We start from the raw sequence: 57,671 nt of genomic DNA, 5'->3' as shown, positions 1-57,671 counted from the left end.
CAATACTTTATTATCCTGTTTGTCCTTTACTCTGAAATCGGCAAAATCCCCTCGTTTCAACCCCAGATTTTCCGTACTGCCCGTAGTAGAAGCATTAATGGTAGAGCCATCAAAAAGTTTTAGTATAAGCTCATTTGATGTTATCTCGAGAATTTGTGCTCTTACAATGTCACCTGCATTTGCTCTTTCCAGAATGCCTTCCAAACCGGAAAGATTAATGATTTGACTCTGAAATAACCCATCAATTCTCATAAATGCCCCCATTTATCCAGTAAAATTTTTTGTAAAGCTTATTCTATGTATCGGACAAATCCCAAATTTTTTTATAGCATCTATATGTTCTTTTGTTCCATATCCCTTATGCTTTGCAAATCCATACTGAGGGTATAGCCCATCCATTTCTTCGATCAACCTATCTCTTGTAACTTTAGCTAAAATGGATGCAGCAGCAATCGAAATACTGAGAGCATCCCCTTTTATTATAGCCTCCTGTTCTATATATACTTCTTCAAGCTTCACAGCATCAATCAGTATTAGTTCCGGTGCAGGTTTCAATGATTCTACCGCTGCCTTCATAGCTTTTTTGGTTGCATTTAATATATTTATACCGTCAATGCATTTCTCGTCAGACATACCTATTCCGTAAGCTACTGCTTTTTCCTTTATTTCATCAAATAACAAATCCCTCTGCTGTGCAGAAAGCTTTTTTGAGTCATTTAGGTTTGCTATAAATACCTCTTCAGGAAGAATAACAGCTGCAGCTACCACAGGTCCTGCCAATGGTCCTCTCCCTGCCTCATCTATTCCCGCAATAAACCTTTTGCCCCTTGCATATCCTTCCTTTTCATATCTGCACATATCCAGAAAGCGTTCTTTTTCCTTATCTAATGCAGCTTTTTTCTTCTTATGCTTTTCTATTTGTTTTGTGAGATCTATATGATATGTATCCTGTGTTGCATACAGGTATTCCAATGCCGAATCAATATCCAGAGTTTTTATGTATCCTTCTATATCCTTTATTTTAGGCTTTTGATTCATTTTTACCCCCAGAGCAATCCGTTATTTTTCTTCAATTACTTCCTCTTTAGCCTGTATCAGGTCATTTGGCCTTTCCAATGTTATCCTGCCGATTTTGCCGCCACGGTATTCATCAAGAACTATTGCAGAAATCCTTGAATGGTCAATTTCTCCTCCAGATACAATGCAGCCTCTTTTTTTCCCTGCTTCATTGAGCAGTGTCAAACCGCTTTTTTCTCCTACAGACTCCAGCTTGAATCTTTCCATGATATTTTGGGGATACGTTTTCCCGAGTCTTTCCAAAAGTGCGGCAGCAACTTCTGTTATATCAATTATATCATCCTTGATAGCACCGGTAAAAGCCAAATTCATTCCAACCCTCATATCCTCAAATTTTGGCCACAAGATACCCGGCGTATCAAGAAGTTCTATTTCTTCATTTATCCTTATCCATTGTTTTCCTCTGGTAACACCTGGCTTGTCCCCCGTTACCGCACTGGCTCTTCCGGCTACTTTGTTTATAAAAGAAGATTTACCTACGTTAGGTACACCTACAATCATGGTCCTTATAGGTCTGAATAACCTTCCTTTCTGTTTTTCTCTATCAAGCTTTTCTTTCATAATATTTCTTAGTTTTACTTTTAATTCATTGATTCCTTTACCTCTTATAGAATCAATAAAAATAGTGGCATAACCTTGTGAGCTATACCATTTGCTCCATTCCCGCGATGCAGCTTCGTCTGCAAGATCCGCCTTGTTTAAGGCTATGATTCTGTGTTTGTTTTTAACTATTTCATCAATGTCCGGATTCTTGCTACTTACCGGTATTCTTGCATCTAAAAGCTCTATTACGACATCTATCAGCTTCAGGTTTTCTGCTAAAATTTTTCTTGTTTTAGCCATATGCCCCGGAAACCACTGTATATTCATCTTAATCCTCCAAATCCTTTATGTTTGCACCTTTCATATTACTATATATGAGTCCTAAATCTTTAAAAGGAAATAGCCTAAATACAGCTTTGCCTCTTATCCTGTCAAAATCAATCAATCCGATTATCCTGCTATCACTGCTGTTTTCTCTATTGTCACCTAAAACAAAAACTTTCTTTTGTGGTATTTTAATTGGGAAATCCATATTTTTTCTTTCTGTAATTCCTTTTGCATAAGGCTCACTTAATTTTACCCCGTTTACATAAACATATCCATCGTCTTTTATATCAATTTCATCTCCCGGTATGGCTATTACTCTCTTTATGTAATCTATCTCTTCCGGATCAGGAACAGGCAAAAAATTAAATATTCCTCTCTGGTACTCAAGAGTAATTATGTCGCCCCTTTCAGGGGAATGAAAAAAGTATCCCAGTTTATACACAATAATTCTCTGTTCATCCTGCAGAGTGTCCTGCATCGAACTGCCATCTACCAACGCCTGCTCAAAGACAAAGCCTCTAATTAAAAAAGCAAGTACCACAGCTATCAGTATCGCCTGAATCCATTCAAGTACTTCTTTAAAGCTACTTTTCCTGCTGCTTTTGGTTTTTGGTATATTATTATCCATATCCATAATAATTTCTACCTACTCATAAGTTTATTCTAAATAGTATAAGAAAAGGGACATTTTTATTGTCCCTTTTTTTACTTCTCTTATTCTGCTTTAACATCAAGCTTTTCTTTAATTTTTGCTGCTTTACCAACTCTTTCACGGAGGAAGTAAAGTTTAGCTCTTCTAACTCTACCTTTTCTTATTAATTCAACTTTATCAATCTTAGGAGAATTAATAGGTAAAATTCTTTCAACTCCAACACCATAGGAAATTCTTCTTACAGTAAAAGTTTCCTTAATGCCTTCGCCCTTTTTAGCTATTACAGTACCTTCGAAGATCTGAATTCTTTCTCTGTTACCTTCAATAACCTTTAAATGAACTTTTACATAATCACCGATTTCCACTTTAGGTACGTCTGCTCTTATCTGTTCATTTTCTATTGCTTTCAATATGTTCATTTGTATGCCTCCTCCCTTTCCTAGACGTTCATGCAAAGCACTTCACCATCTTTAGCAGTGGACCGCCCGTATTTCACACGCTCAATATTTTACCATATGATTATGTTTTTGTAAATGATAAATTTGATTTTGACTTAAGTATTGTTAGTGATTTCGCTAAATAATTTTTTATCTTCAGTACATAACTCATATTTTTCAAATAAATCGGGACGCTTTTTATATGTTCTTAATAAAGATTGCTGCCTCCGCCATTTGTTTATATTAGCATGATGACCTGACATCAATACGTCAGGTACTTTTCTGCCATTGTATTCATAAGGCCTTGTATATTGGGGGTATTCCAGGAGGCCACTATAGTGGGATTCATCAGAAAATGACTCCTCATTTGATAGTACGCCTGGTATCAATCTGCTTATGCAATCTATGAGAACCATTGCAGGTAATTCTCCTCCCGTAAGGACAAAATCACCTATAGATATCTCTTCATCCACAAGGTCTTCTATTACTCTTTCATCTACACCTTCATAGTGGCCGCACAGCAAAATCAAATGCTTATCTTCCTTTAACTCATCTGCTTTTTTCTGATCGAATACTTTGCCTTGCGGGCTGAGATAAACAACTTTTGGCTTATAATTCAAGCCTTCAACTATAGATTTATAGGCATCGGATATGGGCTGTATCATCATAACCATTCCATTTCCGCCACCATAAGGGTAGTCATCAACTTTCCTGTGCTTATCTCTTGAAAAGTCACGTATATTAACAGTATTTATTTCAATGAGCTTATTTTCCTGTGCTCTTCCTATGATGCTCTCACCCATCACAGCATTGAACAATTCGGGAAACAAAGTCAAAACATCAAATCTCATAGCTGTTTCCTCTTAATATTGTTTGAATATATTTCTATTACATAAAAATATTTATAAGCCCTCAGGCAAACACACCATTATCTTTTTATCTTCAACGGAAATTTCCTTTACCACTGTTTTAAGTGCAGGTATAAGAATCTCCTTATTCTCTTCGCCTTTTACAATATATACATCATTGCTGCCTGTTTTTATGATATTGTGCAGTATTCCCAACCTGCCCCTTTTTTCATCAAAAACTTCACAGCCTATCAGATCACAAATGAAGTAAGAATATTCCGCTAGTTTAACAGCATTCTTCCTATCTACCAAAATGTAGGACTCTTTCAATGTCTCTGCTGCATTCATATCGTCCATACCTTTAAGCTTAATAATCACCATGGATTTAAAAAACTTTACGCCTTCTATTTCTGCTTCTTCTTGTACTGAGTTACGCTCAATGTAGACTTTTTTCAGTTTAATGAATCTTTCAGGGTCGTCTGTAAGTGGTATAACTTTTAGTTCCCCTTTTATTCCATGTGTGTTTACTATTTTTCCGATCTGAAGGAACTGCTGCATTGATGTCTCACCTTTCTTTCAAAAATAAAGCCTGTTTTCCAAAATTTGTTTCTGTGCATCAATAGAGGGTATGTTGATGATATATTTGTTATCTTTTAATAGCCATATTACAATAAAAAGGCGATATTAATGTCGCCTTTTTATTGTATGATCTCCACAACTACTCTTTTATCATCTTTTATTGCTGCAGCCTTGATAACAGTTCTAATTGCTTTTGCAATCCTTCCCTGTTTTCCGATAACCTTTCCCATATCATCTTTTGATACTTTCAGTTCGAGTATCAAAGACCTTTCGCCTTCAACCTCATTAACCATTACCTCATCAGGGTTGTCAACAAGCGCTTTGGCAATTGTTTCGAGAAGCTCTTTCATATAAACACCTCCCGCTTAAACTACTGAATAATTCCAGCTTTTTTAAGTAATGACTTAACTGTATCTGTAGGCTGAGCACCATTCTTAATCCACTTAGCTGCTTTTTCATTATCAATGCTCACTTCAGCAGGGTCTTTAAGTGGGTTATAAGTACCTATTTCTTCGATAAATCTACCATCACGCGGATATCTTGAATCAGCTACAACTACTCTGTAGAAAGGGCTCTTTTTTGCACCCATTCTTTTTAATCTAATTTTTACTGCCATCTCTTTCACCCCTTTCAAAACCTTTTTTGAGGTTTAGTATTTATGGTTTATGGTCTAGGAGTCTAAGCAAAAACTATTAACCCTAAACTTTAAACGTATATATCATCAAAACGGTAGTTTAAATTTACCTAATCCTTTTTTACCGTGTTTGCCCATATCACTCATCATTTTCATCATTTTCTTTGCTTCTTCAAAGCCTTTTAGAAGCTTGTTGACATCCTGAACGGTAGTACCGCTCCCCGCCGCTATTCTCTTACGTCTGCTGCCGTTTATTATTGTAGGATCTATTCTCTCTTTTTTTGTCATAGAATTAATTATTGCTTCACTCCGTGACATTTCCTTCTCGCTTTTTTCCATGTCTACACCTTGTAATGCTTTCGTATTCATTCCAGGCAGCATATTCATCACCTGGCTTAAAGGCCCCATTTTTTTCAGCTGCTGCATCTGATCCAGATAATCCTCAAGTGTAAACTGCATGGTACGCATTTTCTTTTCAAGCTCAAGAGCTTTCTTTTCGTCAAATGCTTCCTGCGCCTTTTCTATAAGACTTAAAACATCTCCCATGCCAAGAATTCTTGATGCCATCCTGTCCGGAAAGAAAGGCTCAAGATCGCTCAATTTTTCTCCCATACCCGCAAATTTTATGGGTTTGCCGCTTACAGCCCTTACTGATAATGCAGCACCGCCTCTTGTATCGCCATCAAGCTTGGTAAGTACTATACCGTCGATACCCAGCTTTTCGTTGAAGCTCTCTGCAACATTCACTGCATCCTGCCCTGTCATGGCATCCACTACCAATAATATCTCATGCGGCTTTACAGCATTTTTTACATTGGATAATTCATCCATTAATTCTTCATTTATATGAAGGCGACCGGCTGTATCAATTATTACAAGATCATTTTGCTTTGATTTCGCATGCTCTATTGCCGCTTTTGCTATATCTACAGGATTGACCTTATCACCCATTGAAAAAACAGGTATGTTCAACTGATCTCCAACCACCTGAAGCTGCTTTATCGCTGCAGGCCTATAAACGTCACAGGCAACCAGCAAGGGACTTTTCCCCTGTTTTCTTAAAAGATTCGCCAGCTTTCCTGTAGTTGTAGTCTTACCAGAACCCTGAAGTCCAACCATCATATACACAGTGGGACTCTTGGGAGAAAAAGTTACTTTGCTCTGTTCTCTCCCCATAAGTTCGATAAGCTCTTCATGAACTATCTTAATAACCTGTTGTCCGGGCGTGAGACTTTCTAAAACATCCTGCCCTACAGCTCTTTCCGACACTTTATTTATAAAGTCTTTAACAACTTTGAAGTTTACATCTGCTTCCAGCAAGGCAAGCTTAATTTCTCTCATCATTTCTTTTACATCTTTTTCTGAGACCCTGCCCTTGCCTCTTAATTTATTTATAGTATCCTGAAGTTTACCTGATAAACCTTCAAATACTGACATGACCAACACCCCTTTTCTAATACCGGCTGATTTTTCTAACCAGCGAATATGAAAATTAAGAAATATTTCAACTATTATCTATTATAGCGTTGATACCCTCTTCTATTCTATTGAAAATTGTGACATCTTTGCTGCTTAGTTTACTTGTATCTATAAGTTTAACATATTTAAGCATTTCCTGAGCACGCTTTTTTTGTTCCGAAAATTTATTCACAAGGCCAAGCTTTGATTCAAATTCGTTTAAAGCTGTCTTTGCTCTCTTTATATTGTCATAAACACCCTGCCTGCTTATATTCATCTGTTCTGCTATCTCCCCTAGGGAATAGTCGTTGTTGTAGTGCAGATCAAGCATTTCATATTGTCTTTCAGTTAGAAGCTGTCCATAAAAGTCCAGCAGTAGTGTTATTTCATATACATTTTCCATATCTCATCCACTTCATTGTAAAGTATTTTTACTTTACACCTTATTTTACTTAGAAAAATCTTTCTTGTCAAGGGTAAATAACATAAAAATGTCCGTGGTTTGCACGGACATTTTATGTTATTTATTAAGTTCATCCAAAAGCTTGCCTAACTCATCGAGCTGCTTTTTCATTGAATCGTATTTTGATCTTATGTCTTTAATTATCTTATCCTTATCCGCAGGTGTTGTAACAGCATTTCCTTCAGTATCAGGCTTTATCTCCACATCAGGTACTGCTGTATCGGGCTTGGTATTATCTGCCGGTTTCACAGGAGTTGTGGATATTCCTTCAAATAGGTTATCCAATGCAGCATCCAATGTATCTCCAACTCCATGTATAAAGTCATTTCCCTTCTGAAACCCTACTACTACCTTCCTTACCTGTGGAATTGAAGATTGGCTTGCAGATTTTATATATATCGGTTCAACATAAAGTACACTTTCCTCAAATGGAATAACAAGCAGATTACCTTTAAATACTTTTGAACCACTCTGGTTCCACAATGTCATACTTTCAGATATTTCTGCTATCTGATTTATATTTACTTCAACCTGGTCAGGTCCAAGAATATTCGTATTCTTAGGGAAATTAAACAATACCAAATCGCCGTAGTCTTCCACAGAGTTTCTTACAGCCAACCAGGAAACCATGTTGTGCTTCCCTCCTGAAGGCGTATAAGGCCTCATAAGGATAAGTTCTTCTTTTTTACTTATACCTCCTGGCAGCTTAATCATGTTGTAATATGGTTCTATATCATTATCTGCAGCACCCTCACCCGCACCCGGTGCTTTTGCTATGTCCCACCTATCCTGGTTACTATAGAATATTGCTACATTATCAGTTTTTAAATCATCAGGATTCAGGTGGTATCTTCTCATAACCTCTGTCTGCACTTTAAACAGTAATTCAGGGTATCTCATATGATCTGCAATATCCGCAGGCAATGGCTTTTCCTTGAAAATTCCCGGGTAAATCTTCATATAGGTCTTGATTATAGGGTCTTCCTTATCTATTACGTAGTATTCAACTGCACCATTGTAAGCATCTACAATTACTTTTACAGAATTTCTTATATAGTTGAAGTTTCCATAACCTTCCGGATTTTGTGCATATGGATAATAGTTAGTTGTAGTATAAGCATCAAGTACCCACTTTAATTTACCATCTTTTGTAAGAATGATATAGGGATCATTATCAATGCTTAGAAATGGAACAGCCATCTGTGCCCTTTTTATTATGTTCCTGTTCAATAAAAGCTTTGAATCGGAGGAAATATTCCCTGATGTAAGCATATTCAGAGTATCTCCGCTTTTTAGTGAAAACAGAAATCTGTTAAGCAATCCGAGTTTTATTCCGCCTTCACCATTGTAATTTGTCTCTGTTGTACCATCATAGTCTATTTCTTTATATTGTCCCTTCCCATTCGGATTAACGATTACATTATTGTCTGTCAATTCTCCGTAATATATCCTAGGTTCTTTTATATTCAGGTTTTTCTCATCTACAGAGTCCATCCTCAGACCACTAAGTAAAAAGTCAACCTGCCCTTGAGGTGTAAGCTTGTTTATCGGATTTACCACAACTCCGTAACCATGAGTATATCTGAACATCTTATTGATAAAGGATTGATTCGGAAGCTTTGTCCTGTCTATTTCTCTTGCTGTTATGAATACAGGGATTTCTTTTCCGTTAACGACATAATTTACTATATCACCGTTTTTGAAGGTATAAAAATTGGTATTGCTCTGAAGCTGTATATTACTATTCAAAGTAGCGTTATAATCTACTATTCTGATATTGTTTTTTGTCTCCAGATTTTTATTTATTACTTCAGGTGTTAAGTCTTTCATTTGTGGGAACTGATGGCTCTTAACCTTATCAAGTCCATAAGCTGCCCTTGTTTGCTGCATATTATATTTCAAGTATTGCTTTTCTCTTTCCGATTCATTGGGCTTGACTATAAAATTCTGCGTAACTAATGCTGTAGCAGTTACCAGAATCCAAACTGCAGGAAAAACAGCAATCGAGTAAGCAGCTTTTCTTAACTTACCTCTCCATACCAGCCAGAAAGCGACTAAAGCTATGGCTACCAGCAGAAAAGGTGCTATTTTAAAATAGTTCATCCATATGTTTATATCTACATATCCTGCGCCTTTTACACTAAAAAATGTAGAATACAAAAGACCTTCTTTTTGAAACTTGTAGGTTATTGCTTTGATAATGAAAAATATTGCAATATTGATCAGGTTATGCCTTACTATACTCTTCACCTTCAAATCTTGAACAGTAATATTGTTGAAGGCAGTCAAAAGCATAATTACATAGTATGCAACTGTGTATAAAATTACAAAAAGCCACAATGTTGATGCAAACTGATACAGTGCCATGTAAAAAGGTCTTTGGAATACAAAGTAACCAATATCCACATTGTCAAAAATTGGGGCATTCTTGCCAAAAGGAGTAGAATTCAGGAAATTCAATGCCTTTTCATAAAAAAAGTCCTTAGTAAAAATTGCACCGATTATCGCTATCACTGCTGCTATAGAAAATATCGGTATTTTCTTGGCTGGAATAGAGTTTTCAGCCAGATATCTACTGACATTCCGCTTAACAATTTTGTTTGTAATGCTTATCGAAGTAAAGATTATTAGAAATACTGCAGCCGAAAAAATCAACTTGTAGGTGATATCCTTAAAATAAATAGTAGAAAAATCCCCGAGAGCACCACTGATTTCTTTAAGCTGTATAACCTTCATATACATACCTGTAGCAAAAGCTGCAATTGCAAGTATGAACAGTATTACAGCGCCGATAATTATATTTCTTTTTAGAGATTTCAGATTGATTTCTTTATTATAATCATACACCATAGCCTCACACCCCTGTTCTTTTATTCTCGTATCTTATCCTGCAAATAATCTCATTTCCACTTGTATCAATACTCTTCTCAGTTATACTAAAATAGTGTTTTTTTCTTAATTCCTCTATTCTCTCATTTATTATCTCCACCGATTTTCCCGTGTCTTTTCTTATTTCAATAGTCATTTCTTCTTCTTTACTGTTTTTCTTTATATCAATTTCTCTCTTTGTCTGGGATATGAATAATCCCCGTCCCTTTCCACAGATAGGACATGTCAGGACAAAACCGTTCAGGCATCCTTCATGCAAAGTCCACATGCTTCCGCACTCCAGACTTGAACATTGGTATTTATACATTTTTGTCACTCCTCCAGTATATGCTGCCAGTATTTATATCCATATTAACTTATACAAAAATTATTGCTAAAATGTATAAAAATATACCAAAAAGTCTATTGTATATAGTATTTTATTATATCATCAGGAGAACAAAGCTTCAACAAATTCTCTTGGATCAAATTTTTGAAGGTCTTCCATTTTTTCTCCTACCCCGATAAGCTTAACAGGTATATTCAGTTCCGACTTAATTGCAATAACTATACCTCCCTTTGCTGTCCCATCCAGTTTGGTAAGGACTATTCCTGTAATATCTGCTGATTCGCTAAAGGTTTTTGCCTGAGAAATGGCATTTTGCCCGGTCGTTGCGTCCAAAACAAGAAGAGTCTCGCGCTTTGAATCGGGTAGCTCCCTGTCAAGTATACGTGATATTTTTTTCAATTCTTCCATAAGGTTTTTCTTTGTGTGCAGCCTGCCTGCAGTATCACATATCAGTACATCAACTTTTTTTGCCTTTGCTGATTGTACAGCATCATATACTACCGCAGCCGGGTCAGAACCTTCAGTATGCCTTATAATATCCACACCGACTTTGCTTGACCATATTTCTAACTGGTCAATGGCAGCTGCTCTGAAAGTATCTCCTGCAGCCAGCAGCACTTTCTTCCCGTTTTGTTTAAGCAGGTTTGAAATCTTGCCAATAGAGGTAGTTTTTCCTACGCCGTTCACTCCAATAACTATTATTACCGAAGGCGATGTTCCTACATTAAGCTCTGCGTTATCTTCCTTTAATATATCTATCAGCTCTTCTTTAAGAAGATCTTTGACTTTCATAGGATCTATTACCTTGTTTTCCTTGACCTTCTTTTTTATATCCCCGATTATCTTCATAGTGGTATCTATGCCTACATCTGAGGTGATTAGTATCTCCTCCAGCTCTTCAAAAAGCTCATCATCTATTTTTCCAAAGGAAATAAGTACTTTATCTATCTGTTCCGTTATTCCTTTTCTTGTTTTTTGTAATCCCTCTTTTAACCTGTCAAAAAATCCCATTTGAAAATCCTCCGTGTTTTCAGTTGATATTTATTTATGCTAGGGTCAATTATTGCTGTTTTCAGCTTGCCTTTTCACCCATTTTCATGGATACAATCTTGGATACGCCATGCTCCTGCATTGTCACGCCATACAGGGTATCAGCTGCCTCCATAGTACCCTTTCTGTGTGTTACCATAATAAACTGTGTCTTGCCTACGTATTTCTTGATATACTCGGCAAATCTGTATACATTTGCATCATCAAGAGCTGCTTCTATTTCATCAAGTATACAGAACGGCGTAGGTCTTAGAGTCAGTATTGCAAACAGCAACGCAATTGCAGTAAAGGCTCTTTCTCCACCAGACAGCAGCATCATATTCTGCAGCTTTTTCCCCGGCGGCTGAACTTCAATCTCAATACCGCTTTCAAGGACGTTTTCCTTGTCCGCCAGAATCAGCTCGGCCCTTCCTCCATCAAACAACTGTTTGAAAACAATATTGAAATTCTCATTTATTAGCTTAAACTGCTCCATAAACTGCTTTTTCATTATTGAAGTCATTTCATATATCACTCTTTGCAGCTTTTCCTCTGCCTGTTCCATATCGTTTTTCTGCACTGACATGAATTCATATCTTTCTTTTGTTTTGATGTATTCTTCTATTGCAGCTACGTTTACAGGACCAAGTTCTTTTATTTCGTTTCTATATTCATTTATCTTTTTCTGCGCCTGGGCTACACTTCCTATATCCTTTTTCATTTCCATTGCATTTGTATAGGTAAGTTCATATTCATCCCACATCCTGTTTTGGATTGATTCCATATCAGCATCAATCCTCGCCTTCTTAACCTCAATCCTATTGTATTCCTCCTGGAGAAGAACAATATTTTTGTTTATATCAGTAATCTGGTTTACTATATCATATAGTTCCTCTTCAAGTACTTTCTTTTCTTCAGTTATCCTGTCTATTTCCAATGTTTTTCCTGTTTTTGCATCTTCGTGACCTTTTATTATTTTTCTTAGTCCTTCGTTATTATCCTTAAGGGATTTTATTTCTTCACTATTCTTTCCCTTCTCGGTATTTCTTTTACTTATACTTTTGAGGGCTATATCTTTTTCGCTTGTTATTCTCTCAATTGACTCATTCACGCTTTGCAGGCTTTCAATTATGGAATTTACTGATATTTTGAAATCTGTAATATCCCTGTGTAACGCATCTCGTACTGTCTGATCCTCTTTATGCTTTTCCTGATGTTCTGTAATAATGCTTTTTGTATCAGCTATATCCTTTTCGATATCAGACAATTCTTTTTCATACTTTTGGTGTTCCGTTACTGTCTCACTTTCCTGCCTTATAAGCTGATTCTTCTCTTCTTTGAGCATTTCTATTTTTGCATCATGCTTTTGCAAATTGTCTTCTATTTGTGCCAGATGACTTTCATCCCGTATTTTAGCCAATTCATTATTGCGAATACTGTCTTCTTCTACAGAAATCTCTTTTGATACCTCTGTACTCATTGAAATTACTTCAGCAATATCTTTTTCTACCTGCTGTTCTTCATTCTTTAGCCTTTCAACAGCAGCGCCAAGTTCAGGAATTTCCCTGTTTCTGCTGAGTATACCTGAGCCTCTGTTATCACTGCTTCCGCCTGACATTGAACCGCTGGTACTCAGAATATCCCCTTCAAGGGTTACTATCCTGAAACTGTATCCGAATTTCTTTGCTATTCTTATTCCCGCATCCAGATTTTCTACAACTACAACTTTTCCAAGTAAGCTGAGAATTATACCCGAATATTCCGGATTATAGCTAATCAGATCCGATGCAACACCACAAAAACCATCCTGTTTCCTTACTTCATTAATTGTGTTGTTTTCAAAATATTTTCCTTTTACCGAACTGATCGGTAAAAAAGTAGCTCTACCAAGCCTGTTCTTTTTTAGAAATTCAATTGCCTTCTTGGCATCTTCTTCTGTAGATGTAACGATATTTTGTAGTGCGCCGCCCAAGGACATTTCTACTGCAGTTTCGTACTTCTGTTCAACTGTAATTAGCTGTGCCAGAGCACCATGTATACCTTTTCCAAACTCCGATGATTGACGGCAGGCATGAAGAATCTCTTTAACGCTTCTATTATAGCCTTCAAGGCTTTTCTCCATATCCTGAAGCATTTTATATCTCGATGATTTCACCTGAATATCCGACTTAATATTGTTTTGCTTTTTTCTTTGTTCTGCGAGGCTTAAATCTAATTCTTCCTTTTCTTTTTTGAGACCTTCCAGCTTTGCTCCGGAATGCGCGATGATTTCTCTTATTTTTCGCAGATTCTCTGTCAAATCTTCCTTCTTCATGTTTTCTTTATCTTTTTCCAGTGTTATCTGGTAGATCTCATTAACTATGCTGTTTTGCCTTTTTTTCAAACCCTCAATATGAGTTTTTACATTGTTTATCTGAAGTTTTTTGTCGGAAAGGATATCCATCTTATCCATTATGCTGGATTTCAGGTTTTCAATATACCTTTCAGATTCATCAAGTGTTGCAAGTACTTCTTCCATCTGCTTTTCATAATCAGAAAGTTTGCTTGCATACTCCATCTGTTTGTCATTCAGGTATCTTATTCTTTCCTTTTTTGTGTTTTCCTCTTTTGACAACTGTTCGAGTTTCTGGCTTATTTCAGAGATTTCACTATCTATTCGCTCAATATTGTGAAAAAGACTGTTTATCTTTTCTTCATTTACTTTTATTTCAGAATTGCATCTTTCTAATTCCCCTTCAAGATTATAAAACTCCTGCCTCGAATTGTTGAGCTTCTCATCCATTCCCTTTAATATATCCGTTTTTTGTCTGTTGCTGTTTGTAATACTCTCAAGCTTAAAATTTTCTCTATCTATGTTTTCTTTTATCTGTTTGTATAGTTCATCAAATTCTACAACCTTCTCTCTGAATTTGGAGATGCTTTCTAAATAGACATTTACCTCCAATTCTTTAAGGTTTTCTCTCAGAGCCAGATATTTTTTAGCTGTTTCGGACTGATTCCTTAAAGGCTCCAGCTGACTTTCCAGCTCATTTATTATGTCATTTATGCGAACCAGGTTTTGTTTTGTCAAATCCAACTTTTTTTCGGCTTCCAGCTTTCGGACCTTATATTTCATTATCCCTGAAGCTTCTTCAAATATCTGTCTTCTGTCTTCGGATTTTGAGCTGAGTATTTCATCAACTCTACCTTGTCCTATTATTGAATAGCCGTCTTTCCCAATACCGGTATCCAAAAAGAGCTCGTGTATATCTTTAAGACGACATGATGTCTTGTTGATATAATACTCGCTTTCACCTGATCTGAAAACTCTTCTTGAAACAGTAACTTCTGAATAGCTCACTGGAAGTGTATTGTCGGAATTATCTATCGTCAGTGATACCTCAGCAAACCCTAAAGGTTTTCTGTGCTCTGTTCCGGCAAATATAACATCCTCCATTTTACTTCCTCTCAGAGTTTTTGCACTTTGTTCACCAAGTACCCATCTGACAGCATCTGCTATATTGCTTTTTCCACTCCCGTTTGGGCCCACTACAGATGTAATACCTGAATTGAACTCAAGTGAAATCTTATCTGCAAATGACTTAAAACCTTGTACATCCAGCCTCTTTAGATACAATTCCGACACCTCAAATTAAAATTTTAGGTTCTTAGGACAATACCTTATAATTTTAACATAATTTATGTACTTTTCAAGTAAATCAATTTTCTTTAAATTAACCTTACCAGCCAGCCTGATTAATCAAATGGATATGATACATGCAGAGAGGAAATTTATCAAGCATAATGTACTAAATTAAAATAAGGTAGTGAAGGATCTGTTTCTTACAGATCCTTCACTACCCCAAAATTCAATCATTTCTATCTCGATTCTATAATGAATCTGATAGCAGTTCTCTGTTCTCCATCAATATTTACTTCTGAAAATGCAGGTACTGCAACAAGATCAATACCATTTGGTGCTACAAACCCTCTTGTTATAGCTATGGCTTTTACTGCCTGATTTACTGCAGCTGCCCCTACTGCTTGAATTTCTGCGCTGTTGTTTTCTCTCAAAACCCCTGCTAAAGCTCCTGCAACAGATTTTGGTTGAGACTTAGCCGATACTTTCAAAACTTCCATTATCCTTGCCTCCTAATACATTTAATAACTATTTTAATTTGTGTTACATTTATACAATGTATCCAACTAAATTCTGTATAGCTAAATAAATGTATTCTTCATTTCCCTGAAAATTCCTTCTTTATTTTTGGATTTTTTTCAATATTTTTCAATCGTGTATTTTTTTTCTAACATTTCATCTCTTAATTCAACCTTAATTTCACTAAAACCGAACATTGCTTTTAGTTTTTCTATATTGCATCTTTTCTGTCCAACAATATCAGAGACAGAACGGCTGCTTGTGTAAATAATTATTCTTTCTTCAGCATCGAGTCTTTTTTGCCTTATATCAGTCATCATTTCATTTAGTATGAGCCTTGATTCTACAAGATGTCTGAATGCAGGATGGAAAGGGCCGGCTATGACATCCATACCTGTATTTATGCTGTCACTGGGCTGCAAGCCTACCCTGATTACATTCAAGCCATAACTGTCATATAGTTTCAGTAACTCCGCACATAGTTCTACAGCCTGTTCCAATTCAATAGGAGTGTAGTCTCCTGCCAAATAAAGTTTTTCAAGGAAAGTATTTTTTATGACAAGAGTGGGATAAATCCTTATTATTTCAGGCTTAAAACCTACAACTCTTTTTGCTGTAGCTATTGCCTTTTCTTTTGTATCACCCGGTAAGCCTATCATCGTCTGGATACCCAGAATAAATCTCCTTTTTTTTATAAGCTCAACAGCCTTTGTTACATCCTCTGCACTATGGCCCCTACAGGTTTTTTGCAGCACCTCATCATCAAGGCTTTGTACCCCCAGCTCTATTGTTTTTACATTGTAATACTCCAAATAGTCCAATATATCATTACTGATATAATCAGGTCTTGTAGAAAGCCTTACTCCGCTGACAATCCCGTCCCTGACGTACTTGTCGGCAACTTTCAGGAATTCTATCTGCTGACTTTTTTCTATTCCAGTAAAACTCCCACCATAAAAAGCAATCTCGATTTTTGAGTGTTTCTGATTTATAGAAGTCAGATGTTCTTCTATTACAGATATCATTTTGTTTATTGTCATTTCCTCAAGCTGTCCGCTTATGGTTTTTTGATTGCAAAAAATGCAATCAAAAGGGCAACCTTTATTTGGAATGAAAACAGGGATAATAATATGCTTTTCTTTCATTGTTTCACCTTATTTATGATATTTGGTAATCAGTTCTTTAAAGAAATTATTGCTTTTTTTGCTGCACTTTGTTCGGCTTCCTTTTTACTACGACCTTCACCTGTTCCCATTACTACATCATTAACCTTAACCTGTGAAATAAATACCTTATTGTGGTCAGGCCCCTGTTCGTCTATTATTTCGTACAATATCCTGCATTCACTGCTTTTTTGCATTTCTTCCTGCAGCTGTGTTTTATAGTCAGTAAACATTGTACCTTTTATTGAATTTTCAATGATTTCTTTCATCTGTTCATATATAAACGCTTTTGCGTTATCAAGTCCACTATCCAGATATATTGCTCCAATAATCGCTTCAAAGGTATCTGATAGTATGGAAGTTCTGCCCCTTCCCCCGGTCATTTCCTCACCTTTGCCCAAAAGTAAAAAACTGCCTATATTAAGCTTGTTTGAACAATCCATAAGCGATGCTTCACAAACAATGTTGGATCTTACCCTTGTCATTTCTCCTTCTGCCAACCCTGATTTACTGAGATAAATTTTTTCACTGATTGCAATATTCAAAACTGCATCGCCGAGAAATTCTAGTCTTTCGTTGCTCTGCATCCTGTGATTTTTAATTTCATTTGCATATGAACTGTGAGTCAGTGCTAAAACCAAATTTTCTTTATTCTTAAAGCAATATCCGATTTTTTCTTCCAATAATGGTATTCTTTCCTTCAAACTAACAATTCTCTTCATTTTTCCTCCATTCCAGTATAGCCCGGCATTAATCTAATTATTTTTATATACAGAAAAAATATTAGAGATTAGAAAAGAGAAAAACCCATTTATACTGCTTTTCTATTTTCTAAAGTCCAATCCTACTTCTGTTGACTCAATAAAATATGTAAGGCGAGGATAAGCCCCCGCCTTACATATTTTATCATAATATTTATATTATCAATATAGTTTTTATTTATTCCTCATATTTCTTTAGTACTATAGCAGCATTATGTCCACCAAAACCTAATGCATTAGAAACAGCATATTTTATATCTGCCTTCCTGCCTACATTTGTGACAAAGTCAAGTCCGTATTCAGGAACTGTCGTTGTATGGTTTATAGTTGGAGGCAAGAAGCCTTCCTTAAGCGCCATTGAAGTAATTATAGCCTCTACTGCACCTGCTGCTCCGAGAAGGTGTCCAGTCATTGATTTTGTAGAACTCATAGCTAATTTTTTAGCATGATCTCCAAATACATTCTTAACAACCTGTACCTCTATAGGATCACCGACAGGTGTAGCAGTACCATGCGCATTTATATATCCTACTTCTTCAGGTGCTATTCCTGCATCCCTCAATGCCATCTTCATGCAGTTTGTTCCACCCATTCCTTCCGGATGTGGAGCTGTAATATGGTATGCATCGCATGTACATCCATAACCAACTATTTCTGCATATATAGTTGCTCCTCTTTTCTGAGCATGCTCCAATTCTTCCAGTATAAGAGCTCCAGCGCCCTCTCCCATAACAAATCCGCTTGCTTCTGCATCGAAAGGTTTACACGCATTATTCGGATCTTCTACTGTTGACATGGCTTTTGCTGAGCAGAAGCCTGCAAATGACAGTGGTGTAAGCGATGCTTCAGCACCACCTGATATTACTACTTCTGCGTCGCCTCTCTGAATTACCTTAAACGCATCTCCTATTGAATTATTTCCTGTAGCACAGGCTGTCACAACACATTCGGTAAAACCGTTTATACCGTATGCCATTGCGATCCTGCCCGCTGCCATATTTGGTATCATCATTGGAATAAAGAACGGGCTTACTCTTCCAGGGCCTTTATCCATAAGAACCTGATGCTGGTCTTCAAGAGTTTCGATTCCTCCGATTCCCGATCCATAAACAACACCACACCTGAAACTGTCTTCTTTTGAAAAATCTATCCCTGAGTTTTCTACAGCCATTTTTGTAGCAGCAAGAGCATAATGGGTAAATCTGTCCATTCTTCTTGCTTCTTTTTTATCTACGTAACTTGATGCGTCAAATTCCTTAATTTCTGCAGCTACTTTTGTAGGGTACTCTGTAACATCAAATTTGGTAACAGTGCTTATACCGCACTTACCTTCTTTGATTGCATTCCAGAATTGATCTATTCCCAATCCGAGAGCAGACACTACACCTACTCCAGTTATTACTACGCGCTTTTTCATATTTTAACCTCCCTATAAGGATTAGATTTTAATATATGTAAACCACTCTGTTTGATAAACAAAACGGTGTTTTCAATTACTTTAACGAGCATTATATTTCAGATCCAACTTCAATACTTGGGCAGCTTTTTACTAAATTCAAATACATATAATAATTCCATTATCTACTGAAACTCTTTAGTTTATTAATCCAGAATCTTCCTTTTGGCCTATAAAAAAAGCCCCTTTGTAGGGGACTTTTTTTATGTGTTATTTTTAATGTAATCTACAGCATCACCTACTGTGGTGATTTTTTCAGCCTCGCTATCAGGAATTTCAAGGTCGAATTCCTCTTCAAGAGCCATTATTAACTCAACTATATCAAGAGAGTCAGCTCCTAAATCGTCTATGAAGGAAGATTCCATTGCAATATCGTCTTCTTCAACACCTAACTGCTCAACGATTATTTTTTTAACCTTTTCGAACACCATACATTCACCTCCTTCCACAAGGGGGTTTTTTAAATATTACCTATGTAAAATAGTTTTTATCCTTACTTTAAGCCAAATTTACATTTTTGTTCACCTAAAGTAAAAACTTAGCAAACTTTTCACATAAAGATATTATTACATAACTAAGCCGCCGTCAATATCAATTACTTGTCCTGTAACATAATCTGAGTCGGTTGAAGCAAGAAAAGCTACAACATTTGCTACATCTTCAGGAGTCCCAAACCTTCCGAGAGCTATGTTCTTAAGATATTCTTGTTTCAATTCTTCGGACAACACATCAGTCATATGACTTTTTATTATGCCGGGTGCTACTGCATTACAGCATATTCCTCTTCCAGCAAGCTCTTTTGCAGTTGATTTAGTCAAACCTATCAATCCGGCTTTTGAGGCTGAATAATTTGCTTGCCCTTTATTTCCGTATTGTCCTGCAACAGAAGCTATATTTACAATTTTCCCGTATTTCTGCTTAATCATCTGTTTTCCGGCCAGCTTTGTGCAAAAGAAAGCGCCTTTTAAGTTGATATCGAGTACCAAGTCCCATTCTTCCTCTGTCATCATCATCATAGGCTTATCTTTGGTGATTCCTGCATTATTTATTAATATATCCAGGCTTCCAAATGTATCTACTGCAACTTTTACCATTTCTTTTACATCATCTGCATTTCTTACATCACCTTTTGTAACAGTCACGTTATATCCTGCAGCTCTAAATTCATCAGCTGTAGCATCTACACTATCAGATGCAACTATATCGTTCAAAACAATGTTCGCTCCCATTTGAGCAAGTTTTAAAGCTATAGCTTTTCCAAGGCCTCTTCCTGAGCCAGTTATAACAGCAGTTTTCCCCTTTAATTGCATGTTATACATACCTCCTTAATCACTTTACTTGAAGTATAGTTGTAGAAAGATTGAGATTAAGTTTTTATATAGAAGAGAAATGTATGGGGTTTTCCCGTATATAAGACTTAATCCCAGTCTAATTCCAGCTACACTCCCAATTCTCTTAAAGTATTGTTTAATGAATCCAGGTCATCAATATTAAGTGTTTTGACCTCTTTATTTATCTTTTTTATAAAACCGGTTAGAGTTTTACCTGGACCTATTTCTACAAAAGTATCCACGCCACTATCTATCATCTTTTTAACACAGTCTTCCCACAGTACTGAATTACTTACCTGCTTGACAAACAATTCCTTTACGTCAGCTTTTTCAGTAACAATTTCAGCGGTTACATTCGTTACTACAGGTATTTTTATATCATTAAGTTCAATTTTATTAAGCTCTTCCGACAATTTTTCCCCTGCTGGTTTTAACATGCTGCAGTGGAATGGCGCACTGACCGGGAGAACCATTGAGCGCTTTGCACCTTTTTCCTTTGCCAGTTCTACAACCTTTTCTACAGCCTTTATCTCTCCAGCTACAACTACCTGTCCAGGACAGTTGAAATTTGCAGGCTCAACGATGCCTTCTCCTGCTGCTTCCTTACAGCATTCCTTAACAGTGTCGTTTTCAAGGCCTAATATTGCTGCCATAGTTCCTACACCAACAGGAACAGCTTCCTGCATGAATTTTCCTCTCTTTTTTACCAAAGCAACAGCATCTTTAAAATTAATTGTACCAGCAGCTACATGAGCACTATACTCGCCAAGGCTCAATCCAGCCACCACATCAGGTTTGATCCCCTTTTCCAACAATGGCTGCATACAAGCAATACTTGTTGTCAATATAGTTGGCTGTGTATTTTCTGTTATCTTTAAGGTTTCATCATTACCATTCCATATCATTTCTTTAATATCAAACCCCAAAGCTTCTGTTGCCTGATTGAAGATATTATCTGCCGATTTGTATTCCTCTGCAACCTGTTTGCCCATTCCAACATACTGAGCTCCCTGTCCAGAGAATATGAATGCCAATTTTCCCATGCTTACCCTCCAATTATTACAATTGATTTATTTTGCCCATTTTACTACTGCAGAAGCCCATGTAAGACCTCCACCAAAGCCTACGAGTACCAAGTTGTCACCTTTTTTTACCTTGCCGCATTTAACTGCTTCGTCCAGTGCAACCGGAATTGAGGCTGACGAAATATTTCCATATTTATGGATTATAGGATGAACTTTTTCACTTGTGAGCCCGAGTCTTTTTATTGCGCCATCTATTATTCTGGTGTTTGCCTGGTGAGGAAAAATGTACTCAACATCTTTTGTTGTAAGCCCTGCATCATCAAGCACCTTTTCAGTCGCCTGAGACATTGCTTTTACTGCAAACTTGAAAACTTCACTACCTTCCATCCATAATACACGCTTATTTTCATGAAGTCTTATTGCCTTATCCTTTTCATCTATATGACAGCAAGGTAATGTTATGTTATGTCCTATGGCACCATCAGCCCCAATATAGGTTGAAAGAATACCATAACCTTTTTCAACCTCACCAATTACCACTGCACCAGCACCATCACCAAAAAGTACACATGTGTTTCTATCTTCCCAGTCAACTACCTTGGTCAGGCCTTCACACCCTACAACTACTATATGCTTATAGTAGCCCGTTAATATAAACTGTTTTGCCACTGTAATACCATATACAAGTCCTGAACATGCAGCATTTAAATCAAATGCTGCAGCTTTTGTAGCACCGACTCTTCCTTGTATTATGCAAGCTGATGAGGGAGTCAGGTAGTCCGGAGTTTCCGTCGTACATATAATCAAGTCAATATCTTCAGGTGTCAAGTCTGCATCTTCAATAGCCCTCTTACAAGCTTCAATCCCAAGTTCATATGCAGGAGCATCTTTATCTAAAACTCTTCTTTCAGAGATTCCTGTCCTTTTTGTAATCCATTCGTCAGATGTATCAACCATCTTTTCAAGATCTGAATTAGTTAGTACTTTTTCCGGCAGGCAGCTTCCTACCCCTAGTATTCCGACTGATACTACATCATTGTTCAATATCCTCGACCTCCATGTTTTTAAATTGTTCAGTAATTTGCTCAAGAACTGATGATTTAGCTAAAACGTAAGCTCTGTTTATTATTACGTTTTTTATGGTTTTAGCTTTTGAAGAACCATGGCTCTTTATTACAAGTCCATTCACACCCAAAACCGGGGCACCACCATTTACATCAGGATCAATTCTTTTATAGAATTCTTTAAAAGGCTTTTTTATTGCCAGATATGCAAGTTTAGTAATAAAATTTGTTTTAAATATGCCTACCAGGTTTTCCAGAAAATATTCACCCATTCCTTCATTTGCTTTCAGGGCAACATTGCCTACAAAACCATCACACACCGCCACATCGGCATTCCTTCTGTTTATATCCTTACCTTCTATATTTCCTATAAAGTTAAGATTTGATTCAGAAAGTAATGTATATGCCTGTTTTATATCGTCACTTCCCTTTCCTACTTCAGTACCGACATTCATAAGTCCAACTCTGGGCTTTTCAATGTTGAAAAGCTCCTTCATATAAATTGAACCCATCACCCCGAATTGCAAATAGTTTACAGGTTTACAAACAGTGTTTAGTCCTGCATCTATAATCAGAGAATCTCCGCCTTTTGCTGGTATCAATGCAGGAAGTGCCGGTCTATCAATCCCCTTTATTCGTCCAAGTATAAATAACGCTCCTGTCATCAATGCTCCGCTGTTTCCTGCTGAAAGGAAAACATCACCTTTCTTTTCTTTCAGCAGATTAAAACCTACTACCATAGAAGAATCCTTTTTGTTTTTTATAGCTTTTGTAGGAGTATCGTCACCTGTTATTACCTCAGTTGTATGTCTGACGGTTAACCTCGGATTGCTGAAATCCCTTTCTTTTAGCACTTTGTTTATTCTTTCACTGTCTCCAATAAGTAATATATCGAATCCATCCTTTTCAAGAACGGCATCTATACATCCGTTTACTATAGCGTCCGGTGCATTATCTCCACCCATTGCATCAACTAATATAATCAATTCTTTCACTCCCAGGCTTTTCTTAGTATCATAGAATTTGTATATTACTCAAGGCTTACTAATATGAACTTGCCTCTAAAAACTTCTGACTGCTTTTCAAATATTTTAACCCAAACTATGAAGTTATTCTCTCTTATTCTCCTGACTTCCGCTCTTGCTATCAATTTACTTCCCGAATACACCGGTGTTTTGTACTTAATATTTGCCACACCCACTAAAGCAACATGTGCATCGATTACTGCAATCGCAAGAGATTCTGCCAGAGAGTAAATAAAGTGACCTCTGACAATCTTAGTTTTTTCAAACACCATTGAATTATCGGCTTCCAACATTGAGATACCACTTTTATTCAATGATATATCAATAAGCTCACCAAAAATTTCTTTACTTTGTAGCGATTTTACTTTACTATAGTTTGTCTCTGCAACGTTTTTAATTCTCTCCCTAAGCTCAGGGATACCGAGCTCCAGCCTATCCAACCTTATTGTCGGGACACTGACGGAAAAAATCTCCGACAATTCTTCATCCGTAAGGAAAGGATCTTCTTTTACTTTTTCCTTAAGGATACTTTGTCTTTCCTTTTTCATAGACGAAGACCTGCTCATTGTCTTCACCTCTCTATTTTATACCATATTTATATGCAATTTCTCAATAATTATTACTAGGTAATAATTATTGCTAATATGAGTATATTACATATTTGTTACATATGCAATAATTTCCTCTAATTTTTCTGATATCCAAAGGCTTACTGTACTCTCACCATTCTCTGTAACGCTTGGCATCAGTACATTTCAAACAAAAACAACCATAATGTCTATGGTTGTTTTTTATTTTATACATTATTTATTCCACATATGTTACCATATATTCCGTATATTTGTTATCTTTTATCAATACCTATCAGCTTAAGATTCTTCTTAATATAGTCGTATCCGGAATAAATAGTAATAATTGATGCTACAAGCATTGCCCACCTGTCGAAATGGAAATCCGGAAGCAAAAACGTAATAGGGAAATTATTAAGCAATACAGCCGATAATGCAATAATTTGTGATATTGTTTTTATCTTCCCCCAGTTACTTGCCGCGATTACTATTCCCTCACCGGCTGCAATAAGTCTCAATCCCGTTACAATCCATTCCCTGCTGATTATTATCATTGCTGCCCAACCGGTAACACCGTTAACATCACCGCCGGGTATTGCATTTCTCTCAACCAGTGCTATTAAAGCAGCAGTAATAAGAAGTTTGTCGGCTATGGGATCAAGGAATATCCCCAATTTAGTTACCTGTTTCCTTTTTCTTGCAATATAACCGTCAACACCATCAGTACTGGATGCAATTATAAATATTACTGCAGCAAAATAATTCCCGTAATGTATTATAAAGTCATTTATTCGCAGCATCTGCGGCCTTATAAAAGCAAGGAAGTCGCTATGCAGTACCCAGTCGGGAAAAGGTACAATAAACACCATAAATATAGGTACCAGCAATATTCTCGAAAAAGTAATCTTATTCGGCAGGTTCATCTATAACATCTCCTATCAAGTCATATTCGTCTGTATTAAGTATCTTAACCTTTACAAAATCCCCCTGATTTAAGGGTTCTTTACTGGTAAAGTATATAAGTCCGTCTATTTCAGGCGCTTCGGCATAAGTTCTTCCCATATAAAAAATACCGTCTTCAGCAACTCCCTCTACTAAAACTTCATAGCCTTTTCTTAGTCTCTTCTTATTTTTTGCTGTTGTTATTTCCTTTTGAAGTTCCATAAGGATATTATGCCTTTTAACCTTTGTCTTCTTATTTACCTGTGCTTTTAGTTTTGCTGCTGGTGTATCCTCTTCCTTTGAATAAGTAAAAACTCCAAGCCTGTCGAATTTATACTTTTTAACAAAAGAATAAAGCTCTCTATAATCTTTTTCTTCTTCTCCGGGAAAGCCTACTATCAAAGATGTTCTTATAGCAATCTCGGGTACTCTTTCTCTTAACTTTCTGAGTAACTCCTTTATATCCCTTGCAGAACCACGCCTTCCCATAGCTTTCAGGACATTGTCCGAAGCATGTTGGATAGGTATATCTATATACTTGCATACTTTCTTATTGCTTGCTATTTCATCTATCAAAGCATCGTCTATTTCCTCAGGGTAACAGTATAATAATCTGATCCATTGTACGCCTTCTATCAGACTTAGCTGCCGTATCAATTCAACAAGCTTTTTTTCCTTATATAAATCAATTCCATATCTGGTAGTATCCTGAGCCACTAAGACCAACTCTCTTGCACCTTTTTCTGCAAGAACAACAGCTTCCCTTACTATATCTTCAATAGTTCTGCTCCTATATCTTCCTCTCAGGGAAGGTATTATGCAGTAAGTACAGCAATTGTCACAGCCTTCTGCGACTTTCAGGTAGGCATATCCCTTTTTTGTCGTTACAATTCTGTCGTTTTTTAAATATTCTATCTCTTCGAGTTTACCATATAGGACCGATTTTTGTCCTTTATATGCATTTTCTATAACTCCGACAATTTCACCATAACTTCCGGTACCAACTACAGCATCTACTTCGGGTATCTCATTAATGATTTTGTCTTTATACCGTTCTGCAAGACAGCCTGTTACTATTAACAGTTCGCATTTCCCTTTCTTGTAATCCGCCATACTAAGAATCGTATTTATAGATTCCTGTTTAGCAGACTCTATAAAGCCACATGTATTAACAATGATAATATCTGCTTCGTCTTCACTGTTAGTAAATTCAAAATCATTTTCCTTTAACAGCCCAAGCATTATTTCACTATCAACCAGGTTTTTGGGACATCCCAGTGAAACAACACCAATTTTTTTCTTCAAAATGTATTCTCCATTCTTTTTCTGTGTTTTTGACTGCTCTTTCTTCATTTCTAATTATTTATTAAGTACTTTGAAATGTCAACTCCTTGTATCACATATGGACACATATTTTTCTTATGACCCTTGTTATATATATTAGGTTGTTAGCCGTTTTTTATCAAATCCAGAGGTAAGAGCTCATTAGCCTCATTAATCAGTTTTTCTATTTCAGCTTTCAATCTTTCTATTTCTGAACCCAATTCTTCCGGTTTAATACCGAGGCTTTCTATTTCCGTAAGAATTTCCTGCTTTTGTTTGTTCAGCTGTTCAAGGCGGGCCTCTGCTCTTATTCTGAGACTTTTTGCCTTGTCCAGGTTTTCTTTTATCTGATTTATTGACTTTTCATATTCATTTATCATCAGTGAGCCTCCTCATAATGCTTGATTATTTCATTTACTTTCATTTCACCTATTTCGTTTCCGCACATCGGACATTTTCCTGCTTTCCTTAGAAGCTGAGCATATTCTTTTGCATATTTGCTTATTTGCTGCGTATTATTTTGTATATACTTCAAACCCTCAGATATAAAGTTGTTTATCACATTATTACGTTCATTTATTTCATTTAGTTTTCTAAGCTTTTCCATATTATTACCCAGCTTATCCGTAATGTCTGTATATTCATTGAATTTTTCCGTTCCGATAGCATGTCTTTCTATTCTTAATATCTCAGCTTTATAATTCTTGAGTTTGTCACTTGCATTCACAAATTTTTTATAATTTTCAATCATTTTTTCACCACTGCTCAGTTTATACCGGAGATTTTCAACTTCTTCAGTATCCTTTATTATTCTGGCTGCTGTCTTTTCTTCATTATATAATTGCCTTAATGAATGATTATGCCTTTTAATATTGTCATACTTAACTTTTATACCTTCTGCACTTTTTATTATGTTCTGGCACTCTTCATAGTTATCTGTTTGTTTTATTGTGAAACGGACCTTTTCCATTTGCTCTTCAAGTGTTTTTAATTCATTATAAAACTTGTTTGCCTTCTGTAGTCTCAAAACAAGTGAGCTGCAATTTTTTAGTTTTTCCTCACTCTCTTTAAGATTTCTCAGTTTTACTAATACAGTATTTATCCTTTCAACCTCATTATTGGTGGATTTCAGTATCTCTACATCTCTATCAAGTATTTTGAGCCTGTTTGTTTTCAAATCCAGTTTCCCAATAATATTCTCTGCCGTGGAAAGCCTTTCCTTAATATTTTCTAATCCTTTATAATCTTCGAGTTTTAAATTTATAGATTCAATTTCATTATTTACTCTATCTAAGTTTTGATTTTCCCTTCTTAAATCTGTCATACTATCTCTGACAGCATTATCAATTATATGAATTCCTGTCAGTCTTCCTATGGCCTTGGCTCTTACCGAACCTGTTTCCGAAAGCAGAAACGGACCTTCAAGCTGATCCCCTATATTTAAACTTGAACTGATGTCGGCATCCAGTATCACCTTGGGAATACCATGGGCATTTATCACTTCCTTTGGTATCTCATTCCCAAAACCTTCGTAAATCGCTTCCTCGCCATCAGGGTTTATCACTATATACCTGTTTTTACTTTTTGAACGTTCCCTTATTATTTTAAATCCCGCGTCCATTTCAAGCGTAACACGGGCTACCGCAGTTCCATGACGGATAAATTCAAATCCCCTAGGCTCATTATATAAAACCCATTTAATGGCACGTATTAAAGCAGATTTACCTTGATCCGACGGTCCTACAATAACATTAAGTCCCTTATCGAAATCCAGCTCTGTATATTCATGTGACTGAAAATTTTCTACTATAACTTTTCTTATTTCTGACATAGTATCAGCCTCTATTCGTCTTGGTCATTCGAGAAATTCTCCCTGGCTATGGCAATCCTTCTCAGGCTCTCTTCTTTTACCCGGGTACTAATTTCGCTATTTGCAGATATCTCTTCCAGAATTCTATTAATGTCTATCCTCTTAAATTGAGAATTTGATGAAATTCCCTGATAAAACTGATGAAGCTTCAATATCCTATCCTGAGAGCTTTCCAGCTGCGTTCTGTCCAATACTTCCTCTCCCGGTAAAGCTGAAGCAAGCTCTATTTCAGTAATCTTTATTTCCTCTTCCATCTCAATCACTGCAACTTTTGGCCTTCTTTTCAGTTCCCCCATACTATTTGCCACTCTTACTATGCTGCCGGTGTTTATAAAGTACTTCTCACCAAATCTAATAACGCCAAAACCATTGTGATAGTGCCCGGCAAGCGTTATATCCGCTTCTGTATCCCTGATGTCGTCTATCAGAGTATAATGTATACCTTCGTAAAAGGGTTTCTGAAGCAGCATCCCATGAACCATATTTATAGAATATTTTACACCCGGTTTCTTTTTTGTTATGTAGTATTTCCTGAAATTCTCTCCATCTACATCATAATAATAAGGTGAGCCTGAAAGCTGTATTTTGACATTGTTTTTTTCAAGGATTACATCTTCTCCTGTTTTCAGCAAGCTTATAATGCCTATTCCTTCAATTATACCAAGCATTGAACGGCCTACAGTATCAGGATTGTGCCCGTAAATATCATGGTTTCCCGCAACGGTAAAAACAGGTTTGTTAAATTCCTTAATAAGTATTGCAAACTCTCTTACTATGGATGGAGATACGTCAGGGCGGTCAAACCAATCTCCACCATGAAGTATATAATCTACCTTATATTCACAGGATAGATCCCTGATCTCCCTGAATTTATTAGTAAGGGTTTCATAAAAATTGTCCTTCCTGTTTTTAGGAGTTGTCCCCCTAATGTGTGTATCCGTAAAAAACAAAAATTTCATATGTTATCTTCCGTCTTCTTTAACTTTTTGTGATAAAGTATTGGTATGTGACTATTATTTACCATTCATATTCATTCTAGCATAATATTTAGTTTTTTATAAATAAGATTTTACTAAATCTGATTATATATTATAATTATTAAGTTAAAGTTTCATTTTGGGGGGAAGTTTTGTGAACATTATAGTGTGTGTCAAGCAGGTCCCTGCGACAAACGAGGTAAAAATAAATAAAGAAACCAATACTATTATCCGTGAGGGCGTCGAATCTGTAATAAATCCTTTTGATGTGTATGCCCTGGAGGAAAGTTTAAGAATAAAAGACCGTGTTGATGGTAAAGTAACTGTAATTAGCATGGGAATTCCTTCTGCTGCCGCGCTTCTGAAAGAGACAATAAGCTTTGGTGCAGATGAGGCTGTCCTTTTAAGTGACAGGTCTTTTGCCGGCGCTGATTCACTGGCTACTTCCTACACATTGTCAATGGGCATAAAAAAGCTGGGAAACTATGACCTTATCATCTGCGGCAAACAGGCTACCGATGGAGATACCGCACAGGTTGGCCCCGGGCTTGCCGAAAAACTGGGTATACCTCATACCACATATGTAAAAAAAATTGAAGAGATAAAAGAAGGCTGCATACGCTGCCAGAGAATTACCGAAGACGGCTATGAAATGATAGAAATGACACTGCCGGCACTCATAACAGTTGTAAAGGATATTAATGAACCACGACTTCCTTCTGTTAAAAACCTGATCAGAGCGAGGAATTATATGGTTCCTGTCTGGACTGCGGAGGATATAGCAGCAGATACGAATCTATGCGGTTTGAGAGGGTCGCCCACACAAGTTGTAAAGACCTTTGTTCCTGTTCATGATATTAATAACGAAATGCTTCAGGGTAATGCAAAAGAGCAGGCCGAAAAGCTTGTTAAAAAGTTGTTTGAAATAGAAAACGCAGCATTTGAGTGATATGGAGGTTCAAATGAAAAGTATTCAGATTTTAAGAGAAAAGTGTACCGGCTGTAGGCTATGTATAAAAGCTTGTCCCTTTGGTGCCATCAGGATAGATGAAAAAAAGGCTGAAGTCCTGGATAACTGTTCATTTTGCGGTGCCTGTGCCTCATATTGTAAGTTTGGTGCAATTGAATTTATAGTAAATGAAAATTTACATATTGATGATATTTCGTCATATAAAGGTGTATGGGTTTTTGGAGAGCAAAATAACGGTACTTCCGCAAACGTAGTCTTGGAGTTGCTGGGCGTAGGAAGAAAGCTTGCAGATCAGCTTGAGGTTTCTCTTTCAGCTGTAATTTTGGGAGAAAATATTGAAGAAAATGCGAAAAAGTTGATCCCGCATGGTGCCGATAAATTATATATAGTTGATTCTCCATTACTTAGAGATTTTAACGATGAATCCTATACTGACATTTTTATACAACTTATTAATAAATATAAACCCGAAATTTTACTTATGGGAGCTACAACTTATGGACGCTCACTGGCTCCCCGTATTGCTTCCAGATTGAATACAGGATTGACTGCTGACTGTACTGAGCTGGAAATTGATAGGTGTAAGAGAATCCTTTTACAGACAAGACCAGCTTTTGGCGGTAATCTTATGGCTACAATAGTTTGCCCCAATCACAGGCCTCAGATGTCAACAGTAAGACCGAAAGTAATGAAAGCTCCCGCCCCTGACTATACCAGAACGGGAGAAATAATAATACCTGAAGTGTCAATTAACGAAAATACAAAAACAAAGGTAAAAGATATCGTATCTATCCTGTGTGAATCCGCCAACATTGCTGAAGCCGATATAGTTGTTGCCGGTGGAAGAGGCCTAGGCAGTCCGGATAACTTCAAACTTCTTGAAGAACTTGCATCCCTACTTGGAGGTGCTGTGGGGGCATCACGTGCTGCTGTTGATGCTGGTTGGATCGGATACAGTCATCAGGTTGGCCAAACAGGACAAACCGTACGCCCGAAGATATATTTTGCATGTGGAATTTCAGGGGCTATACAGCATATTGCCGGGATGTCTTCATCAGATACCATAATAGCAATTAATAATAATCCGGATGCTCCGATTTTTAAGATTGCTGCACTTGGCATAGTAGGTGATGTTTGTGAAGTAATCCCTGAATTAATTAATGAATTTAAGAAAAAACGTAAACAAGCATGAGCATCCAAAAGCTCATGCTTGTTTTTTTATAATTCCTGCTTTTTAAAGACTGTTGCGCTTCCTGCAACAAATATTACACATAGTATAACAGTTATTATGACAGGCAAAACTGTATCCTGAGCTGTTTTAGTTCCTGCAAGAATCTGCAAGCCAAAATCTCCTAAAATTCCGGGAGAAAAGTCTTTTACATATGGTACCGCAGACAGTGCCATTGTCAGTGCATATCCTGCAAATCCTGTAACAGCCGCAGAAATATGAGACTTACTGATAGTACTGGCAAATACTGTGACTGAAATCAGAAATACTCCTAAAAGCCATAGCATAAAAAAGCTAAGTATTGTATAGTCCAGCATAAACTTCGAAAACAATATATAGGTATAATAAGAAAAAGCAACTGTTGAAAGTATGAAAGAAAATGTAAACAATAATACACTTGCAAAAAACTTGCTGATAATGAATTGTGACCGTGATACAGATTTAGTCAATACAAGTATTACCGATCCTTTAACTTTTTCGTCTGCAACAATTCCCATAAATATCAGTACTACTACTATCAAACCCATCTGAATAAAAGTCTCAAAGAATTGAGCATATGCATCTGTAAGGACAGGCTCCTTAAGCAGTAAGCCAGGGTCTATCCCTTCTTTTTTCAGCATCGGTTCCAATATTTTGTTCATATACTTAGCAAGCATTGGTGTCAATAGCCCGAAAAACAGTAGTATTGCTGGTAGCACTATTATTTTATGTGTTCTTACTATCTCCTTCATTTCTTTCTTAAAGAATGTCAGATTTATCATTGCCTGTTCACCACCTTAATGAAAATCTCCTCCAGAGAAGGTTCAATAATACAGAATTTTTTCAATGGTATATTGTACCCAGATAAAATTCCAGGTATTTTCAGCTGTGCTTCCCTCATATCTGCTACACTCAGTCTGATTTCATTTTCTTCATTCACTTTAATACTGCTTATATATTTCTGTTCCTTAACTATTCCTATTGTTTTCTCAATATCAGTAGCATTCTCAACTTCTAATGCAATTAAGCGCATCGAATACTCTCTTCTAAGGTTGTCAAGTGTATCTTCTATTATGGCTTTACCCTTATCCAGTATAATTACCCTGTCACATACTCTTTCTATATCTGAAAGGATGTGTGTAGAAAAAAACACTGTAACCTTTCCGGAAAGCTTCTGTATTATGTCCATTACTTCTTTCCTTCCTATGGGGTCCAATGCTGAGGTCGGTTCATCCAGAAACACTACCTTCGGATTACTGATAAGGGCTTGCGCGATTCCGAGCCTTTGTTTCATTCCTCTTGAAAAGCCACCGATTTTCTTTTTCACATCACTTAACCCGACAAGTTCCAGAAGCTCCTCTATTTTGTTTTTTATTACTCTTCTATCCATACCAAGAAGTTCTCCTGAAAAGATCAAAAACTCTTCCGGATACATCCAGTTATAGAAGGAGGGAACATCGGGCAAATACCCTATCTCCTCCCTGTTTTTCACACTCCCGAAGCTCACTTCTCTGCCGCATATTTTTATTTTACCTGATTCAGGCTTTGATAAACCTGTCAGCATTTTTATCGTAGTTGTTTTTCCTGCTCCATTCGGTCCCAAAAAGCCGTATATGGAACCCATAGGCACTTTAAGATCGAGTTCGTTTACTGCCTTGTATCCACTGAAAACCTTTGTAAGTTTATATGTCTCTATTGCATACATAGCTAGTCATCCTTTCTGGCAACAAAATATACTATAGAGCCAATATAGCCTGAAATAACAATTACAATAGCCCATATAGCCTTTTGTTCAGCCTTGATATTCCGATTTTTTATCAACTTAACCATAGCTGTGAGCTGAAGTCCGAATTGAATGATAATTAAGGGCACTGCCATCATTATTATTGTTGTTTTGTCCATAATAATACCTTCTTTCTAAAATACATTTGTTTTGTTTTTCAAAGATATTACGTTTCCGTATTTTAAAAAGTTCATTATGAATCAAAATTATTTGCACAAAAAAAGTGCAAATGCTCAACACAGATAATTCAGTGTTTAGCACTTACACTTTACACTATCAAACTTATAGCCTTATTTTCTTAGTTTCTCAAGTCTTTCTCTGACCTCTGGTACGTTTTTAAGGAAGCTCTCCAATTTATCGCATCCATATGAACTACAACCCGCACAGTTTTCCAGTTCTTTTTCCATACCGCAGGCTCTTATCTCGCATACCTTGCAATACCCGAATACAGTATCGGATTTGCACCCAAGACAGTTTATATCCTCAGCTTTTATATCCGGACTAAACTTCTTCCATTCCTCTGCCGTCTTTTCCCTAAGTGAATCATCATTTTGTACCGTAGCCTTATACCCCGGACATTCATTGCATAGAATTCCACAATAAGCAATAATTTCACTCACAACAAAACCCTCCTTATTAATTCTCAATTGTTAATACCATTTAACATATCCGAACGTTTGTTCGTTTACATTTTATCACCAGTCCTTCCCAATTGCAACAATAAATTCGCATTTATGTCCAAAAAAGTAAAACAAAAAATCCTAAAATAATATAGGTTATTGTTTTAGGATTTTTTGGTCTGATTAGTTTTCTTTTTTCTTAAAAATTCTTCTTACAAAAATCAAGTACAATATGGTAGGCATCGGGAATGTAGTCAAACCCCAGATACCCCAAAACCAATACTTTGCACTTCTTTTCTGTCCGTCCGTAAAAAGCCAGATACTTTGAGTAAACAGGATTACGGCCAGGGCAATCCATCCAGGCAGAGAAATCTCCTGTGTTCCATGCAAACCACTATTCACCGTACTCCCCCCTGCCTATTTCTTTGTCTAAACAATATAAACAATAACGCAGGTAAAGATAACAGAGCAACCCCCTGCACTATCGCAAAAAATATCATCGACAGATTAAAAGTGTAAATCTCCAAAGTAAGTATACTTACTGCCGCCGCTACGAATACTAATGTTTCTTTTCTTTTATGCTTCTGCTTTTTCTCCGCACCGTCTGCAACCATTTTCCTGAAATACGCCATATCAGGAGTTTTCACTTCCAGCTTTTTATCGATGGAATCCAGGCTTTCCCTCATTTTTTGCAAAATAGCATCGTCCTTATTATCATTCTTAGTCATGTTCAAACTCCTTTCTAAGCGATTTTAACCCGTTATGTATTCTTGATTTTACAGTTCCCAAAGGGATTTGCATCGCTACAGCAATTTCCTCATATGAATATCCGTAATAATGTTTCATTACCAGAGGTATTCTTACTTCTTCGGATAGCTTTGTCAGTTCATCCAGCATCCTGTTCCAAGAATCATCATGCCCACCTGAGTCTGAAGAAAATTCTTCACCAATCCCGTCTGTTTCAATATACTTCTGTTCTCTTTTATGCTTTCTGATCCCATCCAGATATATATTCTGTGCTATTGCTATAAGCCATGTGGAAAATTTCGATTTTTCCGGAATATATAAATGAAACTTCTCTATGGCTTTAACCATGGTTTCCTGAGTAAGATCTTCAGCAATATTTACATTCAGTGTGAATTTCACAAGGTATCTGTATACAAATTCGTAGTTAAGATAAAGCAGCTGCGCCAATGCTTCCTGGTTTCCGCTCCTTGCCTTTCCAATCAATATTTCATCCATAATTGTACAGTTTCCTTTTTTGTAATAGGTACTATATCCCGCAATAATAGGAAAATTCCTTTACAATGCATAACTTATGCTGCTTGGAATCTAATACAATTATATACTATTATCCCACTGTTGATAATACGGATTTGATTACAAAAAAGTTCATTAAGCAAACAACCTTCCATATGATCCATTTATGGCAGTTTCACTTAAAACGCTTTAGCAAATTACAATCTATTTCAGTTGAAAACTGCAACCAATTAGATTAGAATAATTAACATGCACTGTCTATTCTATAAAAAGGAGCAAAAGATTTGAATACAAATTTATTGAAGCAGAAATTCAATACAAAATTTGAAACTATTCACCTTATAAAAGCACTTTTCTGGATAACTTTCTTTGGTGGCTTATTTGCTAAAGCTCTTTATTTCCAGTTTACATCTGAAATAAACACTTTACCCTTTTTCAACAAACTTAATCTGTTTATGTATATAGGTACCATTGGTGCACTTCTTGCAATCGCATCCTTTTTTATTCTTGTTTCCAACAGGAAAAGATACCTTGTTTTTATTCTTTTGCATTTTGCGGTATCACTATTTATTCTAGCTGATACAATTTATTTCAGGTATTATTACCACCCCCTTTCAATAACTGTCCTGTATCAGGTAGGAGTTGCGGACTCGATTGGTGGCAGCGCGCTTAGCCTGTTTAAAATGAAGGATATAGTTTTTATTGCCGATTTGCCTGTCATTGTCACTTGCTTTGTTCTTATTAACAAAAAAGTCGTCGGAAGGATAAGTATTGGAATAAAATTCATTACGGCCGTCTTGCTGCTTTTAGCAGGACTATTTATGGTTCATACATCATACAGTAAAGCTTACAAACCGGCATTCATACTGGATAACAACTATGTATGCAAATACGTAGGCCTTTCTTTTTATCACTTTTATGATACAAAAAACTTTGTAAAGGAAACATTTCTAGAGGGAAAAAAGCTTAGTACAGATGAACAGAAACGTATCGATAATTACTATAAAATAAAAAATACCTCCAGGCAGGAGAATTTTAAAAATCTGGCAAAAGGAAAAAATTTAATAATAATACAGGTAGAGGCTTTGCAGGAATTTGTAATCAGAAAGCAGATTAATGGTCAGGAAATCACCCCAAACCTGAATAAACTTATTAAAGAAAGTGCATACTTCAATAACTTTTTCTATCAGATAGGTGACGGCAATACTTCCGATGCTGAATTTATGGTTAATACTTCCATGTACCCTATCAGACACGGAAGTGTAAACTTCAGGTATGCAGGCAATACTTTCATTTCACTGCCCGGACTTTTAAACCGTCAGGGCTATGATACCCTCGCATTCCATGCAAACAGACCCAGTTTCTGGAATAGATCTACAATGTATAAATCTCTCGGTTTTAAAGCCTTTCACAGTAATCCAAGCTACACCCTTGACGAAAAGGTTGGTTGGGGTTTGAGTGATGCTTCATTCTTAAGTCAGTCCCTCAAACTTATTGATACCTCTAAGCCCTTTTACAGTCTGTTAATCACTTTATCCAGCCACTTCCCTTATAATTTTGATTATTCAAGCCGCAGCAGTCTGGATGTAGGAAAGTACGAAAACACATTGTTGGGAAGGTATTTAAAAGCAGTAAATTATTCTGACAGCTGTCTGGGAAGTTTTATTAACGAACTTAAAAGTAAAGGTTTGTTTAGCAGCAGCCTGCTTGTTATTTATGGCGATCACTACGGAATTCCAAAGGAAGAGACAAAAGACCTTGCAGAATTTCTTAATATAAAGAACAGCGATACTGAATGGATAAAGCTCCAGAAAGTGCCGCTTATTATCCATTACCCCGGGCTTGAAAATGGTAATACATTCAGTGTAACCGGCGGTGAAATAGATATAATGCCTACTGTAGCAAATTTAATGGGGCTGAACAGTTCGAAGGCTATAGGCAAAGACTTGTTCAATACGAAGGCCGGATACGCTCTTCTGAGAAATAATTCTTTAGTCACTGACAAATTTTTATATGTGAACAGTCATAACAAGGCATATGATATTAATACTGGCAGTCCCTATACAGATGAAAGCTATAAAGTCGAATTGAAGAATTATATGGAGGAATATGCTGTCTCTCAGTTGATAATAGAAAAAAATGCTTTCAAAAGTAAAGAATAAACCTTATAGCTAATTTTTATCTATGCCTGACTACTTTTCACGGCAAAATGCGAATGATATAATTAACATTGATTTGCAAAAAAAAAGGAGGCCTACACATGAGTTCCAGCGTTTTATTTTCATCAGTAAATTACGAAAAATATGATTCCAGTGCAACACTCCCCGCAAAATTTGAAAGAATGATTGATAATATGAGCTTTCAGAATGCAGTAAAAGGAAAGCTTACTGCCATAAAAATGCATCTTGGCAGAAATATCGGATATTCGACTATCCACCCTCTTTTTGTCAAAATACTTATTGATAAGCTGAAAAGCTATGGAGCAAATATCTATATTACAGATCAGGATATCAGTTCTGCAAGAGTACGCGGCTATACGGAAGAATACCTTGGTGTTCCGATAGTCTACGCCTGTGGCGTAACAAGCAAGTATTATTATGAAAAACATGTTGATTTCAAAACTTTTAAAAACGTTGATATAGCCGGCAATATCTATGATGCAGAAGTAATGATTGATTTGTCTCATGTAAAGGGACATGGTGCGTGCGGCTATGGTGGCGCATGTAAAAACATAGCAATGGGCTGTGTTACCGATAGGACCAGAGGGCAAATACATGGCCTTGAAGGTGGACTTGATTGGAGCGAGGATTTGTGTATTCATTGTTCCGAGTGTATTAGCAACTGTAATCATAATGCCAATAAATTCGACAACGAAAACAAATATCAGGTTTTCTTCCATCATTGTACTTACTGCCAGCATTGTGTAAAAGTTTGTCCAACAAATGCCATAACAATGAACGATAATAAATTTGAAGATTTCCAGACAGGAATGGCTATATGTACCGAAGAAGTTCTGAAAACCTTCCGGCCTGGAAATGTATTCTATATCAACTTCCTTACAAATATTACTGCCCTGTGTGATTGTTGGGGCTTTACTACCCCCGCTCTGGTGCCTGATATAGGTATAATGGCCTCTCAGGATATAGTAGCGATCGAAAGGGCTTGTATAGATTCTATTAAAATAGAAAACTTAATAATGGCAGGTGTACCGCAAGGACACGAACTCAAAGCCAATGGACATCTTTTTGAAAGGCTTCATGGTAAAAACCCTTATATACAGCTAAACGAATTGGAAAAAAGAGGTCTTGGTACTCAGGAGTACACTATACAGGAAATAAAGTAATACTATGATGTAGAGGATGATAAGAATGAAGCTTAATAACCCGGGCGCTGAAATCTTTATACCTGATAATACTCCTGTAGAGGAAGCTGTAAAGAGAACTACTCATATGGCTGTTTCAGCCCATCAGGATGATATAGAAATAATGGCGTATGACGGTATATTGAAATGCTTCGGGAAAGCCGATGAATGGTTTTTCGGGGTAGTTGTCACCGATGGTGCAGGAAGTCCGAGGAATGGCATATACGCATCCTATACTGATGATGATATGCAAAAGATAAGAAAACTTGAGCAAAAAAAAGCTGCATTTATAGGAGAATACGGAGCACAAGCCATGCTTGAGTATAAAAGCTCCGCAGTGAAAGACAAAAATAACCGGGAAGTAATAGAAGAGTTAAAGGAACTGATAAAACTCTCAAAGCCCAAAGTTATTTATACTCATAACCTTGCAGACAAGCATGAAACTCATCTTGGCGTTGTAATCAAAGTAATAGCTGCATTAAGGGAGCTCCCTGCCGGTGTGAGACCTGAAAAGCTTTATGGTTGTGAGGTATGGAGAAATCTTGACTGGCTAAATGATGATGAGAAAGTGGTTTTTGACGTATCTTCTCATTCAAATATTGCGGCTGCACTCGTAGAAGTCTTCGACTCTCAGGTTTGCGGAGGCAAAAGATATGATATCGCTACTGCAGGAAGACGACTGGCAAATGCTACCTATTGTGCCGCTCACAGTTATGATACCTCTTCTTCTCTTATTTATGGAATGGATCTGACTCCTCTTATATATGATATAAACCTAAATATTATAGAATATGTCCAGGGTTTAATAAACCGCTTCAACCTGGATGTAGCAAATAAACTTTCCAAAGTCCTATGATTGCACTTATAAAAACCTCTTTACAGAGGTTTTTATATTGTTTAGATATTTTTTCAATATGTATTTTTATTTCCCGGTGCTTTTGGGGCGGGCTTAAAGCCTATACACTTCATCCCCTTGACTGATTGCATTTCAGGTGATATATTCTTTCTAAATTAATAGCACTTCAGGGACAGGTGAAATTCCGTACCGGCGGTAGACAGCATATGTTGTAAGCCCGCGAGCTTATTGAGTTTAAGCAGATCCGGTCAAATTCCGGAGCCGACAGTAAACCCAAGAGACTCTCCATATAGAGTTTTTTGGTTTTTAAAGTCTGGATGAAAGAAGCTTTTGTTATGTTTTTATTCCCTGGGGGTAGGTCTGCTTCCAGGGATTTTTTATTTCAATAGTGGCAAATTTGCATTGCTAACTAACCAGCACAGCAGACAATTTTTTTGACAGGAGTTATGTATATGAGTGCTCATGAATTCTATATGGCTAAAGCATTAGAACTAGCTAAATGCGGTTGGGGTAAAACCAATCCCAATCCACTTGTAGGTGCAGTTATTGTAAAAGACGGACTCGTACTATCTGAAGGTTATCATGAAGCTCTAGGATGTCCACATGCTGAAGCAGCTGCATTTAAAAATGCCAGACACAATATCCAGGGCAGTACACTATATGTTAATCTTGAACCGTGTTCCCACTATGGCAGAACTCCACCCTGCGCAAGAGCAATTATTGACTCGGGAATAAAGGAAGTAGTAGTAGGTATGATCGACCCTAATCCCAAAGTATCAGGCAAAGGTATAAAAATGTTACAGGATGCCGGGATTAATGTTATTACAGGGATTCTTCATGAAGAATCAAAAAAGCTTAATGAAATATTTATAAAATATATCACGGAAAAGAAGCCATTTGTCATTTTAAAAGCTGCTATGACCCTTGATGGAAAAATAGCTTCAGTATCAGGAGACTCCAAGTGGATAAGCGGAGAAAGTTCCCGGCAATATGTTCATAAATTGAGAGACAGAGTAGCAGCTATCATAGTCGGAATTAATACTGTTGAAAAGGATAATCCATATCTTACAGCCAGAAATTCTTCAAAAGCATGCAAAAACCCGGTAAGAATAATTGTGGATAGTAAAGGAAGAATACCCTTAGAGAGCAATGTAATCAATATTTCCTCAAATGAAGGAATGATCCTGGCAACAACACAGTCAATTTCTGAAGAAAAGGAATATCTGCTTCAGAAAAAAGGAGTACGAATTATCAAAGCGGATGACGGCAGCGGAAAAGTGGATCTTGTACGTCTGATGGATGAATTATATAAACTGGAATTAGACAGCGTACTGCTTGAAGGTGGAGGAACAATAAATTACTCTGCTTTGGATGCAGGTATAGTTGATAAGGTATTGATGTTCATCGCACCAAAAATACTTGGCGGCAAAACTGCTGTTACTCCGGTAGAAGGTTCAGGCAGACTTCTTATGAAAGATGCTTTCCATCTAAGGGATGTAAATGTATCCACTATTGAAAATGATGTTCTTATCGAGGGATATCCTATGTAAAGATATTTGCCACACCGTGCCGGCAATACTGCTTTTGTAAATGGGTATGACTCATTATTTAGCTTAACTGAATGGAGAAGAATTTATGTTTGCAGGAATCATTGAAGAAGTTGGTACTATAAAAAATATATACCGTGGAAGTAAATCCATCAGGTTATCAATAGAATGTATTGAAATATTAAAAGATGTAAAAACTGGTGACAGTATATCTGTTAACGGCATATGTCTTACAGTGACCGAACTGGGAAACAACTGGTTTGCTGCTGATGTTATGCCTGAAACAATGAGTAAAACCAATCTGGATAAACTGCAAACAAAGGAAAAAGTAAACCTGGAAAGGGCATTAAGACTATCTGACAGATTAGGCGGCCATATAGTAACCGGTCATATAGACGGTACCGGCATCATCATCGAAAAAGCTGACGACGATAATGCCGTCTGGTTAACTATTGAAGCTCCGCAGCCTATTTTAAGATATATGGTACCAAAAGGCTCTGTCGCTCTTGATGGCACAAGCCTTACCATAGTACATGTTGATGAAAAATATTTCAAGGTGTCACTTATACCTCTAACCCGTGGTTATACAACCCTTGGAACAAAAAAAATAAAGGATATGGTAAATATAGAATGTGATGTTATAGGAAAATATGTAGAAAAACTTGTGTACGGGCATACTGCCACAATACCTGTACATAAGGGTATTTCCCCTGATTTCTTAAAGGATCATGGATTTATGTGAATTATCTAAACGGAGGATTCAGTATGAAGTTCAATACAGTGGAGGAAGCAATTTCTGATATCAATGAAGGAAAAATGGTTGTTGTAGTGGACGATGAAGAGAGAGAAAACGAAGGTGATTTGCTAATGGCTGCCGAAAAGGTTACTCCTAAATGCATAAACTTTATGGCAACTTATGGTAAGGGTATGATTTGTGTTCCCATAACCGAGGCACGTGCACTTGAATTGGAATTGTCCCCAATGGTTCAGCACAACAAGGATCAGCTGAAAACAGCTTTTACCATAACCATAGACCATAAAAATTCTACTACAGGAATTTCTGCCTATGAAAGAGCATATACAGCAAGTCAGATAGCCAACCCTTCTGCTAAGCCCTCAGATTTTGTAAAGCCGGGACATATATTTCCCCTTATTGCCAGAGATGGCGGAGTTTTAAAGCGTGCAGGTCATACAGAAGCGGCTGTTGACTTATCCCGCGCGGCAGGACTTTTTCCTGCGGGAGTGATATGTGAAATAATGAATGATGACGGAACGATGGCAAGAGTACCTCAATTGATGGAATTCACCAAAAAGCATGAAATGAAGATAATTACTATCGCTGATATTATAAAATACCGCAGGAGTAAGGAAAAGCTCATAAAAAGAGCTGCAAAAGCAAAAATGCCTACTATTCACGGTGAATTTAAAATTTTCGGTTATGAGAACACTTTAAGTGGCGAACATCATATCGCCTTAGTGAAGGGTGATTTATCAGATTCAAGTGAACCGATACTTGTAAGAGTGCATTCAGAATGCCTCACAGGCGATGCCTTCCATTCTCTGAGATGTGACTGTGGAGAACAGCTAAACGCAGCATTGGATCAAATAAGCAAGGAAGGAAAGGGAGTTCTTTTATATATGCGCCAGGAAGGCCGTGGTATAGGCCTTATAAACAAAATTCGCGCTTATGAACTTCAAGATACAGGGCTTGATACTGTCGAAGCAAATGTGAAGCTTGGCTTTGCTCCTGATCTCAGGGATTACGGCATCGGAGCCCAGATTCTGTGTGATCTGGGAGTAAAAAAAATCAGGCTTATGACTAATAATCCAAAGAAATTAATCGGCTTAAACGGTTATGGTTTGGAAATAGTTGCAAGAGAACCGATTCAGATTAAGGAAAACACTATAAATGAGTTTTACCTAAAAACTAAAAAAGAAAAGATGGGACATCTTTTAGATGGATTGGATAAACTAAACACAATAGTACATCAGGAGGCACAAAACAATGAATATTAAAACAAACGAAGGTAATCTGATTGCAAAGGATTTAAAATTCGGTATCGTAATAGGGCGGTTTAACGAGTTTATCAGCAGCAAGCTTCTCGGAGGGGCAATAGACGGACTTATCCGGCATGGTGCTGATGAATCGGGTATAGTAGTTTCATGGGTTCCGGGTGCATTTGAAATTCCTCTTGTAGCACAAAAAATGGCAGCTTCAAAAAAGTTTGATGCTATAATCTGCATAGGAGCTGTAATACGTGGTTCAACTCCCCACTTTGATTATGTGTCAAGCGAAATGTCTAAAGGCATCGCTAAAGTTTCTTTAGACACAGGTATGCCTGTTGTTTTCGGAGTACTCACAACCGACACTATTGAACAAGCTATCGAAAGAGCAGGAACAAAAGCCGGAAATAAAGGATATGATGCAGCTGTAACAGCAATAGAAATGGCAAATCTTTTAAAAGTATTATAGAAAAACACTCCTCATATTCCCTGGATAACGGTGTATGTGCTCAGGAAGCCTATTATGAGGAGTGTTTTTGCTCTTCTTTCCGTTTTATTACACGGCAAATTGCTTTATATTATTTTTTGAATATTCAGTAACCATTTTTATAAAATATTCGTGAAAACTCATGTTATCCGTCAATTCAGGGTGGAATGACGTTGCCAGCAAATTGTTTTGTCTGGCAGCCGCTATCCTGCCATTTAGCTTATACAGAATTTTTACATGACTTCCTGCACTCTCTGCCCACGGAGCCCTGATAAAAACAAGCGGGATATCTTTATCGGAAACTTCAGATATGCAGGAACTGGAACAAAAACTGTCAAGCTGACCTCCATATGCATTTCTTCTGACTGATATGTTCATAATTCCCAGATAAAAATAATCTTCATCAATGATTTTTTCAGCCATAAGGATCATTCCTGCACAAGTCCCCCAAACCGGCATACCTCCTAAAGATCTTTTAACAATAGATTCTGCCAGGCCTGATTCTTTGATTAATTTCCCAATGACAGTGCTTTCACCGCCAGGAAGTATCAAACCTTCAACCTGTTCAATTTCTTCCCTCCCCCTAACTTCTATAGGATATACACCTCTTATCCTTGACAGTGCCTTCTTATGCTCCAGGACAGAACCCTGCAGAGCGAGTACACCAACTCTTACCAATACTCACCACCCCCTGGACGATAAAATATCTTCGGGCGACAATTGAGATATTTCCATGCCTTTCATCGCCTCTCCCAGATCTTCTGAAACCTCAGCCAATAATTCGGGCTTATTAAAATAGGTTGTTGCTTTAACTATAGCTTTAGCCATCTTCTTTGGATTTGAAGATTTAAATATTCCTGATCCTACAAAAACGCCCTCACTACCTAATTGCATCATTAATGAAGCATCAGCAGGAGTCGCTATTCCTCCGGCAGAAAAGTTTACCACAGGCAGTCTACCTTCCTCAGCGGTCTTCAGTAATAGATTATATGGTGCTCCCATATCTTTTGCAGCCGACATTAACTCCTCTTTAGGGAGGCTCTTCAGCTTTCTGATCTCAGACATTATAGTTCTCATATGTCTGACAGCTTCAACTACATTTCCTGTTCCCGCTTCACCTTTTGTACGTATCATTGCAGCCCCTTCTCCTATTCTTCTGAGAGCTTCTCCGAGATTTCTGGCTCCACATACAAATGGTATTTTGAAGCTAAACTTGTCTATATGAAACATTTCATCAGCAGGTGTCAAAACCTCACTTTCATCTATATAGTCTATACCCAGTGCTTCAAGTATCTGAGCTTCAGCAAAGTGCCCTATCCTTGCTTTTGCCATGACTGGTATGCTGACTGCGCTTTTTATTTCTTTGATGATTCTGGGATCGGACATTCTTGCTACTCCACCCTGCTTTCTTATGTCCGCCGGAACTCTTTCAAGTGCCATTACCGCAACGGCACCTGCTTCCTGCGCGATTTCCGCTTCCTTCCCATTAGTAACGTCCATAATAACGCCACCTTTTAGCATCTGTGCCAGATTTTTATTCAATTCGTACCTATCATCCATAACACCACTCCATTTGTATCGATACATTCAATCCGTGTATCGATTAATTTTTCTTATTATTGCACGAGTGGATAGATTTGTCAATTTAAAATATGAACTATTTTTATATATAATACCGATAGAATTCTTTAACCTGAGATTATTCAAAACAATGCCTGCAAAATAACTGACAGCCCCTGTTATCAGGGGCTGTCAGTTATTTTGCATATTCCAGAATCCTCGCCATTGTTGTTTCCCAACACCTTTGGACTGATTCAAAATCCATATTTGGTATGTAATAGGTTTCCATGTGATCATGCAAAGCCTTTGCCTTGCCAATCGTATTAATGGCCTTATTCATCAATGCATCAAACTCAGTCTTATTATACTCCAGATCACCCTTATAGGTCTTAATAACTTTTTCATCCAGATACGCATTAAGATCAATCTCTCCATATCCCTTAACCGTTGAGCTATGATATTCATTTGAAGTAGTAAAAGACACTCCGATTTGGTCAATGACAAGATGTTCTAATTTTTCCGGGTATAGCGGACAATAATATGATTCTACATTATATCCCCTTATTAAAGCTTCCGCTTTGATTTTTTCAAGCAGCACTTCCGTTCCTGTTCCCTGCTGCCCCTTTAGTATATATATTTTTTCCGTAGTCAGAATGGAATTAAGATAGTTTTTATATCCGTCAGGAGTTATTGCACTGGCAAATAGCTTCCTTTCCATTCCTTCCTTCATTGCAATCGGCCTATCAGCAAAGTATTGATCCAGCACCTTTTTAGTTTCAGCGCTGACTTTGGCTTTATCTATTGCCCAGCCGTTTATTACAGCAGTATCTTCATATATGGAAGCTGCAGCTTTTATGTATTTATAGGCCCTGGCAAACAAGCGTCCTACTTCCCTGTTTGCAAGCATTATTGCTTCCCTGTTTGCTTTAAGTCCTTCTTCATTCCAGTAATCTCCCAAGTGAATTATCTCATCCACTGCTCCTGGGTTTTTAGGATCCACTACATGTCAAGTGTTCTTTTAAACACAAAAAAAGAAAGGGCATTATCAATACTTAGAATAACCAATGTATTTTAACTTTCTGCTCTCCTGTTTTACTATCTTTCTCACCTATTTCAATAAACTCAATAAACTCTCCTACCATTGAATGGGTTAATTCTTTAAAATCTTTATATCTTCTGACTATCTGAACCCATTTATCAAAATTCATTGTCTTTTTGCTTAATTCTAATATTTGATTCTCAATTTCCGTTTTTCTTTTTCTTATTTTATCTTTTTCGTTAGAAAAATTACTGTTAAGTTCTCTAAATAAATCATCTAATATAATCCCCTTTACCTTATCTATATATAGATTATTTATGAATTGTGAATTCCGGTTTAGCTGCTTTTCAATGTTAGATATCTCATTTTTCAAGCCTTGGATTTTTCTATTAACGTTAGTTTCAGCCAAAATCCTATGCGCAATATTGTCTTCATCAAGATTATCATTTATATATTGCTTTAATCTTTCAGTTACTAAGTCATATAGTGTATCAAACCTTATTGCATGACTTGTACATAGCTTTTTATTCCCTGTAATAGCATACACTTTGCATCGTAGATAAGAATATAGCTTATTATTCCCTCTAAAAGTTGATACTTTATTCATTGTACTACCACAATCTGCACACCTGACCTTTGTTGCAAAAACATGTGCTTGCCCTTCCCCTGTACTTCGCTGCCGCTGGCTTATTCTTCTTTGAACTTCATGAAATGTTTTCTCATCTATTATTGCTTCGTGTGTATTTTCAGCCCTTATCCATTGTTCTTTGGAAGTTGATATTATTTTTTTAGATTTATAACTCACTTTTTCCCTTTTTCCTTGTACCATATTGCCAATATATATCTCATTTTTTAAAATACGCTTAACTGTTGTTTTATTCCAAAAGCTAAATCCGTTTTTCATATTGGAATTTTTAAAGTTGAGTCCTGCATTTTGCTTATATTTTGTCGGATTAAGATAACCCTTTTCATTTAGCATATAAGCAATATGCTGAGTACCATACCCTTCCAAATACCAGTTAAAAATCATCCTGACAACTACCGCAGCTTCTTCGTCAATAATAAGTTTATTTTTATTATTTGCTGCTTTCTTATATCCATAAGCAGCAAAAGAGCCTATAAACTGGCCCTCACTTCTTTTCAAATTAAATACCGCTCTTATATTTTCGGATATATCCTCACAGTACCATTCATTTGTTAATCCCATTATCTGCCGCTGTTTTTTATTACCTTTATTCTGTGTATCTGCATTGTCAGTCACTCCAATAAATCTAATACCCCATTCAAGAAATTTGTTATGGATATATTTTTCAACCAACTCCATATCCCTCGTAAACCTTGACTGACTTTTGCACAGGACAATATCAAACTTCTTTAATCTTGCATCACGAAGCATCTTGTTCCATTCAGGTCTATCACTATCAAGACCTGAAAAATCATCATCTGAATAAATCTTATAAATATCCCATCCTTTTTCAATAGCATACTTGTTAAGCATGTTTTTTTGGTTTTGAATACTTTCGGAATCATCCAAAGAATTGAGCTTATTTCTATCCTCATCGGATAAACGGCAATAAATTGCAACTTTACTCATTTAGCTATATCCCCCAATAAAAAGATATAACTGCCTATTTTATCCATAACGAATTTCATTAAAACAGGCAGATTCATTCAATGAGAATTTTAGAGACTGCATCGCTCCTGCAGTTCCATAATTTTAATTACATTAATAACTATATCTTCAAGTTTTTTTCTCCTTTCTTCATTTTCTTTAGATTTAAATACTTCTTCAAGAACGAATTTTGTTTCCATAAAAATAACCCCTCTATATTTTATGAGGGGCTGTTTTTGTCCTATTTCTATATTCCAAAAAAGGATTGAATTGCTAATATTTTTTAATATATATATTTTGTTATTGAAAGTTAAGCTTATACCTTCTTCTCTCAATTAAGCTTTTTTCTAAACCAATCTATTATCTCCGGGAATACCTCATCTAGGTAATCCTGTGTACAGTGTTCTGCATTTTCATAATATTTAAGAGTTTTTTCTCCCCTTGCCCACCTTATTACTTTATCTGCATGTAATTTTGGGGTGGGCATAACCTCATCTTTCCCTGCATGATACAATAGTAATGGTACACATAAGTTTGGATCACGTTCAATATCCCAGTCAAATTTATCTACCGCTTTATCAAGTGTTTCACATCCGGTCATATATGTAACTCCCCGCTGCCATAACGGATTAAGTCTCTTTAATCCTTTCAATCCACCGATAAATACAAGTCCGCTATTTCCAACTACACACTTTACCCGTTTGTCATGTGCTGCACACATTGGTGCTAAATACCCGCCCAGGCTAAAACCAATAAGGCCGATTCTATTCATATCAATTTCGTATATCTGATGTTTTTCAAACCAGTCAATTATTGCTGATACTGATTTATGATATTCTTTTATATCGAATTTCATATCCTTCCACATTTCTCCCTGACCTGGCCCATCAAATGTAAAATAGTTAAATCCATTCTGTTTGAATAAAGCCCCCTGTGAATTTCCTTCAGCCTCTTTAATATTATCCATACCGTTTATAAATATGATAAGTGGGCTGTCGGGCACTGCTGAGAGCCTCAGATATCCTGGAATTTTTACACCATTAAAGTCTATCTCGATTCTTATGGGCCTTTCTTTTTCATCATATAGGCTTAGTGCTCTTTGATAGCTTATTCTAGCTTTTTCCTGGGTTTTTTCCTTTTGTTTGCTATCAATAAAAAATAAATGCTGCCCTGTATGATAGCAGCCTACAGCTTCATGAAATAATGCTCGTGCTTTTAGACCATTCCCTTCAGCTAATGCTTCTTCAGCCTTTTTAAAAAGTGAATCACCTTCTTCATCCCATTGTTCACACCATTCAAACCAATTTGTTATTCTTGCTACTACCCTTCTCAATCTCCCATAATCTATTCCAAAAGATAAGAATCTTCCATACCATCTGTGATAGACTCTGTTCTCGCTGAAAACAAACTTGAATGCAAATTTCTCTTTTAAAGTTAGATCAACCATCTATTCTCCTCCCCACTCTGGATAACACTATTTTAGTCTGTCCATAAAGAAATCTGTAAACATAGTTATAGTCTCTGTTGCATGATTTGTAACACAATGATTGCCGTCTTTCCAAAGCCTTAATGTTTTATCAATAGATTTGGCTTCTTTGTATATTCTTTCAACTCCTTTAGAACTGAATAAGGGATCGGGTATGCCATGGTTTACCAAAAGTGAACACGTGATATTGTGTGCATAGCCTTCCATCGTCATATTGTTAATAAATTCCTCCAACTCAATGCCATTCTTGTTAATCATTGCAGAAAATACCATCCTGAAGTGAGGAATAAAATTAATTATCTCTTTTGGAAAATATGAGCCTCCATTTATGACACAAGCATGCAGCTTTTCGCTGGTTGCTGCAACCCTTGCAACCAAATATCCTCCGAAACTGTAGCCTATCATTCCTACTTTGCTGAACCTGTTATCACTTGATACATACTCAATAATTACATTCAAGGCTTCTTCGTTATTCAGTTGCATATACAGCTTGTTAAATAATCTTGTTTCACCTTGACCAGGTCCATCAATCATAAGATATGCAATGCCTCTTTCTGCATAATAATTGCTGTAATTGTGGTGTTCCTCACGCCAGCCGTCAGCTCCGCCGATTGAAATAACTATAGGAACCTTACCACACGTATTCAAAGGCATTCTTAGCCATCCAACCATTTTGCTGCCTTTATATGGTACTTCAATTCTTTCAATTTGCGGATTGAAGAGCTTTGCAGCTTCACTATAGCAATCTATGAGTTTTTTATACATGCCCAGCTTTTTGTCATTATCCGGAATAATTGTGTATTGTCCTACTCTGTAAGCAGCAACTGCATTAAGGTAAAAGGTTCTTGCAGTCATGAAGTGTTCCTTCTCTATTGCATTATCAGCTAAGTCTCTGGAACGGTCACCTAATTTTTCACAAATATCTGCATAGTCACCGCCATTTTCAAATTCATGCATGAGTACAATGAAATCGTTAATGTCAAGGCCATTAGAGATTGCTCTGTCAATAGGGAGAGTCCGAATTGTTGCATTAATTTCCTGTTTATTCAGGTTCATTACCATGCCCTCCTATTATAATATAGTACATTCGTACTAATTCTATATTTTATTTTAGTACACTTGTGCTAATCCGTCAAGTATGATATTCTACATATGGAAATATTATTTTGGAGGAATATGATGACTACCAAGAAGGTAATTTTGGAGAAGGCTATAGAATTATTTAATAAAAATGGGTATGCAACAGTCTCCATGCGTGATATTGCTGATGCAACCAATAAAAGTGTAGGTAATATAACCTACCACTACAAAAAAAAATCTGATTTACTCTGCTCTATTGTTGATCTTCAATATAAAGATTTTAAATCCTTGGATTTAAAATCGGACGTTGATGTAAACGGTCTAAATGAGCAATTGAAACTGATGCTTAACTTTCAAAAGAAATACTATTTTTATTTTAGCAATATGATTGAATTGAGAAAAAACTATCATGAGATATTAGAATTCCAATTAAAGGTAAGAAAAGAACTTACGCTGCATTTTATCAGGATCATTGAAAACTTTGAAAAAAAAGAAATATTCAGGGTATCCCAAAACAAAGAATTTCAAAATTGTTTGGCAAAAGGAATTGTATTATTGATGATGTCTTGGATACAACAAATTTCATTAGATGAAACAGCACAACATGAAGAACTTTTAAGTATTGTATGGGGCATACTGTATCCGAACCTTACCGAGAAAGGCATCAGTTTACTTAATCAAATTAAGTAAGCAGTTACTGAAGTTTATTGTACTTAAGAGACCACTACATGGGGAGCAGTACCATCAAGCAACGCTACTTTTATTGCAGGAATGACGACTCCGTCAAGGCTGTTATTATCGCTCGAACAATGCATGAATTCAACATCATATCCTCTGCAAAGCATTTCTTCTGCAATCTTTTTCATAAATGAAGATTTTCCTACCCCCGGACCACCCTTGATAACAATAATCCTGTTTGCCTCCTCCTGGCTCAAAATATAGTTATAGTAGCTGAAAAAGCCTTGAGAAGTATTTCCACCCGGAAATGCATGTTTGATATTCCCTCTTGCCATCATCAATCCCTCCATTGAGACGAATAATATATTGTATCATCTTTGATACTTGATATTCATTTTCATTTAGCAGCCTATTATCAAAATATGCATCTTCGAATTTTTTGTGAGTATATTTTTATTTATATTCATTTACCTTGATATGAAACTAATCTATATATACTTTATTTCAAGTAGTTTACAGGATTTACCAATTTCTATATCCTTGTAATCTCTTACCCCCTTCCACTTTTTATTTGTTTCACTTATAATACTAATGGAGGTTATAAAGCAATGGAACAAACTAAAATACAGCGGATAAATGAGCTTGCAAAAAAATCTAAAGCAACAGGCCTTACTCCTGAAGAAAAATCAGAACAACAGGCACTTAGACAGGAATACATCCAATATTTCAAAGGAAATCTCAAATCCACACTGGACAATGTAGTAATAGTGGACAAGGATGGTAACAAAAGGTATTTGAAGGAACGCAAGGATGATAAGAAAAGCAATTAATAAAAGCAAGCGGCAGTACGAGCTACACCCGTACTGCCGCTTGCTTTTATTAATCATTTTCTATGTTTTCAGAGACTTTGTCGTACTTTCCATGTTTTTCCTTAAATTTCTCGATCTTTTCTTTTTTCTTCTCTACTTGTTTTTTAGCATTTTCCCTGATTTTTTCTGCTGCTTTTTTATTTTTTTCTTCTATCTTTTTTGCAATTGCTTCTTTTTTATCTGCATGCTTCTTTGCCTGGCTTTCAAATTTTTCTATTTTTTTATCTAACTTTTCAATTTCCTTCTTTTTGTTATCTTCAATCTTTTTATCTGTTTTCAGCTGGTCTAAAATCTCTTCCTTATATTCCTCTATCTGTTCCTTTGCCTCTTCCATCTTTTCTTTATACTGTTCAGCTGAAAGTAGTTTTTCCTGCGCTGCCTTTATAGCGTTAAGATCCCCGGTTTTTTCTACTGCCTTTAATTCTTCCCTTGCCAATGTCACCTTTGATTTTGCCGCTTCAAAATTTTGCTTTGCAGTTGCAAAAGTCTGCACTGCCAGTGTTTTCTTCACTACATCAGTTACAGCAGTTTTCAGAGATTCCGCCGAATCCTGAGGAATAATACCTGTAGCTTTTATAACTATTTTATCGCCGTTTTCCTCTGTTATCTTTATCTCTTCAAGTACAGCTTTTACATCCTTATTATCTTGAGCTGCCTGTTCTATACGGTTATTAGCTTCTGCAATGGTTTTTGCATATATGTTCAGTACTTTTTCTACAAGCTTTACCTTGTTTTCTTCTGTCATTATTTTCGCTTCAGCCAGTCTTTCATTTGCAAAGCTTACAAGCAATTCTGCCTTGCCTTCGGGAGAAAATGTCAGAGCTACCTGAACGCTTTCTATGAGTCTTTCAAAAGGATATACCAGACTATCAGGTGTAACTCCTGCCTGCTGCGTATTGCCAACTGTTACTGCAGAAGTAGTGGTAGCTGAAGTAGTTACTGCTGACGGTGTTGCAATTGTATTTTCCGTAGTCTGTATAGCTGGTGCAGTAACAGCTGATGCGGTTGTGCTCGTTTCCGGTACCGGTGTTACATTTGTTGCCGGAGTACTGCTGTCAGTTACTGTAGTTGTTGTGTTTGCGAATGCTCCTGATGTTCCTGTTATTGTCACCATTACTGCAATTATCAAAGCTATGGATATCTTCTTCATAATATTCTCCTCCTGTACTTTGTCTGCTATAACTTTCATTTTAATAATTATGGGAATTGCAATAATATTCAATTTTAGTTTCAGAAAGCTTTCTGCTATATTATTCGGATTAGAATCGCTTTTTTTGGGGTGGCTGTTTCATAAAAGCTAAATAAATATCTGTGCTCTTCCTGATATCCTTATTTTATGCAGTTTCTATTATCGTTTCAGTATACTTGACTGATTTTTACAAATCATAATATTAATAATTCCTCTTGATAAAAAGGAGTGACTACTATGAATATAGATAAAAATAATTTTGACAGGGCTGTCGACAATTTTGATGAAAACTCTTCGCTTAGATTTTTTAGTCTCCCCTCTTCACCGCGGGTAGACGTTTATCAGACAAAATCCGATATCATTATAAAGGCTGAAATACCTGACACTTTAAGAGAAAATATCTCCGTGTATGCAAGCGATTATTCTATCAGACTTACCTGGCAGTCAGGGTCAGGCACTCTTCATAAGGATAACTATATTTACAGAACCGGCCGGTTTAGCAATAGCTTTACAAGGACAATCCCTCTGCCAATAAAAATCATATCAAACAAGACAAGGATAGAATACAAGGATGGTATTCTATCGATTACAGTACCCAAAACTGAACCTGTTATGGCAAAGGACTAAAAAAGCAATATATTTTATCTGGATTTATGGTATAATCAACTAAAAAAATCAGAGTCAATCGGAGGATATATGGCTAAAGCTTTTTTGGTCAAAGGAAAGGAAAAGAGAGTTGAATACGGACATCCCTGGATATTCAGAAGTGATATTGATTCTACAGATGGTGAATTCACCCCGGGAGATGTGGTTGATGTATACAGCAGCAGAAATAAATTTCTCGGAAGGGGTTATATAAATCCCAAATCACAGATTACTATAAGAATGCTCACATATGAACATGAAGAAGTCAATTATGATTTTCTGTATAAAAGAATTCAGACCGCATGGGATTATAGAAAAAAGGTAGCGGATGTTAACAGCTGCAGAGCTATTTTTGCAGAATCTGATTTCTTACCTGCTCTCATAGTAGACAAGTTTTCCGATTATCTCGTCATTCAAACCCTTGCACTTGGTATAGACCGTTATAAGGAGGAAATAGTTGCTATTCTTAATGATATAATCAAGCCTTCAGGCATATATGAAAGAAATGATGTACCGGTGAGAGAACTTGAAGGTCTTGAGCAGCGTAAAGGTTTTCTATCCGAGGAATTTGATACGAAGGTTCTGATGAATGAAAACGGTGTGAAATTTCTGGTAGATGTTGAAGGAGGACAGAAGACAGGCTTTTTCCTGGATCAGAAAGAAAACCGGGCAGCTATAGCTCCACTGGTTAAGAATGCAAAGGTTCTGGACTGCTTCAGCCATACAGGTTCTTTTGCACTGCACGCAGCATACTATGGTGCAAGAAATGTACTTGGAATCGACATATCCGAACATGCAGTAGAATGTGCTACCCATAACGCAAAAATTAACGGCCTGGAAGAGAATTGCCGCTTTGAAGCTGCAAATACCTTTGACAAACTCAGAGAGTATTATGATAACAACGAAAAATTTGACACCATAATACTTGATCCCCCTGCCTTCACTAAAACAAGAAATGCTGTGGAAGGTGCCGTAAGAGGCTATAAGGAGATTAATCTGAGAGCAATGAAAATAATAAACAGCGGTGGTTTTCTGGTAACATGCTCTTGCTCCCACCATGTAAATCCTGAGTTATTCATGGATATAGTCTACAGTGCCGCTATAGATGCTAAAAGAAAGGTTAGGCTTATAGAATACCGTTCTCAGGCAAAAGATCACCCTGTACTTCTTGCTTCGGAAGAAACTGAATACTTAAAGTGTGCAATATTGCAAATAGTATAAATTCAAACAGAAAAGGGTTCAAAACCCTTTTTCTTTATTTTTTAGTAACTATTTATTTATTATCTCATGCTATAATAAGAATATGAAATAAATATTTCTTTATTAAATAAAAGTATGAATAAAAGCAATAATAGAATCAATACTATTGAAAGGGTTAAAGGGTTTTGCTATGAAAAGGAAAAAGCTCTGGTCCTGCATAATACTTTCAATATTCCTATTATTAGCCATAGGATGTGTTTTGGATTCTTCAGGATTTTTTAGTTCCTACCTTAGCAAATATGAAGAATCGAAACTAAAAGAGGAATTAAAAAGTATCAATACTGTAAAAACAGAAAATACAAAACCTGCTTCTTCTCCATCAGCTCTACAAAAACCTGATACTAATACAGGTGCGTCTGCAAATCCTTCTACTTCCAAATCGGATAAATTTGCAGAAGATAAAGACGTTTCAGAAATAAATCTTCTATCAAGTCAATCAATAGTATCAGTAATACAATCGGATAAAAAAAATGCTCAAGACCTCACTTATGAAGATATCAGAATAATGGTAAGGGATGCTGTCAGTCTTGCCGGAGGTTTTAAAGATATCATCAAAGACGGTCAGGTAGTAGTCTTAAAGCCTAATCTCGTCCAGATACACAGTGATATTACAGGCAAGAGATTTGTCAGGGAGGTAAACGGAATAACAACTGACTGGAGAGTTGCAAAGGCTGTTGCAGAACTTGTAAGGGAGTATAATCCTACAGGGAAAGTATATATAATGGAAGGTTCTGCTGGCGACAGAACCAGAGAAGCGTATGAATATTTAAATTACACCCATGAGATGATATCCGGCATAGACGGGTTCATTGCACTGGAAGAAAGCAGCGGCGCATGGCAGGAATTTGCCTCACCATACCTTGTAAGGGTTGATTTACCCAGCGGACTTCTTCACAAAAGCTATTATCTGAATAAGCTGTATAAGGAAGCTGATATTCTGATAAGTATTCCGTGTCTTAAAAACAACTCGGGAACAGTAGTTACCGGCGGAATAAAAAACGTCAGTATAGGTGCCACTCCTGCCAACATCTACGGATTGTCCCCTAAAAGCCTAAGCAGAACGGCAATGGTTTCCCACAGTTTTTCAAAAAGTGACCTGCACAGGTGGATTCACGATTATTATTTATGTAAACCTGTAGATTTTGTTATCATGGATGGCCTCCAAGGCTTTCAAAACGGTCCTGCTCCTTATAAACGCGATAGTGAAGTAAACGATATAATGAATATGAGATTGATTATAGCTGGTAAGGATGCAGTTGCAGTAGATACAGTTGAAGCACTGGTAACAGGTTGGGATCCCTTGTCTGCAAAATACCTCCGGTATTTGAATGCCAGTTCAATGGGGAATATTGACACTAAAAAGATAACTGTACTTGGTAAGTACGTAGATGTAGTAAGAAAATTCTTTAAAACCAAGTATAAGAATTCGGGAGGATCAGCGATTAAAGATACAACCCCTCCAGATATGGAAATAAAAAAATTTTCAGTACTTGATAACAAACTGTGCCTGGAAATTTTCACAGGAAGAGAATCCATAAAATCAGAAGTATATATAGATGATAAGCTGGAAGCAATAATAACAGATTATGGCCAGGCCTCTCTGAATAAAGACATAAGCATGCTTGACAATGGCAGTCATATGCTAAGAATTATCACATACGACCGCTACTTAAATCACAATGAGAAAAATACATCATTTATAAAGTGAAAAATCCATAGAATCCAAAGGTGCTTATACATTTTTTTATTTTATCTGTTTATTCGTGCAACTTTTTCCAGAATTTCCCGTGAAATCTTCAAATGTTCCTCACAGCCTAAAACCTGCTCAGGGTCCAGCCCGCTCTCTATATTATCCAGTATGCCCCACTTTTGTTTTATCTTGAGTATCCGCTTCACAGACTCGTTAAGCCTTTCTTCTGTGATCCTCCCATTTTTTACAGCACTCAGCATTCCCTTGTATGCTTCCTCAATGGACAATGGCATCAGAAGTATATCTGTACCTGCCTCAAATGCCAGGATTGATGCTTCAGCCGGACCCCATCTTTCTGAGATAGCTCCCATTTCGAGTGCGTCAGTTATTATCAAACCCTCAAATTTCATATCATTTCTTAGCAGATCAGTCAGAATTTCTTTTGAAAGAGTTGCAGGCATTTCACTTTTTATTATCTTAGGCAGCTGTATATGAGCAGTCATTATAGCTTGAATTCCATTTTCTATTCCAACTTTAAAAGGATATAGCTCAATCCTGTCCAATCTCTCCCTGTCATGTTCTATGATAACTGCCCCTGTATGAGTATCAGTTGAAGTATCACCATGTCCGGGAAAATGCTTCAGTACAGCTATCACATTTTGCTTCTGCATACCTTGAACTTCGGCCTTGATCATTTCCGCTACAACTTCAGGATTATCCCCGAATGCTCTATTTCCTATTACAGGGTTTTCAGGATTGGTATTTACATCGGCTACAGGAGCAAAATTCATATTGAATCCAATGGAGAATATTTCCCTTGCAATCAAAGCACCTGCTTTCTCTGCCAGTTCCCTGTCACCTGCCCTGCCTATTACTGCACTATCCGGTAGTCTGGTAGAATGCATTAACGGTTTTTTGCCAAGTCTGCTGGTAGCCCCGCCCTCTTCGTCCACTGCCATGAACAAAGGAATTTTGCTTGCAGCTTTTACATCAGCAATCAGCTTTTTGGTTTGAGGGATAGTCGTAATATTTTCTGCAAAAAGTATTACGCCTCCCAAATGGTTATCCTTTATCCTTTTCATTACATCTTGATTCATTTCAATAATTTGCGGATACCGTTCAAAGTTACGGAGAGACATGATAAATATCTGTCCTACTTTTTCCTCAAGTGTCATATTTTCAAACAGCTTTTCTGCTATATCGGTATTACGCGGTAATATAGCATTACTGCTGCTCTCCTTCTTATTTCCATCTTCCTGTGCAATACTTGTATCATTATCAGCAATTCCCTTATTATTTGAACTGCAACCTGCGAAGAGGAAAAATGTCATAATCACTGATAAAAAAATAGTTGTTCCCTGTCTCATTAGCAACTCCTTATTTTTCTTTGATAATTATATTATGCCATTTATTGATATTTTCTCATAGTGAAAATTTATAGATATTTTTGGCTGTTTTATTTTATATAAAAAATCCAGATAATAAGTTAAGCTAGTTTATTCTATTTTTTCGTTTGCAGGAGTAAAGAATGGATCGTTACCGGTTAACAAGAAAAATAGC

Annotated in this window: 62 protein-coding genes and 1 riboswitch (2 of these 63 only partly in view); of the genes, 15 read left to right on the top strand and 47 right to left on the bottom strand. The window is 36.7% G+C overall.

Annotated features, from left to right (window positions below; all coding sequences use genetic code 11):
* From N3I35_17865 to N3I35_17720, 30 genes are all read right to left on the bottom strand, one after another.
* Window positions 1-252: the beginning of a flagellar hook-length control protein FliK gene (locus N3I35_17865; protein ID MCX8131951.1), read on the bottom strand. The gene continues 1,446 nt to the left of window position 1, outside the view; 252 of the gene's 1,698 nt are visible here — the first part of the coding sequence; it begins with the start codon at window positions 250-252; the stop codon falls past the left edge of the window.
* A 12-nt stretch (window positions 253-264) separates the two neighbouring features.
* The gene (locus N3I35_17860; GenBank protein ID MCX8131950.1) at window positions 265-1,038 is read right to left on the bottom strand and encodes a ribonuclease HII; all 774 of its coding nucleotides are present in this window, start codon (window positions 1,036-1,038) and stop codon (window positions 265-267) included.
* Window positions 1,039-1,059: 21 nt separating this feature from the next.
* Complete coding sequence (gene ylqF / locus N3I35_17855; protein ID MCX8131949.1) at window positions 1,060-1,947, bottom strand: ribosome biogenesis GTPase YlqF; 888 nt, start codon at window positions 1,945-1,947, stop codon at window positions 1,060-1,062.
* 1 nt (window position 1,948) lies between these two features.
* Window positions 1,949-2,581 carry a signal peptidase I gene (gene lepB / locus N3I35_17850; GenBank protein MCX8131948.1) on the bottom strand — a complete coding sequence of 211 codons (633 nt, stop codon included), beginning with the start codon at window positions 2,579-2,581 and terminating at the stop codon, window positions 1,949-1,951.
* Between the two features lie 80 nt (window positions 2,582-2,661).
* Window positions 2,662-3,018, bottom strand: a complete 357-nt coding sequence (rplS, locus tag N3I35_17845) for a 50S ribosomal protein L19 (protein ID MCX8131947.1) — start codon at window positions 3,016-3,018, stop codon at window positions 2,662-2,664.
* 134 nt (window positions 3,019-3,152) lie between these two features.
* A complete protein-coding gene (trmD, locus tag N3I35_17840) occupies window positions 3,153-3,887 on the bottom strand; it encodes a tRNA (guanosine(37)-N1)-methyltransferase TrmD (protein ID MCX8131946.1) in 735 nt (244 codons plus the stop codon).
* Between the two features lie 51 nt (window positions 3,888-3,938).
* Window positions 3,939-4,442 (bottom strand): ribosome maturation factor RimM, encoded by a 504-nt coding sequence (gene rimM / locus N3I35_17835; protein MCX8131945.1) that lies wholly within the window; start codon window positions 4,440-4,442, stop codon window positions 3,939-3,941.
* Between the two features lie 140 nt (window positions 4,443-4,582).
* Complete coding sequence (locus tag N3I35_17830; GenBank protein MCX8131944.1) at window positions 4,583-4,813, bottom strand: KH domain-containing protein; 231 nt, start codon at window positions 4,811-4,813, stop codon at window positions 4,583-4,585.
* Between the two features lie 20 nt (window positions 4,814-4,833).
* Entirely contained in the window at window positions 4,834-5,079 is a 246-nt protein-coding gene (gene rpsP / locus N3I35_17825; GenBank protein MCX8131943.1) for a 30S ribosomal protein S16, read from the bottom strand.
* Between the two features lie 105 nt (window positions 5,080-5,184).
* Window positions 5,185-6,534 (bottom strand): signal recognition particle protein, encoded by a 1,350-nt coding sequence (gene ffh, locus N3I35_17820; protein MCX8131942.1) that lies wholly within the window; start codon window positions 6,532-6,534, stop codon window positions 5,185-5,187.
* Between the two features lie 67 nt (window positions 6,535-6,601).
* A complete protein-coding gene (locus tag N3I35_17815) occupies window positions 6,602-6,958 on the bottom strand; it encodes a putative DNA-binding protein (GenBank protein ID MCX8131941.1) in 357 nt (118 codons plus the stop codon).
* 117 nt (window positions 6,959-7,075) lie between these two features.
* Window positions 7,076-9,868, bottom strand: coding sequence for a UPF0182 family protein (locus N3I35_17810; protein MCX8131940.1), 2,793 nt, complete (start codon window positions 9,866-9,868; stop codon window positions 7,076-7,078).
* A 4-nt stretch (window positions 9,869-9,872) separates the two neighbouring features.
* Window positions 9,873-10,214 (bottom strand): hypothetical protein, encoded by a 342-nt coding sequence (locus N3I35_17805; protein MCX8131939.1) that lies wholly within the window; start codon window positions 10,212-10,214, stop codon window positions 9,873-9,875.
* 123 nt (window positions 10,215-10,337) lie between these two features.
* Window positions 10,338-11,246: a signal recognition particle-docking protein FtsY gene (gene ftsY, locus N3I35_17800; protein ID MCX8131938.1), complete on the bottom strand. Its 909-nt coding sequence runs from the start codon at window positions 11,244-11,246 to the stop codon at window positions 10,338-10,340.
* 61 nt (window positions 11,247-11,307) lie between these two features.
* A complete protein-coding gene (gene smc / locus N3I35_17795) occupies window positions 11,308-14,880 on the bottom strand; it encodes a chromosome segregation protein SMC (GenBank protein MCX8131937.1) in 3,573 nt (1,190 codons plus the stop codon).
* Window positions 14,881-15,122: 242 nt separating this feature from the next.
* Window positions 15,123-15,383: a stage V sporulation protein S gene (locus tag N3I35_17790; protein MCX8131936.1), complete on the bottom strand. Its 261-nt coding sequence runs from the start codon at window positions 15,381-15,383 to the stop codon at window positions 15,123-15,125.
* 138 nt (window positions 15,384-15,521) lie between these two features.
* The gene (locus tag N3I35_17785; protein ID MCX8131935.1) at window positions 15,522-16,547 is read right to left on the bottom strand and encodes a radical SAM protein; all 1,026 of its coding nucleotides are present in this window, start codon (window positions 16,545-16,547) and stop codon (window positions 15,522-15,524) included.
* 29 nt (window positions 16,548-16,576) lie between these two features.
* Window positions 16,577-17,287, bottom strand: coding sequence for a ribonuclease III (rnc, locus tag N3I35_17780; protein MCX8131934.1), 711 nt, complete (start codon window positions 17,285-17,287; stop codon window positions 16,577-16,579).
* A gap of 217 nt (window positions 17,288-17,504) precedes the next feature.
* Entirely contained in the window at window positions 17,505-18,743 is a 1,239-nt protein-coding gene (gene fabF / locus N3I35_17775) for a beta-ketoacyl-ACP synthase II (GenBank protein ID MCX8131933.1), read from the bottom strand.
* Between the two features lie 242 nt (window positions 18,744-18,985).
* Entirely contained in the window at window positions 18,986-19,213 is a 228-nt protein-coding gene (gene acpP / locus N3I35_17770; protein MCX8131932.1) for an acyl carrier protein, read from the bottom strand.
* 135 nt (window positions 19,214-19,348) lie between these two features.
* On the bottom strand, window positions 19,349-20,092 hold the full coding sequence (gene fabG, locus N3I35_17765) for a 3-oxoacyl-[acyl-carrier-protein] reductase (GenBank protein MCX8131931.1): 744 nt from the start codon (window positions 20,090-20,092) through the stop codon (window positions 19,349-19,351).
* Between the two features lie 128 nt (window positions 20,093-20,220).
* Window positions 20,221-21,156, bottom strand: coding sequence for an ACP S-malonyltransferase (fabD, locus tag N3I35_17760; protein MCX8131930.1), 936 nt, complete (start codon window positions 21,154-21,156; stop codon window positions 20,221-20,223).
* Window positions 21,157-21,183: 27 nt separating this feature from the next.
* The gene (locus N3I35_17755) at window positions 21,184-22,182 is read right to left on the bottom strand and encodes a ketoacyl-ACP synthase III (GenBank protein ID MCX8131929.1); all 999 of its coding nucleotides are present in this window, start codon (window positions 22,180-22,182) and stop codon (window positions 21,184-21,186) included.
* On the bottom strand, window positions 22,172-23,188 hold the full coding sequence (gene plsX / locus N3I35_17750) for a phosphate acyltransferase PlsX (GenBank protein ID MCX8131928.1): 1,017 nt from the start codon (window positions 23,186-23,188) through the stop codon (window positions 22,172-22,174). The genes N3I35_17755 and plsX overlap by 11 nt, the downstream gene beginning before the upstream one ends.
* Window positions 23,189-23,232: 44 nt before the next feature.
* Entirely contained in the window at window positions 23,233-23,793 is a 561-nt protein-coding gene (gene fapR, locus N3I35_17745) for a transcription factor FapR (GenBank protein MCX8131927.1), read from the bottom strand.
* Window positions 23,794-24,071: 278 nt separating this feature from the next.
* Window positions 24,072-24,719, bottom strand: a complete 648-nt coding sequence (gene pgsA, locus N3I35_17740) for a CDP-diacylglycerol--glycerol-3-phosphate 3-phosphatidyltransferase (protein MCX8131926.1) — start codon at window positions 24,717-24,719, stop codon at window positions 24,072-24,074.
* Window positions 24,703-26,043, bottom strand: a complete 1,341-nt coding sequence (gene rimO / locus N3I35_17735; protein ID MCX8131925.1) for a 30S ribosomal protein S12 methylthiotransferase RimO — start codon at window positions 26,041-26,043, stop codon at window positions 24,703-24,705. The genes pgsA and rimO overlap by 17 nt, the downstream gene beginning before the upstream one ends.
* 143 nt (window positions 26,044-26,186) lie before the next feature.
* A complete protein-coding gene (locus N3I35_17730; protein MCX8131924.1) occupies window positions 26,187-26,441 on the bottom strand; it encodes a hypothetical protein in 255 nt (84 codons plus the stop codon).
* On the bottom strand, window positions 26,441-27,892 hold the full coding sequence (locus N3I35_17725) for an AAA family ATPase (GenBank protein ID MCX8131923.1): 1,452 nt from the start codon (window positions 27,890-27,892) through the stop codon (window positions 26,441-26,443). The genes N3I35_17730 and N3I35_17725 overlap by 1 nt, the downstream gene beginning before the upstream one ends.
* An 11-nt stretch (window positions 27,893-27,903) precedes the next feature.
* Entirely contained in the window at window positions 27,904-28,890 is a 987-nt protein-coding gene (locus N3I35_17720) for a metallophosphoesterase (protein MCX8131922.1), read from the bottom strand.
* A 172-nt stretch (window positions 28,891-29,062) separates the two neighbouring features.
* Here N3I35_17720 and N3I35_17715 point away from each other — a divergent pair, with 172 nt between their 5' ends.
* Together N3I35_17715 and N3I35_17710 are read left to right on the top strand one after the other, a co-directional pair.
* Window positions 29,063-29,857 carry an electron transfer flavoprotein subunit beta/FixA family protein gene (locus N3I35_17715; GenBank protein ID MCX8131921.1) on the top strand — a complete coding sequence of 265 codons (795 nt, stop codon included), beginning with the start codon at window positions 29,063-29,065 and terminating at the stop codon, window positions 29,855-29,857.
* 13 nt (window positions 29,858-29,870) lie between these two features.
* The gene (locus N3I35_17710; protein ID MCX8131920.1) at window positions 29,871-31,070 is read left to right on the top strand and encodes an electron transfer flavoprotein subunit alpha; all 1,200 of its coding nucleotides are present in this window, start codon (window positions 29,871-29,873) and stop codon (window positions 31,068-31,070) included.
* A gap of 26 nt (window positions 31,071-31,096) precedes the next feature.
* On the opposite strand, the gene N3I35_17705 is transcribed toward N3I35_17710, so the two are convergent.
* From N3I35_17705 to sigY, 7 genes are all read right to left on the bottom strand, one after another.
* Window positions 31,097-31,867, bottom strand: a complete 771-nt coding sequence (locus N3I35_17705) for an ABC transporter permease (protein ID MCX8131919.1) — start codon at window positions 31,865-31,867, stop codon at window positions 31,097-31,099.
* Entirely contained in the window at window positions 31,864-32,790 is a 927-nt protein-coding gene (locus N3I35_17700; GenBank protein MCX8131918.1) for an ABC transporter ATP-binding protein, read from the bottom strand. The genes N3I35_17705 and N3I35_17700 overlap by 4 nt, the downstream gene beginning before the upstream one ends.
* 2 nt (window positions 32,791-32,792) lie before the next feature.
* On the bottom strand, window positions 32,793-32,987 hold the full coding sequence (locus N3I35_17695; GenBank protein ID MCX8131917.1) for a PLDc N-terminal domain-containing protein: 195 nt from the start codon (window positions 32,985-32,987) through the stop codon (window positions 32,793-32,795).
* A gap of 171 nt (window positions 32,988-33,158) precedes the next feature.
* Entirely contained in the window at window positions 33,159-33,488 is a 330-nt protein-coding gene (locus N3I35_17690) for a DUF3795 domain-containing protein (GenBank protein ID MCX8131916.1), read from the bottom strand.
* Between the two features lie 183 nt (window positions 33,489-33,671).
* Window positions 33,672-33,890 (bottom strand): sigmaY antisigma factor component, encoded by a 219-nt coding sequence (locus N3I35_17685; protein MCX8131915.1) that lies wholly within the window; start codon window positions 33,888-33,890, stop codon window positions 33,672-33,674.
* Complete coding sequence (locus N3I35_17680) at window positions 33,887-34,216, bottom strand: YxlC family protein (GenBank protein MCX8131914.1); 330 nt, start codon at window positions 34,214-34,216, stop codon at window positions 33,887-33,889. Before N3I35_17680 ends, N3I35_17685 begins: the two co-directional genes overlap by 4 nt.
* On the bottom strand, window positions 34,209-34,730 hold the full coding sequence (sigY, locus tag N3I35_17675; protein ID MCX8131913.1) for an RNA polymerase sigma factor SigY: 522 nt from the start codon (window positions 34,728-34,730) through the stop codon (window positions 34,209-34,211). The genes N3I35_17680 and sigY overlap by 8 nt, the downstream gene beginning before the upstream one ends.
* Window positions 34,731-35,032: 302 nt before the next feature.
* On the opposite strand from sigY, the gene N3I35_17670 reads away from it, so the two are divergent.
* From N3I35_17670 to ribE, 7 genes are all read left to right on the top strand, one after another.
* Window positions 35,033-36,910 carry an LTA synthase family protein gene (locus N3I35_17670; GenBank protein MCX8131912.1) on the top strand — a complete coding sequence of 626 codons (1,878 nt, stop codon included), beginning with the start codon at window positions 35,033-35,035 and terminating at the stop codon, window positions 36,908-36,910.
* Between the two features lie 98 nt (window positions 36,911-37,008).
* The gene (locus N3I35_17665) at window positions 37,009-38,091 is read left to right on the top strand and encodes a DUF362 domain-containing protein (protein MCX8131911.1); all 1,083 of its coding nucleotides are present in this window, start codon (window positions 37,009-37,011) and stop codon (window positions 38,089-38,091) included.
* A gap of 25 nt (window positions 38,092-38,116) precedes the next feature.
* Entirely contained in the window at window positions 38,117-38,965 is an 849-nt protein-coding gene (locus N3I35_17660) for a PIG-L family deacetylase (protein ID MCX8131910.1), read from the top strand.
* 158 nt (window positions 38,966-39,123) lie between these two features.
* A riboswitch (FMN riboswitch) is annotated at window positions 39,124-39,298 on the top strand.
* A gap of 119 nt (window positions 39,299-39,417) precedes the next feature.
* Window positions 39,418-40,515, top strand: coding sequence for a bifunctional diaminohydroxyphosphoribosylaminopyrimidine deaminase/5-amino-6-(5-phosphoribosylamino)uracil reductase RibD (gene ribD, locus N3I35_17655; protein ID MCX8131909.1), 1,098 nt, complete (start codon window positions 39,418-39,420; stop codon window positions 40,513-40,515).
* 85 nt (window positions 40,516-40,600) lie between these two features.
* Entirely contained in the window at window positions 40,601-41,254 is a 654-nt protein-coding gene (locus N3I35_17650; GenBank protein ID MCX8131908.1) for a riboflavin synthase, read from the top strand.
* A 23-nt stretch (window positions 41,255-41,277) separates the two neighbouring features.
* Window positions 41,278-42,528, top strand: a complete 1,251-nt coding sequence (locus tag N3I35_17645) for a bifunctional 3,4-dihydroxy-2-butanone-4-phosphate synthase/GTP cyclohydrolase II (protein ID MCX8131907.1) — start codon at window positions 41,278-41,280, stop codon at window positions 42,526-42,528.
* A complete protein-coding gene (ribE, locus tag N3I35_17640; GenBank protein MCX8131906.1) occupies window positions 42,518-42,985 on the top strand; it encodes a 6,7-dimethyl-8-ribityllumazine synthase in 468 nt (155 codons plus the stop codon). The genes N3I35_17645 and ribE overlap by 11 nt, the downstream gene beginning before the upstream one ends.
* Before the next feature lie 87 nt (window positions 42,986-43,072).
* On the opposite strand, the gene pdxT is transcribed toward ribE, so the two are convergent.
* The 7 genes from pdxT to N3I35_17605 form a co-directional block, all read right to left on the bottom strand.
* Window positions 43,073-43,681, bottom strand: coding sequence for a pyridoxal 5'-phosphate synthase glutaminase subunit PdxT (pdxT, locus tag N3I35_17635; GenBank protein ID MCX8131905.1), 609 nt, complete (start codon window positions 43,679-43,681; stop codon window positions 43,073-43,075).
* Between the two features lie 3 nt (window positions 43,682-43,684).
* On the bottom strand, window positions 43,685-44,563 hold the full coding sequence (gene pdxS, locus N3I35_17630) for a pyridoxal 5'-phosphate synthase lyase subunit PdxS (GenBank protein MCX8131904.1): 879 nt from the start codon (window positions 44,561-44,563) through the stop codon (window positions 43,685-43,687).
* A 196-nt stretch (window positions 44,564-44,759) separates the two neighbouring features.
* Window positions 44,760-45,539 carry an ATPase gene (locus N3I35_17625; protein ID MCX8131903.1) on the bottom strand — a complete coding sequence of 260 codons (780 nt, stop codon included), beginning with the start codon at window positions 45,537-45,539 and terminating at the stop codon, window positions 44,760-44,762.
* Between the two features lie 76 nt (window positions 45,540-45,615).
* The gene (locus tag N3I35_17620) at window positions 45,616-47,196 is read right to left on the bottom strand and encodes a recombinase family protein (protein ID MCX8131902.1); all 1,581 of its coding nucleotides are present in this window, start codon (window positions 47,194-47,196) and stop codon (window positions 45,616-45,618) included.
* 89 nt (window positions 47,197-47,285) lie between these two features.
* On the bottom strand, window positions 47,286-47,414 hold the full coding sequence (locus N3I35_17615; GenBank protein ID MCX8131901.1) for a hypothetical protein: 129 nt from the start codon (window positions 47,412-47,414) through the stop codon (window positions 47,286-47,288).
* 131 nt (window positions 47,415-47,545) lie between these two features.
* On the bottom strand, window positions 47,546-48,661 hold the full coding sequence (locus N3I35_17610) for a prolyl oligopeptidase family serine peptidase (GenBank protein MCX8131900.1): 1,116 nt from the start codon (window positions 48,659-48,661) through the stop codon (window positions 47,546-47,548).
* Between the two features lie 27 nt (window positions 48,662-48,688).
* Window positions 48,689-49,756 carry an alpha/beta hydrolase gene (locus N3I35_17605; protein MCX8131899.1) on the bottom strand — a complete coding sequence of 356 codons (1,068 nt, stop codon included), beginning with the start codon at window positions 49,754-49,756 and terminating at the stop codon, window positions 48,689-48,691.
* A 123-nt stretch (window positions 49,757-49,879) separates the two neighbouring features.
* Between N3I35_17605 and N3I35_17600 the strand changes: the two genes are divergently transcribed.
* Complete coding sequence (locus N3I35_17600) at window positions 49,880-50,470, top strand: TetR/AcrR family transcriptional regulator (protein ID MCX8131898.1); 591 nt, start codon at window positions 49,880-49,882, stop codon at window positions 50,468-50,470.
* 23 nt (window positions 50,471-50,493) lie between these two features.
* On the opposite strand, the gene N3I35_17595 is transcribed toward N3I35_17600, so the two are convergent.
* The gene (locus N3I35_17595) at window positions 50,494-50,796 is read right to left on the bottom strand and encodes an ATPase (GenBank protein MCX8131897.1); all 303 of its coding nucleotides are present in this window, start codon (window positions 50,794-50,796) and stop codon (window positions 50,494-50,496) included.
* A gap of 270 nt (window positions 50,797-51,066) precedes the next feature.
* Between N3I35_17595 and N3I35_17590 the strand changes: the two genes are divergently transcribed.
* Window positions 51,067-51,288 (top strand): DUF896 domain-containing protein, encoded by a 222-nt coding sequence (locus N3I35_17590; protein ID MCX8131896.1) that lies wholly within the window; start codon window positions 51,067-51,069, stop codon window positions 51,286-51,288.
* A 49-nt stretch (window positions 51,289-51,337) separates the two neighbouring features.
* On the opposite strand, the gene N3I35_17585 is transcribed toward N3I35_17590, so the two are convergent.
* Window positions 51,338-52,477, bottom strand: coding sequence for a DUF5667 domain-containing protein (locus N3I35_17585; protein ID MCX8131895.1), 1,140 nt, complete (start codon window positions 52,475-52,477; stop codon window positions 51,338-51,340).
* Between the two features lie 276 nt (window positions 52,478-52,753).
* On the opposite strand from N3I35_17585, the gene N3I35_17580 reads away from it, so the two are divergent.
* The 3 genes from N3I35_17580 to N3I35_17570 all read left to right on the top strand — a co-directional run bounded on the left by N3I35_17580 (window position 52,754) and on the right by N3I35_17570 (window position 56,129).
* Window positions 52,754-53,143, top strand: coding sequence for an Hsp20/alpha crystallin family protein (locus N3I35_17580; GenBank protein MCX8131894.1), 390 nt, complete (start codon window positions 52,754-52,756; stop codon window positions 53,141-53,143).
* Between the two features lie 69 nt (window positions 53,144-53,212).
* The gene (locus N3I35_17575; GenBank protein ID MCX8131893.1) at window positions 53,213-54,382 is read left to right on the top strand and encodes a class I SAM-dependent rRNA methyltransferase; all 1,170 of its coding nucleotides are present in this window, start codon (window positions 53,213-53,215) and stop codon (window positions 54,380-54,382) included.
* 169 nt (window positions 54,383-54,551) lie between these two features.
* Window positions 54,552-56,129, top strand: coding sequence for a DUF362 domain-containing protein (locus N3I35_17570; GenBank protein MCX8131892.1), 1,578 nt, complete (start codon window positions 54,552-54,554; stop codon window positions 56,127-56,129).
* Between the two features lie 41 nt (window positions 56,130-56,170).
* Here N3I35_17570 and N3I35_17565 read toward each other — a convergent pair whose 3' ends face one another.
* Complete coding sequence (locus N3I35_17565; protein MCX8131891.1) at window positions 56,171-57,478, bottom strand: glycoside hydrolase family 3 protein; 1,308 nt, start codon at window positions 57,476-57,478, stop codon at window positions 56,171-56,173.
* A 161-nt stretch (window positions 57,479-57,639) separates the two neighbouring features.
* Here N3I35_17565 and N3I35_17560 point away from each other — a divergent pair, with 161 nt between their 5' ends.
* Window positions 57,640-57,671: the 5' portion of a cation diffusion facilitator family transporter gene (locus N3I35_17560; GenBank protein MCX8131890.1), read on the top strand. The gene runs 826 nt beyond the window's last position; 32 of the gene's 858 nt are visible here — the first part of the coding sequence; it begins with the start codon at window positions 57,640-57,642; its stop codon lies off the right edge, out of view.

It is taken from the genome of Clostridia bacterium, assembly GCA_026414765.1.
Classification (GTDB): domain Bacteria; phylum Bacillota; class Clostridia; order Acetivibrionales; family DSM-27016; genus SKW86.
Note: the sequence above shows the minus strand (reverse complement) of the source record. Positions and strands in the feature narration are given on the sequence as shown.

Coding starts and splice junctions, on each gene's coding strand:
- ribD (MCX8131909.1), top strand. CDS start 39,418: ATGAGTGCTCATGAATTCTATATGGCTAAAGCATTAGAACTAGCTAAA.
- N3I35_17710 (MCX8131920.1), top strand. CDS start 29,871: ATGAAAAGTATTCAGATTTTAAGAGAAAAGTGTACCGGCTGTAGGCTA.
- ribE (MCX8131906.1), top strand. CDS start 42,518: ATGAATATTAAAACAAACGAAGGTAATCTGATTGCAAAGGATTTAAAA.
- rnc (MCX8131934.1), bottom strand. CDS start 17,287: ATGAAGAGAATTGTTAGTTTGAAGGAAAGAATACCATTATTGGAAGAA.
- N3I35_17590 (MCX8131896.1), top strand. CDS start 51,067: ATGGAACAAACTAAAATACAGCGGATAAATGAGCTTGCAAAAAAATCT.
- rimM (MCX8131945.1), bottom strand. CDS start 4,442: ATGCAGCAGTTCCTTCAGATCGGAAAAATAGTAAACACACATGGAATA.
- acpP (MCX8131932.1), bottom strand. CDS start 19,213: ATGGTGTTCGAAAAGGTTAAAAAAATAATCGTTGAGCAGTTAGGTGTT.
- N3I35_17810 (MCX8131940.1), bottom strand. CDS start 9,868: ATGGTGTATGATTATAATAAAGAAATCAATCTGAAATCTCTAAAAAGA.
- sigY (MCX8131913.1), bottom strand. CDS start 34,730: ATGGATGAAATATTGATTGGAAAGGCAAGGAGCGGAAACCAGGAAGCA.
- N3I35_17580 (MCX8131894.1), top strand. CDS start 52,754: ATGAATATAGATAAAAATAATTTTGACAGGGCTGTCGACAATTTTGAT.
- N3I35_17620 (MCX8131902.1), bottom strand. CDS start 47,196: ATGAGTAAAGTTGCAATTTATTGCCGTTTATCCGATGAGGATAGAAAT.
- N3I35_17815 (MCX8131941.1), bottom strand. CDS start 6,958: ATGGAAAATGTATATGAAATAACACTACTGCTGGACTTTTATGGACAG.
- N3I35_17595 (MCX8131897.1), bottom strand. CDS start 50,796: ATGATGGCAAGAGGGAATATCAAACATGCATTTCCGGGTGGAAATACT.
- N3I35_17660 (MCX8131910.1), top strand. CDS start 38,117: ATGAAGCTTAATAACCCGGGCGCTGAAATCTTTATACCTGATAATACT.
- fabF (MCX8131933.1), bottom strand. CDS start 18,743: ATGAAAAAGCGCGTAGTAATAACTGGAGTAGGTGTAGTGTCTGCTCTC.
- fapR (MCX8131927.1), bottom strand. CDS start 23,793: ATGAGCAGGTCTTCGTCTATGAAAAAGGAAAGACAAAGTATCCTTAAG.
- N3I35_17565 (MCX8131891.1), bottom strand. CDS start 57,478: ATGAGACAGGGAACAACTATTTTTTTATCAGTGATTATGACATTTTTC.
- lepB (MCX8131948.1), bottom strand. CDS start 2,581: ATGGATATGGATAATAATATACCAAAAACCAAAAGCAGCAGGAAAAGT.
- ffh (MCX8131942.1), bottom strand. CDS start 6,534: ATGTCAGTATTTGAAGGTTTATCAGGTAAACTTCAGGATACTATAAAT.
- N3I35_17680 (MCX8131914.1), bottom strand. CDS start 34,216: ATGACTAAGAATGATAATAAGGACGATGCTATTTTGCAAAAAATGAGG.
- N3I35_17805 (MCX8131939.1), bottom strand. CDS start 10,214: ATGTATAAATACCAATGTTCAAGTCTGGAGTGCGGAAGCATGTGGACT.
- N3I35_17645 (MCX8131907.1), top strand. CDS start 41,278: ATGAAGTTCAATACAGTGGAGGAAGCAATTTCTGATATCAATGAAGGA.
- pdxS (MCX8131904.1), bottom strand. CDS start 44,563: ATGGATGATAGGTACGAATTGAATAAAAATCTGGCACAGATGCTAAAA.
- rpsP (MCX8131943.1), bottom strand. CDS start 5,079: ATGGCAGTAAAAATTAGATTAAAAAGAATGGGTGCAAAAAAGAGCCCT.
- N3I35_17860 (MCX8131950.1), bottom strand. CDS start 1,038: ATGAATCAAAAGCCTAAAATAAAGGATATAGAAGGATACATAAAAACT.
- N3I35_17785 (MCX8131935.1), bottom strand. CDS start 16,547: ATGAAAGAAAAGCATATTATTATCCCTGTTTTCATTCCAAATAAAGGT.
- trmD (MCX8131946.1), bottom strand. CDS start 3,887: ATGAGATTTGATGTTTTGACTTTGTTTCCCGAATTGTTCAATGCTGTG.
- N3I35_17720 (MCX8131922.1), bottom strand. CDS start 28,890: ATGAAATTTTTGTTTTTTACGGATACACACATTAGGGGGACAACTCCT.
- ftsY (MCX8131938.1), bottom strand. CDS start 11,246: ATGGGATTTTTTGACAGGTTAAAAGAGGGATTACAAAAAACAAGAAAA.
- N3I35_17610 (MCX8131900.1), bottom strand. CDS start 48,661: ATGGTTGATCTAACTTTAAAAGAGAAATTTGCATTCAAGTTTGTTTTC.
- rplS (MCX8131947.1), bottom strand. CDS start 3,018: ATGAACATATTGAAAGCAATAGAAAATGAACAGATAAGAGCAGACGTA.
- ylqF (MCX8131949.1), bottom strand. CDS start 1,947: ATGAATATACAGTGGTTTCCGGGGCATATGGCTAAAACAAGAAAAATT.
- fabG (MCX8131931.1), bottom strand. CDS start 20,092: ATGCAATTAAAGGGGAAAACTGCTGTTATAACTGGCTCAGGAAGAGGC.
- N3I35_17705 (MCX8131919.1), bottom strand. CDS start 31,867: ATGATAAATCTGACATTCTTTAAGAAAGAAATGAAGGAGATAGTAAGA.
- N3I35_17575 (MCX8131893.1), top strand. CDS start 53,213: ATGGCTAAAGCTTTTTTGGTCAAAGGAAAGGAAAAGAGAGTTGAATAC.
- N3I35_17830 (MCX8131944.1), bottom strand. CDS start 4,813: ATGAAAGAGCTTCTCGAAACAATTGCCAAAGCGCTTGTTGACAACCCT.
- N3I35_17605 (MCX8131899.1), bottom strand. CDS start 49,756: ATGAACCTGAATAAACAGGAAATTAATGCAACAATTCGGACTCTCCCT.
- N3I35_17615 (MCX8131901.1), bottom strand. CDS start 47,414: ATGGAAACAAAATTCGTTCTTGAAGAAGTATTTAAATCTAAAGAAAAT.
- N3I35_17600 (MCX8131898.1), top strand. CDS start 49,880: ATGACTACCAAGAAGGTAATTTTGGAGAAGGCTATAGAATTATTTAAT.
- N3I35_17700 (MCX8131918.1), bottom strand. CDS start 32,790: ATGTATGCAATAGAGACATATAAACTTACAAAGGTTTTCAGTGGATAC.
- N3I35_17790 (MCX8131936.1), bottom strand. CDS start 15,383: ATGGAAGTTTTGAAAGTATCGGCTAAGTCTCAACCAAAATCTGTTGCA.
- N3I35_17730 (MCX8131924.1), bottom strand. CDS start 26,441: ATGATAAATGAATATGAAAAGTCAATAAATCAGATAAAAGAAAACCTG.
- N3I35_17570 (MCX8131892.1), top strand. CDS start 54,552: ATGAAAAGGAAAAAGCTCTGGTCCTGCATAATACTTTCAATATTCCTA.
- pgsA (MCX8131926.1), bottom strand. CDS start 24,719: ATGAACCTGCCGAATAAGATTACTTTTTCGAGAATATTGCTGGTACCT.
- N3I35_17650 (MCX8131908.1), top strand. CDS start 40,601: ATGTTTGCAGGAATCATTGAAGAAGTTGGTACTATAAAAAATATATAC.
- N3I35_17585 (MCX8131895.1), bottom strand. CDS start 52,477: ATGAAGAAGATATCCATAGCTTTGATAATTGCAGTAATGGTGACAATA.
- N3I35_17725 (MCX8131923.1), bottom strand. CDS start 27,892: ATGTCAGAAATAAGAAAAGTTATAGTAGAAAATTTTCAGTCACATGAA.
- N3I35_17665 (MCX8131911.1), top strand. CDS start 37,009: ATGAGTTCCAGCGTTTTATTTTCATCAGTAAATTACGAAAAATATGAT.
- N3I35_17695 (MCX8131917.1), bottom strand. CDS start 32,987: ATGGACAAAACAACAATAATAATGATGGCAGTGCCCTTAATTATCATT.
- fabD (MCX8131930.1), bottom strand. CDS start 21,156: ATGGGAAAATTGGCATTCATATTCTCTGGACAGGGAGCTCAGTATGTT.